This is a genomic window from uncultured Mucilaginibacter sp. (genome assembly GCF_903893715.1).
In the GTDB taxonomy this organism is placed as follows: Bacteria; Bacteroidota; Bacteroidia; order Sphingobacteriales; family Sphingobacteriaceae; genus Mucilaginibacter.
The window spans coordinates 1-57,671 of the sequence record NZ_CAITNG010000133.1; the positions used below are offsets into that span (position 1 = coordinate 1).

Below are 57,671 nucleotides of genomic sequence, written 5' to 3' on the forward strand. Positions count from 1 at the left end.
ACGATCTGCGTTCGCCATTTTCCGCCATCATTAACTTGTTATCGCTGATCAATGATGACGTGTTAGATGAGAAAGAGAAAAAAGAATTGATTGACATGGCGGTAGTGAGCAGTAATGCCTCGCTTGGTATTTTGAATAACTTATTGAAATGGGGCGAAATGCAGATAAAGGGTATCCGAATCAATCAGGTGGATGTTTGGCCACATCAAATTATCGAACGTAACATCGCATTGCTTTCGGCAACAGCCGAGCTTAAAGCCATTAGGGTTGATAATCTGGTCAATAAAAACTTTAAAGTAATAACTGATGCCGACCATTTTGAGTTTGTTACGCGCAACCTGCTATCGAACGCTATTAAATTTACCGACAAGGGTGGCGTTGTGTCCATTAGCTCAGAAATTGATAAAGCAAAAGCCGAGGTGAAATTTATAGTTAAAGACACCGGCGTTGGCATTAAAAAAGAGCGGCTATAGGGTATATTCAACCTCGGCAACGTAAGTACCACCGGCACCAACGATGAGAAAGGGACCAGCCTCGGTTTAGTGCTGTGCAAAGAGTTTGTTGAGGCAAACAATGGCAGGATTTGGGCAGAAAGCGTACCCGGAACCGGTTCGGAGTTTATGTTTGTTTTGAAGTTGGCCTGATGTATTGTAAATTAACAGCTTTATTTTTAATCGGCCAATATATACTTTAAGTGTTGGTTTATTAGTAAATTAGCCTACTAAACCAACCTGATTAACTGCTGTGCCAATAAACCTTTATCGGGCAACAATTATAATGTGGCTGTTATTTGATTATTTATGGATAATAAATTACTGATATTTATTGTTGAAGACGATGCCTGGTACGGGCAGATCCTTCAGTACCATTTATCCAAAAACCCGGATTATGACGTAAAGGTGTTTATGACCGGCAAGGAATGTTTGGATAACCTGTACCTGGGCCCTCATTTGATTACGATAGATTTTTCGTTGCCCGATACACGCGGAGACCAACTTTTCAAAAATATTCGGTTGGTTAACGCCTCTGTTCCGGTTATTGTGATCAGCGCGCAGGAGAAAATTGCTACCGCGGTCGACTTGTTAAAAATGGGCGTCTCCGATTATTTTATAAAAGACGACCATACCAAAGACCTGTTGTGGAACGCCATTATTCGGCTGCGCGAGAACATCGACCTGAAAGAAGAAATAAAGACATTACGGGCACAATTGGTTGATAAATACGATTTTAGCAATATCATAAAAGGGAACAGCCCTGCTATACTGAAAACCTTTGCCCTGATGGAAAAGGCAGCAAAAACCACCATCAACGTATCAATAACCGGCGAAACCGGTACAGGTAAAGAGTTGGTTGCCAAAGCCATACACATGAACTCCGACAGGCAAAAAAAACCTTTCGTAGCCATAAACATGGCCGCCATACCGACTGAGTTGGTAGAAAGCGAACTGTTTGGGCACGAAAAAGGGGCCTTTACCGGTGCCACCGGACGTAAAATCGGGAAGTTTGAAGAAGCAAACGGCGGCACTCTTTTTTTAGATGAGATAGGCGAACTGGACCTATCGGTACAAAGCAAGTTGTTACGCGTTTTGCAGGAGCGTTACCTGCAGCGCGTTGGCGGGAGCGACAAGGTTAACTTGGATGTACGCATTATCGTAGCAACGCATAAAGATTTGGCTGAGGAGGTAAAAAAAAGGCAATTTTCGTGAAGACCTTTACTATCGCATCATTGGCTTGCCTATAACCCTGCCGCCACTGCGCGAACGGGGGAACGATATTTTGTTCCTGTCAAAATGTTTTCTCGATCAGTTTTGCAGCGAGAATAAAATGGGCGGGGTTACCCTCAATAAAGAAGCTAAGCAAAAACTTTCGTCGTATGCTTATCCCGGTAATGTAAGGGAACTGAAAACTATTATCGAGTTGGCAGCCGTGATGTGCGATGGCGGCGAAATTAAACCCGACGATATTACCTTTTTACCCGCCACCAAAAACGCCGAGTTTTTGTCGGAAGAAAAAACCTTAAAAGAATACACCCAGCAAATTGTACGTTTCTATTTGGATAAATACGATGAGAATATAGCATTGGTTGCACAAAAACTGGATATCGGCAAGTCGACCATCTACAAGATGTTGCAACAGGAAGAAATTTAGCCCGGAACAAAAATGGAAATAGCCGGCACATACGTAAGTATTCTACAACAAAAGATTGACGATCAGCAGAACGAGATTGCGCGGTTGAGTAACGAGCTGAACCAGTTAAAAAGTTCGTACGCTTTAACTGAGCGGTATTTAAGTGCAAACAGCGATGTTGAAGACCCGATAAAGGAATCTGTTTTCCGGCTTTCGGCCACCATATCAAGTTTAAACGAAGGCATTTTACTGGAAGACGAGAACCGCAAAATCATACTGACCAATCACGCTTTTTGCGAACTGTTTAGCATAAATGCCAAGCCCGAGCACATGATAGGTATTGATTGCAGCAACTCTGCTGAGCAGTCAAAAGCCTTTTTTAAAGACGAAGACGACTTTGTAAGGCGTATTGAACATCTTTTAAAAGAAAAACAAACCGTTATTGGCGATTTGCTTGAACTGAAGGATGGCAGGATATATAAACGGGATTTTATCGCAATCAGCATCGCCGGGAACTACATAGGGCATTTGTGGAAATACAGGGATGTTACCGAAAAGAAAAATGCCGAGGATGCTATAAAAAGGCGTGAAGAAAAATATCGGGGCATTATCGAAAACATGAACCTGGGCCTGCTCGAAGTTGACAACGATGAACGCATTATGTTTGCCAACCAAAGTTTTTGCCGTATAACAGGTTACATGTTAGATGAGTTGATTGGTAAAGTAGCGAGTCAGTTGTTTTTGGACACAAGTTACGATGCTTCGATGGAGGAAAAGAACAACCTTCGTAAAAAAGGCGTTTCAGATGCCTATGATATCAGGATAAAGGATAAGAACGGCGACTACAGATGGATGCTGATTAGCGGTGCGCCTCTGTACGATGACGAAAAAAGATTGATAGGATCAATAGGTATACACCTTGACATAACAGAGCAAAAAAAGCTTGAAAACGAACTCATCAAATCAAAAAGGGTAGCCGAAGAATCGTCCAAAGCCAAAGAGATATTTTTGGCCAACATGAGCCACGAGATACGGACCCCAATGAACGCTATTTTGGGGATGAGCCGGTTGCTGACAAAAACAACGCAAAATAGCCAGCAAAAGGTTTATACTAATGCCATCATACAATCGGCAGAGAACCTGATCGTTATTATAAACGATATACTCGACCTATCGAAAATTGAAGCAGGGCAAATGCAAATCGAAAACATCGGTTTCAGCCTTTCTGACCTGGTGACGCAGCTTGAGCGCATACTTAAATATAAAACCGAAGAAAAGGGCCTTGAATTTAATACGGCTACCAGCGTTCATATACCGCACGTTTTAATTGGCGACCCTTATCGCATAAACCAAATATTGTTGAACCTGGTTGGTAACGCCATTAAATTTACCGAAACCGGTAGCGTTGAACTGTGGTGCAAATTGAGCGGCACCAAAAATGGCACAAACCAGGTGATGTTTACCGTAAAGGATACCGGTATTGGAATAGATCCTGAGTATTTAAAACATCTGTATAAAGACTTTAGTCAGGAGGATGCGAGTATAACCCGAAAATTTGGAGGAACGGGTTTGGGGCTCAGCATATCGAAAAGGCTCATCAATTTGATGGGTGGGGAGATGAACATTGAAAGTACCAAAGGTGTGGGCACCGTTATATCGTTTTCGCTTAACCTGCCCACCGGCGATGCCCGCAGTTTAAATAAACCCAGCGATGATCTTTCGGCGCTAAAAGAACACCAGCGCGAGCTAATCGATAAAAAAATATTGTTGGTAGAGGACAATGATTTTAACCGCTTGTTGGCTAATACCATTTTAACAACATACGGGGCATTGGTTACTGAAGCCTGGAACGGTAAAGTAGCTGTTGAGATAGCAGCCGAACAGCCATTTGACTTGATTGTAATGGATGTGCAAATGCCTGTGATGAATGGTTTTGAGGCCACACAATATATACGTAAGGAGCTACAGTTGGATGTACCGATACTGGCTTTAACCGCAAACGCCGTGAAGGGTGAAAAAGACAAATGTATTAACGCTGGTATGGACGAGTACATTGCCAAACCATTTGAAGAAGCCCATCTGGTAAAAACCATCTCTCATTTACTGAAGAAAGCCGATATTGGAGGCATAGGAGAAACGCTTGTTAGTAAGGATGATAATAATCCGGATAATTTATACAGCATCACTACTCTACAAGAAACGGCAGGAGCCGATTCTGCTTTTATCCAACAGATGTTGAAAACCTTTATCAGGCAAGGGAAAGAAAGTCTGTTAAAGATTGATGAAGCCCTTAATGAGCGTGATATGGAGGCTATGCAGGCTATTATACACAAGATGAAGCCAAGCATAAACTATTTGAAGATGAAAGATATGACCTTAATGATACGCGGGTTGCAAAGCTGGGACAAAAGCTTTAACAATGCCTTTGCCGATATGGTGGCCAAATTGAAGCAAAAGCTCAAACAAACCATCGAAAAAATGGAAACCGACCTCCCGGAGCTGTTCGGCGCTTCGCTTTAATTAAATATTAAGCTGCGCGTTGGTTTTTGAGCGGAGTTACTTGTGAACTAAAAAACGAAGCACCAAAAAGCTGATCTAAAGTACTGTAAACAGAGCGTGGGCTTCCTTTAAACAAGGTGGTTATTTGTTTATCGAAGTGCCCGGGGCTAAACAATGCGGCTTGTTGTTTGCAGGCAGCCGACATGGAATTATACAGCGCCTTGTTTTGGTTCAATATCTTTAATGTATCGTAAATCGCTTCAACGTGCTTGCCATCAATTGCAACACCATTTTTTTGGGTATTGATAAACTCCCTGCTGCTGCTGTTTGCGGGTACAATTACAGGTTTGCCATAGTACATGGCCTGCAGAATATGAATATCGCACACCTCAAGGTGTTTTTTATTATCAGATAAGTTGACCACCACGCTGGCTCTTTGATAAAACTGGTGCAGGTTTTGTTGTTGGGTATAAACAAAAAGGTTGGCAGGTTTTGTGCTGCCGGGTACATAGCGCTCAATGTTTTCAAGTTGGTTTGTGGCCACCAATTCAAAATTTATGCCCGGCAAGCATTCGGCCAGGTTTATAAATGCGCCAATGCCCGATTGATTGCCTAAATCACCTATCATACTTACGGTAAAGGGATGTTGGCCTTGGGTAAGCGTATGTTTAGCGTTTTCTATAATATCCGAAGACAAGGCAGGATAGACAATCGCTTGTTTTTTTGTGGTTAACTGTAAATGATTTTTAAGTTTTGCAGATGTAAAAATCACTTGTTTTGCAGTACGATTTATAATACTATGCAAAAAGCGTTGCAGTAAGGTTTTAGGTAAAGCAGCTTCTTGTAAATGGTAAACCACTTTGGCTTCTATTATTTTCCCCGCTATCGCAGCAGCAAAAGGATAAATGGAGCTGATATAAATTGTATTGCTTGGCCTGCCTATTTTTAGTATGGTTTTAAACAGACGGATTTGTATAGATATGAAGCCGAAAATTTGATTTAAAGCTTTTGTTGAATGTTTTGCCTGAAAGGCATGAATATGCACTTCGTCCGACGAATTAAACGTGCCCGTTAAATCTTCATTGGTAACTATATCTATTTGGTAGCCATCTTTAAGCAAAGCTTTTAACGACTGTGTGAACACTGAAGTATTTTCATTTTTGTTTTCTGTCAACAATACTGCGATTACCTTTTTCATGACATCTATATTAATGTGGTATGCCAGGCTTATATCTACCATCGTGCCAGTGGCTTAAAAGTTTGATAATCAGGGAATTGAAGATTATGCCATAGATGAAATTTTCTATATTCTGGAAAATGGTTTGTTTTTGAGACGAAATGAATGTGTTTTAAACAATTCGAATTAATTGTACCCATGGGTTTGCCCATATCGTATTTGGAGGAAACTGCATTGCAAGCACGCTGCTGTGGAAATTTAGCCAATGTTAAATTAATATTAACAATAAGATAAATTATCATGTGTTAATGTAATCTCAACGAAAAACAATTTTTATTTTTTTAAATTGCTGATAATCAGAATTATAAATAATAAAGGGAGAATTTGTTAATGATAAGTTAATGTTATGATATAGTAATCATTACTTAACATTAAGATAACCTTCGATGTACACCTTTGTACCATTGAACAAACTTAAATTTTACATTAATTATGAAACAAATCTTTACTAACTCTATCGGCGCAGTCCTTGTAGCTTCCCTAATGGTTGCAGGATCTGTAGCTAAGGCCCAAACAGCATCAACAACAGGTGTTGCTTTGGCGGCAGTATCAGAAAAGAAAACTGTAGCAAAAGCAGATTCTTCATCTACAACTACTACAGCTCAGCCTGCAGCAAAAGCAGCGGACGCGGCCTGGACACCTGTTAGAAGGTTATGGGGTTACGCATTTGGCGATATGTACTATAACGCTCATGCCGATGCAACTAACCGTGGTGCTGAAACCATGTATAATGGTGTGCCTACTTACAGGAACGCTTTCCAGTTCCGTCGTGTTTATTTAGGCTATGATTATGATATTTCTCAAAAATTTACAGCAGAAGTGTTGTTAGCTTCTGAGCCAAACGCGAACACAGGCACAGCAGCAGGTACAGGTGTTACCGCTTCGAATGGCGACAACCTGGTTGATGGTAAAATGTCCTTCTTCATCAAAAACTTTAACTTAAGGTACCGCAACATCTGGACCGGAACTGATTTGGTTATCGGTGAAATGTCGACTCCCGGTTTTGCTTTGAATGAGCCAGGCACAAACGCCCCTACTTCATTATCAGAAAAAACCTGGGGTTACCGCTCAATCGAAAAAACAATAACCGATTTCCACAAAACCAACTCTTATGACGTTGGCGCGTCGTTGCAAGGTACTTTTGACCCCGCTACTAAAAACTTTGGTTACGTGTTTATGGTTGGTAACAACAGCACTTCAAGTTTATTAAGTGCTTCTAACCCCAATACAGGTTTCTACAAAATATTCTACGGTGATATTTGGGGTAAGTTCATGAACCAAAAATTATTGGTAGATATTTATGGTGATTACGCGCAAACCGCACCTAACACAGGTATATTGACGCCTCAATCACACGATATATTAAAGATATTTGCAGCTTATGTTGATCCAAAACTTGCCGTAGGTGTTGAAGCATATACACAAGGGATTGCGCAAGGCGTAACCAACTCTGCTACTAAATTACCTGAAGACGCTACTGTTAACGGTCTTTCGGTATGGGTTAAAGGTCCGATCGTAAAAGACAAATGGGCTTTCTTCGCTCGTTACGATGCTTACAACCCTGATACCAACTTTAACACTGCAGATTCTTACACAGTTAACACCAACTTTGGATCTTATACGCCAACTACAAAAGAGCAATTTTACACAGCTGGTTTAGACTTTACTCCTGAGAAAAACATCCACTTTATGCCAAACTTCTGGACAGTGTATTACAGGGACCAAAGGGACCCATCAACTGCCGGTTATGTAGGTAATGATCACACCTTGGTTTATAGGGTAACATTCTTCTACACTTTTGGTAAATAAGGTAAAAAACGCCAAACAAATAATTAAACTAAACTATAAAAGAAAAGTTATGAAAATCGTAAAAAGTCTAAAGTTAATGGTTGTAGCAGCAGCTGCATCAAGCTTGGCAATGTCGGTATCTGCACAGGATTTGAAAGGTGCCGGTAGCTCGTTTGTGAACCCGTTGTTTCAAAAAATGTTTTCGCAATACACTGCAGCCAAAGTTGATTATCAATCGATCGGTTCAGGTGGCGGTATAAAAGCGTTAACCGAAAAAACCGTTGATTTTGGTGATTCTGATGCTCCCCTGAATGATGAGCAAACAACTAAAATAGGTGGCGCTTCAGCTGTTCTGCACATTCCAATGACTTCAGGTGCGGTAGTAGTAACTTACAATATCCCAGGTGTTACCGCTGCTTTAAACCTTACCGGTAAAGATTTGGCCGATATTTATTTGGGTAAAGTTACCAAATGGAACAGCCCTGAGATCACTGCAACAAACAAAGGTGTTGCCTTGCCAGATCTTCCTATCGTAGTTATCCACCGTTCTGACGGTAGCGGTACATCGTTCATTTTTACCGATTACTTAACTAAAGTTAACCCTGATTGGGCTTCGAAAGTAGGTAAAGCAAGTGCCCCTAACTGGCCTGCCGGTTTAGGCGGTAAAGGTAGCGAAGGTGTTGCCGGTTTGGTTAAACAAACCCCTGGTGCTATCGGTTATGTTGAGTTGGCTTACGCTATACAAAACAAAATGCCATATGCAAGCATGCAAAACAAAGGTGGTAAATTTATTGCCCCTACAATTGCTGCTACTACCTTGGCAAGCAACGTTGCCATACCTGCCGATACCAAAGTTTCGGTTACCAATACTGATAACGAAAAAGGTTATCCAATTGCCAGCTTTACCTGGGCTTTGATTTACAAAGAACAAAATTATGGTGGCCGTTCAAAAGAAAAAGCTACCCAACTGTTAAAAATGTTGTGGTGGAATATTCACGAAGGTCAAAAATTCTGCGAAGCTTTGAACTATGCCCCGCTTTCGAAATCTGCTGTAAAAGCTGCTGAAGCAGTATTGAAATCAGCAACTTACGATGGTAAAGCAATATTGTAATTAGCAAGATTATCGATTGATAGTCCACTATTTTATAAAATATCGGTAAATAATAAAATTAGCAATTACCAGTTCCGGATATTTACGGGGCTGGTAATTGTTTGTATACCAAAACCCTAAATTTTGTGGAAAATAAAAGATTAGAACTATCTGACAGCCAATTAAAATGGGAGATCTTTTTTAAGAGGCTATTGATCGTAATGAGCGCAATTTTGGTGCTCGTCATCATAGGCGTACTGGTAACGCTGATACAAAAATCGATGCCATCCATTAAATCGTTAGGAATAGGGTTTTTATGGGGCAAAGTTTGGGACCCGGTACAAAACATATACGGCGCTTATCCGTTTTTGATCGGAACGCTGCTCACATCGTTTACAGCACTGATTATTTCGATCCCTTTTTCTTACGCTATTGCCATTTACCTTGGCGAATACAATCAAAAAGGGTGGTTATCTGATCTGTTAAAAAATGCCATCGAACTCATAGCCGCAGTTCCATCTATTATCTACGGTTTCTGGGGCATATTTGTATTGGTGCCCATCGTTCGCTCGCTCGAAATAAAACTTGGCGTAGCGCCTTTTGGTGTAGGTATTTGTACTTCATCGCTTGTTTTGGCGGTTATGATTATTCCGTATTCTGCTTCGTTGGGGATAACGCTGATCCGCATGGTACCCTCGCCTTTAAAAGAAGGTGCTTATGCATTAGGAGCAACCCGTTTCGAAGTAATACGCAATGTAGTATTGCCCTTTACACGCACAGGTTTGTTTGCAGGCGTATTGTTATCTTTGGGCCGTGCCCTTGGCGAAACCATGGCTGTAACCATGCTGATTGGCAATACAAGCGCCATAGGCAATAGTTTTAAAGAAATATTTTTTGGCCCGAGCAATACCATGGCCAGCGTTATAGCGAATGAATTTAACGAAGCCGACCATGACCTGTATGTATCGGCCCTGATAGAACTTGGTTTAGTATTGTTTTTTGTTACGGTAGTTGTAAACCTTATCGGAAAACGCGTCATTTCAAAAGCCAGCAAAAATTAAGCATATGGAACCAAGAATAGGATTCAGAAATACAAAGAGTGTGATCTTTAAGTGGGTCATCATATTTTTTGCTTTCATTATTACCATCCCCCTCATCGTTGTATTGCTTTATATCATTAAACAAGGGGTAACCCAGGTTAACTGGCATTTTTTAACCCATGTCCCCGCGCCTCCGGGCGAAACGGGTGGCGGTATTGCCAATGCCCTGATGGGTAGCTTTATCATGGTTTTGATGGCATCAATTGTTGCCATACCCGTGGGCATGCTTGCCGGTATTTATTTGAGTGAAAACCCAAATACCAAACTGGCTTATTATAGCGGTCTTTGCGTTGATGTTTTGCAGGGTGTGCCTTCCATTGTTGTTGGTATCGTAATATACGTATGGATAGTGAAACCATCGGGTGGCTTTTCGGCCATTGCCGGTAGCGTTGCGTTGGCCTTAATGATGTTACCTATTATCATCAGGTCGACCGAGCAAACATTGAAACTATTGCCCGATTCGCTCAAAGAAGCCGCGCTTTCATTGGGTGTACCGTATCACCGGGTGATTATAAAAGTGATCATTCCCTGCGGCTTTGCCGGTATATTATCGGGCATCACTTTGTCTATAGCCCGTGTAATTGGCGAAACCGCGCCTTTGTTGTTTACAGCGTTGGGCAACAATTATTTTTCAACCAATGTCACCGGGCCAATGGAAAGTTTGCCGCATGTGATATACTCCTACGCTACCAGCCCTTATGACGATTGGCACGATTTGGCCTGGGGCGCATCGTTTATTTTATTAATGTTCGTTTTAACACTAAACATAGTCACAAAAGTGCTAACAAGAAAATGGAAAATCCAATTGTAAAGGCTGAAAATTATAATGGTTATTTTGGCGATAACCATGTGGTGAAAGATGTAAATATCAGCATCAAAAAGCACGAAGTTATTGCCGTAATGGGCCCCTCGGGTTGTGGTAAAACCACTTTTTTGCGGGGCATCAACCGCATGCACGAGTTGATACCCGGTGGTACATCGAAAGGTAAAATACTGCTCGATGGTCAGAATGTTTTTGACATGAACGTAATTTACGTGCGGTATAAAATTGGCATGGTGTTTCAACGCCCTAATCCTTTCCCCAACCTGAGCATTTACGAAAACGTAGTCGCGGGTTATATGCTGAACGGCATCAAAATGTCGAAAGCGGATAAGGATGTAATTGTTGAACGTTCATTAACCAGCGCCGCGTTATGGAACGAGGTTAAAGACTCATTGCATAAAAAAGGCACCTTCCTTTCGGGCGGGCAACAACAGCGCTTGTGTATAGCAAGGGCCATAGCCATGCAACCGGAATTGATATTGTTTGATGAGCCAACTTCGGCGCTCGACCCGATTTCGACTTCAAGTGTCGAAAATTTATTTCATGAGCTAAAGTCGAATTATACCCTTATTATTGTAACACATAATATGCAGCAAGCTGCAAGGGTGAGCGACAAGACCGCGTTTTTCTACATGGGTGAATTGGTTGAGTTTGACGATACCAAAAAAATGTTTACCGCCCCCGCAGATCAGCGTACACAGAATTACATAACCGGCAGATTTAGTTAATAATTTAAATTATGACACCATTAGAAACTGAAATATCAGCACTTAAAGCAGAAATCATATCCATGTGGATATTGGTTCAATCGCAATTGAACAAATCGAAAGAAGCGATGCTGAAATTTGATAAGGATTTGGCGCGAGAAGTTTTGATAAAAGAAAAGAGGGTAAACTCTTTCGAATTAAAAATTGACCGCGATTGCGAGGATATTATGGCATTGCACCAACCGGTAGCTGTAGATTTGCGTTTTTTGCTGGCGGCACTAAAAATAAACAACAATCTGGAGCGTATTGGCGATATAGCAGCCGGTATTGCTAACTATGTTGTTGACTCGTCGGTAAACTACGATACGGAAGCTTTAGAAAGCGTTTCGCTGCTCAGCATGTTTGATGAGGCTATCAATATCATGACAGATACCCGTGCTGCTTTCGAAAATGAGGATACCATGCTTGCCAGGAGCATATTTAAACGAGATGAGGTGTTAAACACGATAAACTTTAATGCCCCGATAGCAATTGCCGAAGTAATCAAAAAAGATCCTACGTCGACAATAGAAGCACTTTATATGCTGTCTATCATCCGCAGGTTGGAGCGTGTTGGCGACCAATGTACCAACATTGCCGAGGAGATTATTTTTTATGTGGATGCCAAGGTGCTGAAACATCAGCAAAACAGCCTTAAAAAGTAATCGTAGAAAATCTTATAAATAGAAACCCCGAAAGGCTAACCCTCTCGGGGTTTTTTATTCGCTGTAGATATTTAATACCCGCCAACATTCTTCTTACTTTTATCGCAACATTAAACTGACATCTATGCGATACCTGACTTTGTTTGCCGCAATTATTGCGTTTAGCTACACCGCAAATGCACAAAGCAACTTTACCAAGTTTGTAAACCCATTTATCGGCACCGGCGCGGTTGATAAAAACAGCCTTTCGGGCAGTAACTTCCCCGGCGCAACCACACCCTTCGGCCTGGTGCAACTAAGCCCTGATACCCGCGAAAACCCAGATGACCCGGGCTCGGGTTATGATTATAATGACAAATCTATCATCGGCTTTAGCCATACCCACCTGAGCGGCACCGGCGTTGCCGATTTGTTCGATGTGCTGTTGATGCCCACCATCGGCGATATCAAAACCGAACCCGGCAAAGCCGACGTGCCGAACAGCGGCTACCGTTCAGCCTATTCACACGATCAGGAATCGGCCAAAACGGGCTACTACCAGGTGATGCTGAAAGATTACGGCATCAACGCTGAGTTGACGGCCACAGCGCGGGTAGGCTTGCACCGGTATACTTTCCCGCAAAGTAATCAGGCCCATATTGTTATCGATATGGACCACAGCCTGGATAAAAAACGTACGTATTGGGTGTGTAAGATATTAGATGCCGAGCTCAAGGTTATCGACAACAAAACCATTGAAGGCTACCGCATTATTACCGGTTGGGCTAGCCTGCGCAAGGTTTATTTCAGGGCGGAGTTTTCGAAACCTTTTTCAAGCAATATCATGGTGAGCGGCAGGCACCGTTACGATGGCTTATCGGTTATAAACGGCAACAACATTAAAGCCGTTTTAAATTTCAATACCACCCAAAATGAAAAGGTGCTGGTGAAGGTTGGCCTGTCGACAACAAGCATAGCCAATGCCCGCCTCAACATGCAAACCGAATTGCCCGGCTGGGATTTTGAGCAGGTAGTACAGCAGGCCCAACAACAATGGGAGCAAGTGCTGCAAAAGATAAAGGTGGATGGCACGGATGTGCAAAAGCAAATATTTTATACCGGTTTATATCATGCTTTTATACAGCCAAACAACCTGGCCGATGTAAACGGCGACTATATGGCTACCGACATGACCATCAAAAACGCGCCCGATAAAACACATTACTCTACACTATCGCTCTGGGATACTTATCGGGCGGCGAATCCGCTTTATACACTAATTGCACCGCAGTTTACAGCGGGTTTGATCAACAGCATGATGCGGCAATACGATACCTATGGCTATTTGCCGATATGGCAGCTATGGGGCGAAGAGAATTATTGTATGATTGGCAACCATGCCATCCCGGTGGTGGTTGACGCCGCGTTGAAAGGCATCAAAGGTTTTGATGTGGAAAAGGCTTATGAAGCGGTAAAAGGCTCGTCGATAACCGAGCACCAGGCATCGCCATTTAAGGATTGGGAGAAGTACGGATATATTCCTGAAGATATACAATCGCAATCGGTATCCATTACGGTCGAAATGGCTTATGACGATTGGTGCGTGGCGCAGCTTGCAAAAAAACTTGGCAAGACCGAAGATTACGAACACTTTATGAAGCGATCGGAGTTTTACCGGAACCTGTACAATGCCCAAACCGGATTTTTTCAGGCTAAAAAAACAGATGGCAAATGGCTCGAACCTTTTAACCCCTTACAATACGGCGGCAATGGCGGCAACCCTTATACCGAAGCAAACGCATGGCAATACTTTTGGTATGTACCGCAAAATGTAAACGGCCTGATTGGCCTGGTTGGCGGCAACAATGCTTTTAATGATAAGCTTGACCAATTTTTTACTTTGAAGGACCTGCCCGGCGAAGTAAACGGCAACGCGTCCGGATTTATAGGGCAATACGCGCATGGCAACGAACCCAGCCATCACATTGCTTACCTATATGATTTTTCGGGCCAACCCTGGAAAACCCAGTTCTATACCGCCAAAGTAATGAACGAGTTGTACAACAATTCCTCATCGGGTTACGCGGGAAATGAGGATTGCGGGCAAATGTCGGCCTGGTATATATTTAGCTCGATGGGTTTTTACCCGGTTAACCCGGCCAATGGGGTTTATGCCATCGGTTCGCCGGTGTTAAGCCATGCAGAGATAGATTTGGGTAATGGCAAAGTATTTACCGTTTCGGTTAAAAATCCATCGAAAGAGAATGTTTATATCCAGTCGGTTATGCTGAACGGCAAAAAGTACGGCAAAACCTATATCACCCAAAATGATATCACGGGCGGCAGTAAACTCGAGTTTATAATGGGTCCGAAACCCAACCTGAACTGGGGTATAAAAACCGATGACGCGCCTTTAAGCTGGGGATATTAAGCTCGTTGTTATCGCGATATGAAATACCAATGGTGCATAGTCATTCTTGTTGTGGCGGGCTTATGGTCGTGCAATAGCAACTACGCGCCACATCATTACGACAAGCAATTGTTGGGGCATTGGACTTTTGTAAAATCGGGCAAAATTGCTTTCGACCGTATGGGGAATAATATCATGAAGCCTGGTGTGTCGTTAAAAAAGGGTATTGTCTATTCCTTTTTGCCCAATGGTTTTTGCGAAAACAAGGTGGGTTATTATTACAATAATCCGGTTACGCATGCCACAAGCTTTTTAGGGAACACCACCAGTTATAAAATGGTTGACGACAGCCTGGGCATCTATGATTTAAGCAAGCGCAAATGGCAATGGATGAAAGTGTATTACATGGATGCCGACACCATGATACTGAAATACGGCGATACGGCCTATGTTAAAGCAGCAAAAGCGCATCAAAACTGATGAAATCGGGCATTTATTCACCTTAGGGCCTGAATGTGTAAAAGTTGAGGCAGCAAGATTTCCATTTATCCCCTATATTTACCCATCCACAGAATTTGAGGTTTTAGCATGAGCGACGAACAAGAAAGCACCGATAAAAAAGACATACTCCATAATACCATCTCGCTCGATGGTTTGTACGAAAACTGGTTTCTTGACTATGCTTCGTACGTAATTCTCGACCGTGCCGTACCACACCTTTACGATGGATTAAAGCCTGTACAGCGACGCATCCTGCACTCGTTGAAAGAGATGGACGACGGGCGCTTTAACAAGGCTGCCAACGTGATAGGTAATACCATGAAATACCATCCGCATGGCGATGCTTCTATTGGCGATGCCATGGTACAGATAGGGCAAAAGGATCTGATGATTGATTGCCAGGGTAACTGGGGCGACCCGGTAACCGGCGATTCGGCAGCGGCACCACGTTATATTGAGGCGCGCTTGTCGAAGTTTGCACTGGAGGTGGCCTTTAATGCCGATACCACCATTTGGCAATCGAGCTATGATGGGCGTAACCGCGAGCCTATCACGCTTCCGGTTAAGTTTCCGTTATTGTTGGCACAAGGTGCTGAGGGTATCGCCGTTGGTTTGGCTACCAAAATATTGCCGCATAATTTTATCGAGTTGCTGGATGCTTCCATTGCATCGTTAAAGGGCGAAAAACCGAATTTGATGCCCGACTTCCCCACAGGTGGGTTGGCTGACTGCTCCAACTATAACGACGGGCAGCGCGGCGGCAAAATACGTGTGCGGGCCAGGATATTGGAGAAGGATAAAAAGACGCTCACTATTACCGAGGTACCTTTCAGTACCACAACCGGCAGCTTGATAGACAGCATTATAACTGCCAACGACAAGGGCAAAATCAAGATAAAAAAGATTGAGGATAATACAGCGAAGGACGTAGAAATTGTGATACACCTGGCGCCCGGTATTTCGCCCGATGTAACTATTGATGCCTTGTATGCCTTTACCGACTGCGAGGTATCCATATCGCCTAATACCTGCGTTATCCATAACGATAAGCCGCGCTTTATGAGCGTGAACGATATGCTGAGCGAAAGTACGCAGCATACCAAACAATTGCTAAAAAAGGAATTGGAAATAAGGTTGGCCGAACTGAAGGAAAAGATATTTTTCAGCTCGCTGCTCAAGATTTTCATACAGGAAGGGATGTACAAGAACAACGAGTACGAAACTTCGGGAAATTTTGAAACGGTGGTAGAGGTGTTGAACAAGTTGTTCGAGCCTTTCTTCGCGCAGCTATATCGCACCATAGAACCGGAAGATTACAAGCGCCTGATTGATAAACCGATGAGCAGCATTACCCGCTTTGACGTGAAGAAATCGGACGAGCAGATGAAGGCGCTGGAGAACGAGATAAAAGAGGTGAACCATCACCTGAAACACCTGAACGATTATACCATTGCCTGGTTCCAAAAGCTGAAGGACAAGTACGGCAAAGGTCGCGAACGCAAAACCGAACTACGTACATTTGATAGGGTGGAAGCATCGCAGGTGGCGTTGGCCAATGTGAAATTGTATGTGAATAGGGTGGACGGCTTTATCGGTTCGGGCCTTAAAAAGGATGAGTTTGTTTGCGATTGCTCGGATTTGGATGAGATTATTGTTTTCCGCGAAGACGGCAAGTGCATCATCACCAAAGTGCAGGAAAAGGTTTTTGTTGGCAAAGATATATTACATGTTGGGGTGTTTAAAAAGAACGATGAGCGTACCGTTTACAACATGATCTATAAAGACGGTCAAAACGGTACATCATACATCAAACGTTTTGCCGTTGTTGGTGTTACCCGCGATAAGGAATATGATTTGACCAAGGGCAGCAAAGGCTCGCGCGTGCTGTACTTTAGTGCCAACCCTAACGGCGAGGCCGAGATTGTGAACGTGGCTTTGAAACCGCATGCCAAGCTCAAAAAACTCCAGTTTGATGAAAATTTTGCCGAGATAGCCATAAAAGGGCGCGCCTCGATGGGGAACATCATTACCAAATACCCGGTTAAAAAGATTGTGCTGAAATCAAAAGGGATATCCACCCTTTCGGGACGGAAGATATGGTATGACGAGATATTGAAACGCCTTAACGTAGATGCCCGCGGCAAATACCTCGGCGAGTTCGACGGAGACGACCGCATACTGACCGTCATGAGCACAGGTATTTACGAACTCACCAGTTTCGACCTGAGCAACCACTTTGACGATAAGATGATCAGGATTGAAAAGTACAATCCCGAAAAGGTGTACAGCGTGATACATTATGAGGGTAAATCGAAGAATTATTACGTAAAACGCTTTACGTTCGAGCCTGTTGCCATTGGTAAACCAACCAGTATCATCAGCGATGAAGGCGGCTCGAAACTGATATTGATATCGGGCGCGGCGCAGCCGGTAGTGCAGGTTGAAGTGCTTAAAGGCAAGTCGACAACACCGGAGAGCAGCGAAATCAACCTGGCCGAAGCCATTGATGTGAAAGGCATGAAAGCCCAGGGTAATCGCTTGAGCCCGCATGAGGTGAAGAAGATTGAGTTGATATCAGATGAGGCAGAGGAAGTAGCAGATGCAGTGGCAGTAGCAGGTGAAGACGAGGAGGAAGAAGCGGCAGTTGCCTTAGCAGGTGAAGATGACGACGAAGGCCAAGGAGTAGCAGATGCAGAGGCAGACGAAACCGTAGAACAAGTTGCTGAAATCCCCGTTAAGGAAGAAAAACCTGTAGCTGAAAAAGAACCTGCTAAAGTGGAACGACCAGTTGCTGAGGATAAACCGGTAATTCCACCTGCAGCTGATGTAGCGCCCGCGCCGGAGGAAAAACCAGCCAAAAAGATAGACTTCGAGATTACCAACCCGGACGATATTGAAATTGATGACAAAGGACAGCTGGGCTTGTTTTGATGTGTATATTAGCGCCACCATTATAGAGATATTACCATGAAATTATTGACTAAGGTGTTGTTAGCGGCTGGTATGTTGTTGGGTGCTTTCAATATCGCAACCGCCCAAACCGCTAATCACACGTTCGCCTTAGGCGACTCTACCTTTTTGTTGGATGGCAAGCCATTGCAAATGATTTCGGGCGAAATGCATTGTACCCGCATACCCCGCGAGTATTGGCACGAACGGATGAAAATGGCGAAAGCCATGGGACTGAACACCGTGGGCACTTACGTGTTTTGGAACGCGCAGGAGCCAACGCAGGGCAAGTACGATTTTAGCGGCAACAATGATATTGCCGGGTTCATACAAGCTGCCAAAGACGAAGGCCTTTGGGTAGTATTACGCCCCAGCCCCTATGTTTGTGCTGAATGGGAGTTTGGCGGCTATCCCTGGTGGTTGCTGAAGGATAAGGATATCAAAGTACGCAGTAATGACCCTAAGTTTTTAGAGCCTTACCGCAAGTATATGATGGCACTGGGCAAGCAGCTTAGCCCTTTATTGGTTACACATGGGGGCAACATCCTGATGGTGCAGATAGAGAATGAGTATGGCTCCTACCCGGGTGCCAACCAGGAATACCTGGAGATAAACCGGAAGATATTCCGCGACGCGGGTTTTGATGGTGTGTTGTTTACCTGCGACGGACCATCGCAATTGCCTAAAGGGCATTTGCCGGGATACTTGCCCGCGGTAAACGGCCTGGACGATCCCGCCAAGGTAAAAGCCCTCATCAATAAATACCACGAAAACAAAGGCCCATATTATATAGCCGAATGGTACCCCGGATGGTTTGACAGCTGGGGCAAAAAGCACGCCACCAGTGGCATGGATGCCGATGCAAAAAAACTGGACGAGGTGCTATCTGCAGGGATATCCATCAATATGTACATGTTCCACGGCGGTACTACGCGCGATTTTATGAATGGCGCTAACATGAGCAGCCGCGAAGCTTATGCTCCCCAAACCTCGAGTTATGATTACGACGCGCCATTGGACGAAGCGGGCAACCCAACTGAAAAGTTTATGAAATTCAGGGAGGTGATTGCCAAACATTTGCCCGCAGGCACTTCGTTGCCACCCATTCCGCAAGCAAGGAAGAGTGCTTCGGTTGGTGATATCAAACTGACCGCCTGTGCTTCACTGTTAGATAATTTAGGCAAACCGGTCAACTCCAACACCCCCTTGTGCTTTGAAGATCTTGACCAGGGGTATGGTTTTGTGCTTTATCGTACTACACTGAAAAATGCTGCTTCGGGTTTGTTAAAGGTTACGCAATTGCGCGACTTTGGTACGGTTTTCCTTAACGGCAAACAGGTTGGCACCCTCGACAGGCGTTTGAAACTGGATTCTCTCGCCATCAATTCGGCAGATGCAAACGCGACGCTCGATATTTTAGTGGAGAACAACGGCCGCATCAACTACGGGCAATTTTTAACGGATAACCGTCAGGGCATCACCGAAAAGGTGACCTTAAACAATGAGGTACTGACCGGTTGGAAAATGTATCGCTTTCCGTTTACCGATGTGCAGGGCTTTAAGTTCAATAGCAAGACAGCTCCCGACGGCCAACCGGGTCTTTACAAAGGTACGTTTGATGTAAGTGAAGTAACCGATACCTATTTGGATATGCATGGCTTTGGCAAAGGCTTTGTGTTTTTAAACGGACATAACCTGGGCAAGTATTGGCAAATAGGCCCGCAGCAAAGCATTTATGTGCCCGCGGCATGGTTAAAAAGAACCGGCAACCAAATTGAGGTATTCGATGAACTAAAGGGCGGCCATACAAGCATCGCTACATTAGCGAAACCGGTGTTGAGCGAGCTGGCTGCCAAATAATATAGTGACCTTCATCATAATACATTGCGGTGGCAATTGGACGGGCTATAATGCGTACCTTTGCCAAAACAAGTAATTTTAATGAAGATATTTATTGCAGGGTTACCTTTCCAGGTTGGAGAAGAGGAACTAACGGCTGTTTTTAACGATTTTGGCCACGTAAAATCGTTACGGATTGTAAAAGACCGTGAAACAGGACAAAGCAAGGGCTTTGGTTTTGTTGAAATGACTAATGACGATGAAGCTAAAGAAGCCATCAGCAACATGGACGGTGCCGACTACTACGGTCGCCGCATTTCGGTTGCCGAAGCCGATGATAAGCCCCGTACAGGCGGATCAGGCGGTGGCGGAGGTTTCAAACGCACTACCCAAAAAAGTTTCGACCGTTAAAATAGGAAGCCCCGATAAACATCGGGGCTTTTTTATTTCCAGTAATCCTTCATCACATCGGCCACCCAGGCCGGTTGTTTGATTTCGCCCTCAGGCTCAAACTCTTTAAACACCGGTTTTATATCCAATATTGGTGTGCCGTCTATGGCATCAAAATGCTTTACTGTAATGGTTCTGCCGGTATGTCCTAATATTTCTACGGTACTCAAACCTAACCTGTTTGGCCTGTTTTTTTTTCGTTGCGCGAATATGCCCATCAGGGGATAAGTCCGGTTGTTGCGGGGATGCCCCGAGTAAATTATCTTATCGGGATTCACCTGGTTGAAATAGTAAATAACCTCCAGGTGCGAAAAATCACCTATATTATCCAAGGCCTCGGTGGGCACATGGTCAAGCAAGGTAATCTCCGAAATCGTTACCGCCCAATAATCATCTATTGGTTTTTTGCGGTTATTGGTTACTATGGCAATAGGTTTTAATACGATATCCATATAATCGTGGGACTATAAAACAGGCGTTATTGTTACAGGGCCTAACAAACCGGATGGCATTACTTTCCATTTGGATGCATCAAAAGCCTTATAATCAATATTTACGAAGTTGATTTCGTGATAGTTTCTCCATTTAATATTGTTTTGGTCCATATACCTTACATGGTTGGCCATCAGGTTGTCCACCTCGATTTTGATGGTGTTTTTGCCTGGTTTTAATAGTTTGCCTACGCGCCTGCTGAAAGGGACGCTCCAAAATATACCGGCATCTTTACCATTGATGTATACATGCGCGCTTTCGCATACATTGCCTAAATTGAGGATATAATCGGCAGCTTTTTGAGCGGGCATATCAAAGGTAGTGGTGTACTCGCCGCTTCCCGAAAACGAACTGGCTTTAGGGTCGGCAGCGGCTGTCCATGATACCAGTTTGGTCATTTTTTGGTCCTCGGGTAATTCGGGTCCGCCTTTGGTAAAGTGCAGGGCCCACTCGGTACCAACAGTTATCGGTTCGCCGGTTTTTTCGATGTATTTCCATTTGGCAATTTGCGGTGCAGGTGCCGAAGTCGCTTTCAATATCAAAGCTTCGCCCGATTGCAGTTGTACGTGTACCTTGGTTTTGCCATTGACCGGGGTTGCTGCCGCAGCACCGTAGCTTCCGCTTTGCGGATCAAGTATGGTTACCGAGGCGGCCTTCATGTTCAATGGGATACTGGTATCAATAGGCTTGGCAGTGTGGTTAACAATATAATAGTACTTACCGCCGGGTATGGCCCTGCGGATAAACTTAAGCCCGGTTTGAGTCAATTCTTCGCCGGTCAGTTTATTGTATTCCAGTGCTTGTTGCACATCACTACACAACCATATTTTGCCTTTGCCAATGGTGGCTACACTCAAGCTTTGTGCGCCTTCGGTATGTACCGAGCCAAAATTCAATGTTGCCAAGATGGTTTTCAATTGGTTGCGATGCGCTTCAACATCGTTTAACCCGGGTACATCTGTGGGTAGTTTTTGGAAGATGACGGTAGCGCCTTCTTTGGCCAGTTTCAGGATATTATCCAGCGTAGCCAAAGGCATATAGCGGCACTCAGGCACGATCAACACTTTGCGGGTTTGCGCCGCGGCAACGGTATTGATCTCGCCGTTCAGCACGGTGGAACCGGCTATCATTTTGTCGGATATAAAATCGAACGAATAGCCTGCCTTTTGCAGCGCCATCGATGTTTTGTAGAATTGTGTCGGGCGCAGCCACTCATCAATACCATGGATGGCCAATTGCATTTCGAGGCCACGTGTATTGGCCCAAGCATCGTATATCGGCCAGTAGATGATGAGTTCGTTATCCGGTTTACCAGCCTGTAAAACCGACTGGCAGCGGGTAATGTAGGTTGTTAAACCCGGCAGATGCCCCCACCAGCTGTTGGCGGGCACAAAGTTTGTCGACGCGTAAAATAACCATCCCGGGAAGGCGATATCATCGGGCGAGTAAGTGGTGCCGTGGAAATACACGTGGTTAACTCCGGCCAAAAATACCTGCTCCAACTCGGGTTTGCATTGTGCTGTCGAACCTTTAAAGTGCTCGGTTAACCAGGTAAAGGTTTCGGACGTGGCGTATTTGCGGCCGTTAACATGCCCTGCTGACGAAGCGAACTTGAGCATCATCGGGTCGGGGTCAACATTACGCACATCGGCGCTATCGCGGCGTATGCCGGGGATATCAAAATGGCTCGAACCAAAGGTTTCGCACTCGGGTATATCTACGGCGCCATACAGGTCGAGCAGGTTGCCGGGCGAGCCATGTGATTGGTTACGGGTGAGGCTGCCGTAATGGTGTGCCCAGTTTGTCCAGGTAAGGGTAAAGTTGTCCAACAGCATTTGGCTCATGGTTTCGCGATAGTCCATTTTTACGCGCGATACGGCTTCGGTATTTTCGCTGCTTTGCAGTTCGCGCAGGTGCAGGCGCAGGTCGTACCCGCGGCGGCGCATAAACTCATCGAAAAAGCCCGGCGACCAGCTTGCGCCATACACTTCGTAGCTATCGTTAAAATACGAACCTATGCCCGGGGATTTATGCCCGAAAGCATCATCAAACCTGGCCAAATAAGTATCTACCGCGTGTTTTGAGAGATGGTCCATTACATAACCCTCGCCACCAGGGGCAGCGCGCTTTACCTGCTGCAATGTTTTGCCCGAATAGGCCGCATACAATTCCCAGGTGCCGCTGGCGGGTTGCCAGTTCAGTTTGCCATCGGCGCCAACCTTGTCGGTAATGTTCAGTACCTCGCCATTGGGGCCGTAAGCCATCAGTGCTTGTAAGGGCGCGCCTACTTTTGCCTGGCGGGCATCGCCCACTAAAAAGCTTTCGTTAAAACCGGTTTGCCCGGCCGATATTTTATAGGTCTGGATAATGAGCTTCGCGGCGGCATCTTCAGCCTTAATTTGCGGACCGCCGAAGGGCCAGCCTGTGCCGGTATTCATATCAACACCCATGCCCAAGGTTTTTGCTTTGGCGATGGTGAAATTCAAGGCGCTCATCCATTGCGGCGACAGGAATTGCAGGTAACGGCTCTCGTAACCAATAGCGCCGTATATGGGCGTAACCTCGACACCGCCAAAGCCGGCCTGGCTGTAGGTAGTGAGTAAATTGCCGGTGTTGCGGTCGTCAACGGCGTTGCCCATCCACCACCAGCGAGTCCAGGGTTGCATTTTATTGTCGACTTTGGGCCAAACCGTTGCGGTTTGCGCATGGCAAAAATTAAGCGCTAAAAAGCCTGATATGAATAATACGGCGATCTTCTTCATTTGAAAAGTATAAGGTACAAAATTGGTTACGCAAATATATAGGCCTGTGGGGATTAACTGTCATGCAGGATGCTGATAGTACCCCAAAGCCCTATCTGAAGCTTGTAACAAGCTTGATACAACTGCCAAGGGGGGGGGGGTAGCCCCTACGGGGCAAAGCAAAATTTCAAGATACAATACTACAAACAGGTAGCCCCTATGGGGCAGAATATCGCTTGGTTCATAATAAAATCTTTAATAATGGCTTTTATTTGTAACGAAGCTTATTTTGAAGAAGAGGCAAGAAATGTTTATTTTTAAACATGAAAGTATCAGTGGATATAAAAAGCAGCAAGGCCTCTAAAGCACTTTTAGTAAAAGAAATAAAAGAAAGCGTTAAAGAAATCAAGTTGATTAAAACGGGGAAGAAAAAAGTTCGCGACTTTGACGATTTTTTGAATGAGCTTTAGGGTTAAAACTACCACCAGTTTTGAGAAACAGGGTAAACGACTCATCAAAAAATATATTCCTTTCTGCACATCCCCTCAATATTCCCTTTGTTACCTATCGCTTTGCGCAGGGTCGCCCAACGGGGGCCCTGCGGGGACTAAGATGCTGCGTGTAAGATGGCATGGGCATTCAGCTTGGGACTTACTTTTTGAAGAAACAATAAATTAATGGGATATTTACTTTATGAAGATTCAACTATTAGCTATCTCATTTTTGTTTTTAGGGACACTCAAAGCACAATCTATCATCAATATCCCATCGTCAAAATTTGTAAATTTTGAAATATTTATCGAAAAGAATCTTGTTGTCCCTCAATCGGTTAAATATGATTGCAGTTGGAATTATGCAATTGTGGAGGTACAAACCGATAAACAGGGAGAAATTGTCAATTGGAAGTGCATTAACGATTGTCCTGATTCATTGAAGCGTAGTTTTAGATTTTTGTCGGGGTATAAATTCGATAAAAGCTTAAAGATTGATAAGCGGACGATAATTTTTTATGTTTTAATAGAGAACTCAGAAGTTTGTACGACACCACCAAATAGGACCTATACCCCAAATGAAGTGATTAAGCCAATATTTTATTGTTTCAAACGGGAAACAGAGATTGATAACAATGCGATAATTATTTACGAGCCTATTGTATTTACGTTTTCAAAAGTTCAGTATTAGATAGATTCTAAGCGGCTAATTACCTCATCGGCATTGGCAGGTGTTGTTTTGCCTGACTTGTAATCCTTTAACGATTGTTTGGCATGGGTGGCAATTTCAGCACGACGCTCTTCAATCTGCCTTTTTTGCAATATCTCCAACAGCATTTCCCTCGAATTGAAATCGAGTTTCATAATATCGTCCAAAGTAGATTGGATGGTAACCATAATGGATGCTTATTTATACAAATATAAACTTTTTTGATTTTGTTGTTGCAAGCCAACCGAGCACAAAAAAATAGCGATGAGCTCCAAACCCATCGCTATTAAATATCAAAGCAAAAACTCCTTATATCAAACTCACGCTCCGGTTTACAAACTCGGTCAGTTCGGCGCCGGTGAGCAGGCCTTGCGATAGCAGTGCCAAATCGAAGGCTTGTTTGGCCAGTGCTGTTTGTTCCTCCGTGTTCTCATCATTCACAATACGGCTGATGAGTTTGTGGTTACCGTTAATAGAAACCTTATAGTTATCGGGCAGGGTGCCATAAAAGCTCATGCCGCCGCCCATGGCTGCCATGTCTTTCATGCGGCGCATAAACTCGTCCATGGTAACGGTAACGGGTAGTTCATCGGGGCTCAGGCTTTCTATTTCCACCTTCATGTTAGGTTTGGTGATGGCCTTTTCAAATATCTCTTTCACCTTTTTGGTTTGCTCCTCGGTCAACACATGCTCCGGCGCGTCGCCTTTGTTGATGAGCTTGTCTATCACATCGGCATCCACACGTTTGATGACGGTTTTCTCCAGCTTTTGCTCCAACAGCGCCACAAAGTGGTTATCTATCGGCGAGTTCATCAGCATCACATCGTAATCCTTCTTGTTTGCGCTCTGGATAAAGGTATCCTGTTTGGCCGGGTCGTTGGTGTACAGGTAAACCACGCTGCCATCCTTATTGGTTTGCAGGGTTTTTACCTTTTCGGCATACTCAGGCAAGGTATAAAACTCGTTTTTGGTATTGGTGATCAACGCGAAGTCTTTTGCTTTATCATAAAACTTGTCTTCGCTTACCATGCCGTATTTTACAAACAGACCTATATCGCCCCATTTCTCTTCAAAACCTTTGCGGTCGGCTTTAAACAGCTCGGCCAGTTTATCGGCTACCTTTTTGGTAATGTAGCTGTTGATCTTTTTCACATTGCCATCGGCCTGCAAAAAGCTGCGCGATACGTTCAGCGGGATATCCGGTGAATCGATTACGCCATGCAGCAACATCAAAAACTCGGGAACGATGTCTTTTACTTCGTCGGTAATAAATACCTGGCGGCTAAACAGCTTGATCTTGTTCTTGGTGATCTCGAAGTCGTTCTTCACTTTCGGGAAGTACAATACACCGGTCAGGTTGAAGGGATAATCCACGTTCAGGTGTATCCAAAACAACGGGTCTTCCGAAAATGGATATAATTCTTTGTAAAAGTCGAGGTAGTCGGCATCTGTCAAATCAGCAGGTGCTTTTGTCCAGATGGGGTTGGTATTGTTGATGATATTATCCACCTCGAAGTCGGTATATTTTGGTTTGCCTTCTTCGTCTTCGCCATCTTCATCGCGCTCGGTACGCATACCAAATTTGATCGGTACCGGTAAAAATTTGCAGTACTTGTTCAGTATCTCTTCCAGGCGGTGTTTTTCTAAAAATTCTTCACCATCGGCATTTACATGGAGGATAATGGTGGTACCACGTGCGGTGCGGTTGCCTTCGGTTATCTCGAACTCGGTGCTGCCATCGCATACCCAACGGGCAGGTTCGGCACCGTCCTGATAGCTTAAGGTTTGGATTTCCACCTCATCGGCCACCATAAAGGCCGAATAAAAGCCCAAACCAAAGCGACCGATGATCTCGTTCGCATCTTTGGCGTCCTTAAATTTCTCAACAAACTCCGTAGCGCCCGAAAAAGCGATCTGATTGATGTATTTCTTGATTTCCTCGGCCGTCATGCCCAGGCCGTTATCGCTTACGGTAATGGTTTTAGCTTCTTTGTCGAAAGCAACTTCCACCTGCAGGTCGCCAAGGGTACCGCTGTATTGACCCAATGAAGCCAGGCGTTTGATTTTTTGTGTGGCGTCGACCGCGTTGGATACCAGCTCGCGCAAAAATATTTCGTGGTCGGAGTATAAAAACTTTTTGATGATCGGGAAAATGTTCTCGGTATGTATCGAGATCGTTCCTTTTTCTTGCATAATATTTTGTGTTTTTGAAATTTGAATGATAACTGCATTGCAGATAACAAGCCACGTTCCAAAAGGGGGTAGAGCGTCAAATTGGCAGAGCAAGCCCCTCCTAAATCCTCCCCGGTAGGGAGGACTTGTAAGAACTAAACAATAAAAATTATTAGAAAGTCTCCACCACCGCGGCAGACCCGATAGCTATCGGGTTAGAGGGGGTTATTGGCTGGCGTCAACAAATACAATTCCTCCACCTTCTTCCTCGCCCACTCCGTTTTTCGTAAAAACTTCAAACTCGATTTGATGCTCGGGTCGCTGATAAAGCAATTGATCCTGATCTGTTGTCCCAGACGTTCCCAGCCATAAAATTCCACGAGATGCGTCAGTATGGCTTCGAGGGTTTTGCCGTGCAATGGGTTATTCTGTTGCTCCGATGCCATCAGTTTCCGATTCGTTTTCAGGATGTTGCGCCAATTCGATCCGTTTGGCGTGGATTTTACCTGCTCGCAGGCTAAGCAGCAGATAAGTAAGGTACAGGTCCACAATAATGGAGATATGGTCGCCTTTCCAAATCAGGAAGCCCAAAAAAAGCGTATTTAAAAAAATCATGATGCCCCAAAAATAATCCCATAGCCGGCCATAGGGGTAAAACCTCGGCTGCTTGTTGAACAAATGCGCAGGGAACCTGCTTTTGTGCGAAAACACCAGGATAAATACATTCAAAAGTAACCAACCAATCAGGATGAGGGGTATTTTACTTTCCAAAGGGATGGAAACATCATCAACAAACCAGGGATAATCGCCGCGCCCGCTCCTGAACAGGTAGTGCCAGTAGGCTCCGGGTATCAGCATCAGCCACATAAAGTTGGACAATAAAATTAAGCTGCCTTTTTTTAAGGTTTTAACGGCTTTAAAATTATGGTAGCGTTTAACTTTATTGTTCAACGTGAAGCAATAGAGCGTTAACGAGGCTATCAAAATGCCAAATGAAACATCCATTATTTGCGGTTTGTCGGTGCGCAAATCATCCAGACTTTTGTAGTAATAGTCTTTAAAATGTGTGAAGTCGTTGGTCGTCATGGCTTTCATGCCACGGTCATCAAGCGCTTGTTTGTAGGCTTCGTTGGTATAGGTGGGCATGCTTATCGAATACAAAACCCCACCGAGGCTTATTACGATAATCCAGGCCAGAAATTTTTTAATAAACATGAAATCTTCGCCTTAAAACGAAGCTAAGATAATAATTCTGTCCATATCATTGCGCGAGTTCGAAACTTAAATAATCGTACATAATGTGGTCGGTACGGTTGCTGCCCCTGTTGGTGATGAGCATAATGCTGTTATCGCCCACTTTTAATTTTGATACCGGTATGCTAAGCATGTAAGTGCTGTATTTTGCATGGATGCCCTGCCTTACCAAAGCATTGCCGCCTGTATTCAATGTCGGCGTAAAGCTGTCAAAAGGAGTGGTTTCATCGTTTACATAGGTGGTTAACCGTCCTCTATCCACACTGGCAAAGGCGAAGGTGAGCGTAGCCACCCCGCTTGAGGGCAGTTTGTCCAGTTTAAAATTGATCTTCCAGGGCCATGGGCTAAAGCTGCCATCAGCGTTCCAGTACGCGCTGGATACATAGTTCCAGTCGTTATGCCAGTCGCTTTGGCCAACGGTGTACACCAGCGGGTTGGGCAGCGCGGGCGAGTAGGTTTCCCACATAAAGGAGTTCCAGTATTGTTTGCCGAACTTGAACTCGCGGGCGGTGCGGTCGGGGATTCCTATCTCCCATATCAGTTTGCCTTTATCGCGGGGGATGTTCCATTTCACATCGCCAATGTTAAGCGTTTGCCCGGCTTTAACAGTAATGTTATCAGTAGAATATTCACCAACGGCGCCCGTAACATAAGCATGCAAAGTATAAGTGCCCGGGCGGATGTTGGGTATGGTGAATTTGCCAGCCGCATCGGCCTTTATCCAGTATTGGTAATTTTTCGAGTCTTTTTCCCAATCGGTGCCGGGCACGCATAAACCCACCCATGCATTGCCACCGGTTACTTTTGGTTTAAAAGGGTCGTGCACCATAAAAGTACCTTTGGCGCTGCCCCTTTGCGCGGCCAGCGGGTAATCGGGCATGTTGGTCAGCCAGGCGTAGGGCCATTTGGCTTTTTCTTCCACCACTTTCTTTTTGGCATCCGCCCACATAGCCTTGGCATCGTTGCCCGAGTTTACATACAACAAATACGGACCGAACAGTTTGCTCCACTGTTCACCCGCCTCAACCGATGTGCCGCTGCCGGCATAGTGGTCGCGGCCAAAGTGTACCAGTATGGTCCCATCGGCCGAGTTCAGGTCGGCCTGGGTCGGGCCATCGTTAAAAAAGTCGTAACCACCTAAAACAGCCCAACCGCCAACTTTGTACCGATTGGAGGCTTGCCCGTAAGTGCCCACATAATAATATTCAACACTGTAGCCGTATTTACACTCGTAGGTACCGGCTTTTACACCTTGGGTGAGCTTGACTGATTCGGGGATGGTGGTTTTCTGGGCGCTGGCCAGATCAGCAGGGGTGGGTAGTTCCATATTGCGCAACGAGTCGACCATGATATGGTCGAAAAACCCGGCGGGAACTTTCCATACATAGCGCCATTCGCCCACGCGGGTTTTGGGGTACGATGCCGGGTGCGCGAGTATAGCGTAACAATAAATACCCGATGTTCCTTTTTCTATCACATAATGCGGTTCGATATCAAAAGCCTGCTGACGCAAACCGGCATGCCAAGTGCTTTTAAAACAAACATCCACCAGGTTAGGCGATTGCGTTTTTACCGTAACCACGCATTCGTTTGGTTGCGCGTAGCCAGTGCCGCCATCCATGCTGTAATAACCATCCCGCAAGGTTTCGAGGCCTTTGTACATGTACGAGGTAATATGCGCGTTCTTTTTGGTGATTTGTGCACGAACGATGCCATTATCCAGCACAATATAATCGCCATGGTCCTGGTACAAGCCGGTGGTATCGGCTTTGGTGCGATGGTGCCCTCCGGCGAAACTTGTTAAACCCGTTAACAACAGGAGGAAAAATACGGCGGCATTTTTTTTACGATGGTTCATGATATAGCTATTTAGGTAGCAGAAAATACGGTTACAAATTGGTTGATGGTATATCGAAGATAACCTATGGCTAATATAGGATATTATTTGTTTGATTTTTTGTCACAATGCTGTGGCAAATCAGGCGATGCTTTGCAACAGGTTGTCCAAAACCTTTTTCAGGGATATTAACACGCCGCCATCGGTTATGGTACCATCGCGGTTTATTTTGCTCCGTATAAACGGGATAAGCAGCGTTGCGCCGGGCGATACTTTTGCGGAGATGGCACCCAATGTCAGTAACAGCGATGCATGCGCATGCTGGCCCTGGCTCGATGCGGTGATAAGCGCTGTGGGCTTGTCCACAAACTCGCTTGATGACACGGTCCAGTCGAGCGCATTTTTTAAACTGCCGGGTACACCGAACGCGTACTCCGGCGTACAAATCAAAACAGCATCTGCACTTTTTAATTGAGCGCGAAAATCGGTAACCGAAGCCGACGGGCTTTCATTGTCCAGTTCGGGATTAAAATGAGGTAGATCGGCCAAGCCTCCATATGTTACAATATTTACCTCTGAAGGTGCCATGCCTGCGATAATATTGATAATGGTGCTGTTTGACGAGTTTGGCCGCAAACTGCCCGATATGGCTATGATGTTGATGTTTTTCATGTTTGTTATGGCTAAGGTAATGGCTACGAGAAACTTTTCAATCAGCGATTTGCAATTTTCGAAATATATTTAGACGTTTGTCTAAATATATAAATGATTGCATTTTGAATACCCTGTTTAAAGCACTGAACGATGCCACAAGGCGTGAGATACTGGAGATGCTGAAAGAAAAAGACCTTACCGCCGGCGAAATTGCCGACCGGTTTTCCATTTCAAAACCCAGCATTTCGCACCACCTCGACCTGCTGCGCCAGGCCGGGCTGGTGGTATCTGTTAAAGAAGGCCAGTTTATATGCTACTCGTTAAACACCACCGTTATGGACGAGATGCTGAAATGGGTAATGCAGTTTAAAAGCGAAAAAAAATAAGGACATGAAAAAATTGACTTTATCGTATGCCATAGCGGCCCTTGTTTGGCTACAGCCTTTAATTTACTTGTTGTGGGTGTATGGTGCTATGCCGCAAACCGTGCCCATGCATTATGGTGCCGATGGCATGGTTGACCGTTATGGGCCAAAGACGGAGTTTGCGGTGACCATTTGTATTGTACAGGGCATAGCTGTAGGCGTTTACCTGTTGTTGATGTTTTTACCCGCTATCGACCCTAAGCAAAAGGTGAAGTACAGCGAAGGGACCTTCCAAAAAATAGCCTTAGGCATTGTCACTTTTATGGCGGCATTGTGCATTGCCATTATTTTTGCTACAGTTAACCGCCAGTTTAAAATAGCGCAGTTACTGCTGCCTCTAATTGGCTTGTTCTTTGCATTTATGGGCAATATCATGTACAGCATCAAACCCAATTATTTCGCGGGCGTACGCACGCCATGGACTTTAGAGAGCGAAGACAACTGGCGGGCAACGCACCAGCTTGCGGGCAAAATATGGTTTGCCGGTGGTTTGGCCATCACCGCGCTCATGCTCGTTTTTCATGGGGTGGTTGCCGTTACCATATTTATCGTGGCTATTTTGTTGATGGCTTTTACACCGGTAATCTATTCGTACGTTTATTTCAGAAAACACAGGCAAAAGCAATAGTGTAAAGGCAAACCACTGTATTTTTTAAAAGGATTTATACCTGCACAATAATGGCGCGGATTTTCGTTATTTTTGCGTGTGTTTATCCGTATGAAGTATAAAATTTCTGTACTGTTGCTTGGTTTGATAATTGTCGTGGCTTTGTTCAGCAACTCCTGCAAAAAGGACAGCGGCGACCAACTTTCGTATTTTTTGACCAGCGGTACCTGGAGCCTCGCTTCGCAGCAGGTATTTCATTACGTGGGCGATACACTGAAAAAAACCGATACCATTAACCTGGCCTGCACGCAAAAACTCACCTTTAACAGCAACGGGTCATCGGCATATCAAAACTATAATTGCAACAACAGCAGCGGTACCGGGCAATGGAATATTACGCCAAGCAACCTTACCGTGCAATCGCCCATCATTATTGGTAAGGATACACTTTTTAGCAATGCGCAAATTGTTAACCTGGGCCAATACTCGTTGGTATTGCAAACCGGCAGCATCAGTCCGTATTATACCTCTAAAACAGTCAGGCTAATTACACGTTATGGTTTTATACACCAATAACGCATTTTTTTATCGCGATTGTTGCGAATGGAGAGGCAAAAATTTTATATTTGAGAGGCATTAATAAAAACTATTATTCTTGAAAAAACGCATCGCTATTTTTGCTTCGGGATCGGGGTCAAATGCTCAAAAAATAATGGAGCATTTCAAAAAAAATGCCGATGCCGAGGTCGCGCTTATTTTGACCAACAATCCTGAAGCTTATGTTTTACAAAGGGCCGATAACTTCGAGATCCCTTCGCATATTTTCGACAGGCACGAATTTTACGAAACCGATGATGTGATCAGGCTGTTAAAAAACCTGCAGATAGACCTGATCGTACTGGCCGGCTTTTTATGGCTGGTGCCGCAATCGTTGTTGAAAGCCTTCCCTAATAAAATCATCAACATACACCCATCGCTGCTGCCCAAATTTGGCGGTAAAGGCATGTATGGCGATAAAGTACACAACGCGGTTTTGGCTGCCAAGGAAGAAGAATCGGGCATTACCATCCATTTTGTGAACGAAAATTTTGATGAAGGCGAAATCATCCACCAATCACGTTTCCGCATTGAGCCAGAAGATGACCTGGAAATGCTCAAATTTAAAGGCCAACAGCTGGAACACACGCACTTCCCCAAAGTAGTGGAGAATTTGCTGAAGAAGATGAAATCGTAAATTAGAAGCAAGAGTCAAGAATCGAGAATCAAGACAGAAAGAAAACAACCGTTCGCCCTCTGACTTCCGATATCAGTCCTCCGACTTCCTATCTCACCACCACCAAACTTACATGGCCTAAAGTACTGTCGCGGGTAGCTTTGTTTAAAAAGCGGGGCGTAACTTTGGTTATCCAAAACCGGTTGAAGGTAGTTACTTCGCTCATGGTCCAGCCTTTTGTTTTTTTGAGGTTGGCCAGATTATCGGTAGGCGTGTATAGTAGAAACGGTTTTGGCGGCAGGTTGCCGTTGCCGTTCAAATCGGCGGTGTACAGGGGTTGGTTCAGGTAAAACTCGAGCGGGTAGGTATAGTCGCCCATGCTTTGTACCACGGGCATATCTTTGCGGTTCAAACTGTTGATATAAAAAGCAGCTTCGCTGCCGGCCTGGTATTTAAGCAGCGATGGGTAAAAAACCAGGTTGAGGTACAGGTTCACCACGCAGGCCACCAAAACCGTCATCATGCCAATCCTTTGGTAAGGCACTTTAGTGATTCGCTGTGGCAGAAAAACCATTAAAACACACAGTATGCTTAGCAAGCCACCGATATACCAGTTAAAGGTTTCGGGCCAATAAAAATAGTGCAGTATTTTAATGCCGGCTATCAGCAATATCACCACTACTATTTGGGTAATACGTACCGCTTTGATGCTTTTAACACCATACAAATACTGCGCTGTGATGATGGCATAAAACGGGAAGATGATATTGGTATAAAACGGCAGTTGGAATTTGGATGCCGAAAACACCAGAAAAGTAAGCAAAGAACCACAAATGCAATACCACTCGGCATTGTTTACATTTTTGATGTTCTTTTTAAAGAATTGAAAGATTCCCGCGAACAGCAATAGCGACCAGGGCAAAAAGGCCCAAAGCGTAGTATGTACAAAAAAGAAAGGGTCGCCGTGGCCTTTAATGGGGCCGTTGTTAAAAAAGCGGCCGAACTGGCTGTCCCAAAAAAAGAATTTGATGCCCGATACATGGTTATGCCCAAAAACCACTACTTCGGGGTGGCTGTCGAACTGGGCGTAGAGGCAATAAATTTCCGGCAGGATAAACAGCAATATCATCATTGCGGCCAATAGCCAACGCAGGTTAAAAAGTGCTGCCCATTGTTTTTTGATGATGAGCTCGCCCGCTATGGCACCACAGATGGGGATAAGGGCGAACATGCCTTTGGTCATGATGGCGCAGGCGGCAAACAGGCTGCCCGCAAATAAATGCCCCCATATTTTGCTGTGCTGCGCTTTATAAAAATGGTAAACCGACGCGATAATGAGTCCGGTTAGGTATGGCTCTGCGCGCACGTCGTTGTTCGATAGGACGATATGCTCGGCGGTAAGCAATATCAGCACCGCCCACAACGCTATTTCTGTATTGTATAGGTTTTTGGCCAGCAGGTAGGTATACCGGGCGCCCATCATCAAAAACAAAATAGCGGGCAGCTTATAGGCCCAGGTGGTAAAACCAAAGCATTTAAACGAGAGCGCGATGATCCAAAAAGGGAAATGGGGTTTATCGAGCCAGTTGCGGCCTTCGGCAAACAGGTCGGTATAATCGTGCCGCAGCACCATGCTTTTGGCAATGCCTGCGTAGAGGGCGCCATCAGGCGCGATGATGGTAACGAACAGGCCGCTAAAGTTGAGCAGTACCGCGAGGCCTATAAAAGCATATAGCCATTTGTTGATACCGGGTTGCTGTTGGGGGTGCATACTGCCGGTAAATATAGACAGATTTTTGTTGAAGGGATATCAGGCAGGGATTGCCTTAAAACAAAAAAGCACCCACTTTCGTGGATGCTTTACGATTTTTATGATAATGATTGCTTAAGCAAGTTTCACATTCACCGCGTTTAAGCCTTTTTTACCGTTTTCAACTTCGTATTCTACGCTGTCGTTTTCACGGATTTGATCCATCAGGCCTGTTGAATGAACAAAAATTTCGCTATCGCCATTTGTTGGTACGATGAATCCAAAACCTTTTGTTTCATTGAAGAATTTTACTGTTCCTTGTTGCATTATATTGTATATTAATTATTTATTAAGGCCGCAAGGTAACACTAATTAATTGATTTACAGTATTTTTTATTTTCCTGATGGTATTTAAAGCACCGAAAACAGGGATAACTATGCTTATGGTCAGCACGTTAAGGCGCAAAAAAAAGCATCCCGTATAAGGGGATGCTGCAACGATTTTTATGATGTATGTTATTATTCAACAATTTTCACATTTACCGCATTAAGGCCTTTTTTGCCTTTTTCAACTTCGTATTCAACATTGTCGTTTTCACGTATTTTGTGAATCAAACCTGATGAATGAACAAAAATTTCGCTATCGCCGTTTGAAGGTACGATAAACCCAAAACCTTTTGTTTCGTTGAAGAATTTTACTTTTCCGCTTGCCATTGTATTGTATTTTAATTATTTAATGAGGGCGCAATATAGGCTAATTAATTTAGAAAAGGTAAAAATTAAATTTTGTAGACAAGGTAAAGGTCAAAATTGATAAACAATAGCGTTGATGTTCATGCCTGCACCTACAGAGGCTATGATTACCTTATCGCCTTTGTTGAGGCTTTGGTTTTCTATTTTGCCTTTTAATATCAGGTCTAACAAAGTCGGTACCGTTGCCACCGAACTATTGCCGAGCCACGAAATAGTCATGGGCATAATGGATGGGTCGTTATATTCCATGCCGTATAGTTTAAACACACGGTCGACTATTGCGGCATCCATTTTATCGTTAGCCTGGTGGATGAGTACCTTTTTAATTTCGGATAGGTGCACACCGGCTTTATCGAGCGCCAATTTGATCACCTGCGGCACTGTACTCAGCGCAAACTCGTATAGTTTGCGGCCGTTCATCTTCAAAAATATATCAGCCTGTGAATTTTCATGGTTGTACGAGTGTTCCATTTGGAGCAGGCAGGCGTGGTCGGCAGCGTAAGTTTGTGTTTTGTGGGCCAGTATGCCTTTGTTCTTTTCGGTGGTCGCCATCAATATGGTAGCACCGGCACCATCGGAATACAGCATCGAATCGCGGTCGCTAAAATCCATTACGCGCGACAATGTCTCGGCACCGATGACCAGGCAACGTTTGGCATCGCCCGAGCGGATAAAATAGTCGGCCTGTATCATGCCCTGTACCCAGCCTGGGCAACCGAATGGCAGGTCGTAAGCCACACAATCCGGGTTTTTTATGCCCAATTTGGCTTTTATGCGCGATGCCAGGGTAGGCACTGTATCGCTACGGTTGGTTTGAAATTTTACATCGCCAAAATTATGGGCCACAATAATATAGTCCATCGTTTCAGGGTTCATACCCGAACTGGTGAACGCTTTGGTTGCGGCAATAAAAGCCATGTCCGACGCGGTTTGGTCGGGGCTGGCATAACGCCTTTCGGCGATGCCCGATATTTCCCTGAATTTTTCGATGATGACGGCACTGTCCCTTTGGATAGCGCTTCCATCTTTTTCGTAAAACTGTCGCTGTAAAAAATCGGAATTGGGTATAATATTATCAGGGATATAGCATCCGGTGGCGGCAACAAATGAGCGGGTTGTAGTCATTTAAGTTTATTAGGTAATAGGAATAACTATTAATACAATTTATCCCTGCTTTTTTAAGCGTTAATTAAAAGATTAAGTTTAATTGCAAAACAGGTTAAATCGGACAAATAATAAATAAATTTAGGTAGAATACTTGGCATTGACGCAATAAACTGCGAATTTATTATTTAGACCGAAACGGTATATGGTAGCAGAAGCTTTATTTAAGCACCAATTTGGTGGCTCCGTAGCCAAATTTCTCCTTGCGGGCGTCCATAAAAGTTTGTACATGGGGGTGTTTACCGGCCACTTTATGTATCTCGGTTTTTAAGCTGCCATTGCCCAGGCCATGTATAAAAGTAACATCGGGCAGTTTGTGCACTACGGCGGCGTCCAGCGCTTTGCGGAATGTGTTGAGCTGTATGTTCAGCATTTCGGAAGCGCTTAAAAACTGATAGTCGTCGCGTAATTTTTCAATGTGCAAGTCAACTTCGCTCACGGCTTTTTCAATCTCGCGTTTTTCTTCGGCGGGTTTAAAAAAACTTTCTTTCAGTTTTTCGGCATCTATCGTTAATTCGGCTTCATCCAACTGAATGAGCCAGGCTTGTTGTTTTAACAGCGGCACCAATTTTTTTGAACCCGAAAAATGCTTGGCCTTAAAGTTCTCTCTTATAGATAGGGCCTTTTGCGGCGCTATATTTTGCGTGGTATAATACAGCACCTCGATGTGAAAGGTTGGCCAGAGCTGGATATCGTGCAATGGCGCCGAATACACTTTTACCGCCGATTTTGGCGCGATGATGCCCGCGTACTCGCCTTTAAACTTGTGCAACTTTTCGGTGGTGAGGGTGGTCAGTAATTGGTACGATGTCTCGTTCAGCAAATGAAAGTGCACTACCGAAGCGATGCGCTCATCGGTAGTAACGGCAATGTAAATGCCACGGGTATCGAAAGACGCGGATTGGCTGACTTCGTCAAATGCCTGGCTCTCCACAGCCGTCGATTTGTGTCCGTGTACCGTAGTTACTTTACTGGCCAAAACGGGTATCTCAAAATCGTCATCGCCGGTAACACCTATCATCTGCTCGTCTATGATGCGGGTAACATAGCCTTCCATCTTCTCGTCCACAAAACGCACAAAATCGCCTAACTTGAATTTCATCCTGCAAAGGTAGTGAATTGGTGAGTTGATTTCTGCCTGTCGGCAGACATGGGGTTGGATAAGGTTGATTAGGTGGGTAGTGGATTTGGTGCGGTTGACTCACCCCGACTGCGCTGCACTGGTCGACCCTCTCTTCCGCTGCGCGGTAAAGAGGGTGAACGCTTTTTTTTGTTTTTTGACCCTCTTTCCGCCGCAGGCGAAGAGAGGGTGGTCGAGCGAAGCAAAGACCGGGTGAGTCAAAGGCACGGATTTCAAAATGTCCGACTTTATTTCTTTATTTTCGGACGTACAATTGCACTCATCCTATGAAAATACCCTATACCCAACTAAAAGCTGAATTTTTACGCGTATTGTTAAAAAACGGTTTTAATGCCGATACCGCAGAACAATGCGCCACCATATTTGCGGGCAACAGCCGTGACGGTGTTTACTCACATGGGCTGAACCGTTTCCCGGGATTTATCGAGTACGTTCATGAAGGCCTGGTTAAACCGAACGAAAAACCAACGTTGTTCAATGTTTTAGGCTTAATTGAGCAGTGGGACGGCAACCGCGCGCCGGGCGTTATCAATGCTACTTTTTGTACTGACAGGGCCATTGTATTGGCCAAACAACACGGTATTGGCTGTGTAGCCATCCGCAATACCAACCATTGGATGCGCGGCGGTGTTTATGGTCAGCAGGCAGCGGATGCCGGTTGCCTTGCCATTTGTTTTACCAATACCATCGCCAACGTACCACCCTGGGGCGGTATCGACCCGCGTCTCGGCAATAACCCGCTGGTAATAGCCGTGCCCAAACAAGGCGGGCATGTGGTGTTGGATATGGCCATGTCGCAATACTCGTTTGGTAAGTTGCTGCAATACCGGGCTAATAACAATGAAGCCCTGCCCTTACCGGGAGGATATGACGAGGCCGGGAACCTGAGCACCGATGCCGATGCCATCCTCAAATCGAAAAGGGTGGTGCCTGTTGGTTTTTGGAAGGGCTCGGGGCTTACGCTGATGCTCGATTTGTTGGCCACCATTTTGAGCCGGGGCAACTCGACAGAAAAAATTACGGATACCGACAGGGAATCGGGTGTATCGCAGGTATTTATTTGCATTCACGAGCCTGATGCAGCTTTGGTGGAACATTTTACCGAACAAATTATTGCCTACACCAAAACGAGCCGTCCCGAAAAGGAGGGCGGCAGCATTGCTTACCCGGGCGAAGGCATGCTTAAAACACGTATGCGCAACCTTGCAGAAGGCATCCCGGTGAACGAAAGCATTTGGAACAAACTTTTGAGCCTATAATAAAACCAAATTTGAGCGTTTTATGTTATCTGTATAATGAAAAGCAACGTACGCCTGTATTTTTTGATATCCGTTTTAACCCTACAGGCGATGTTGGCGCAGGCGCAACAGGCCAATATGCCTTTTCCGCAGCATATGCGGTACGCGCCGGGGTCTATATTGCCAAACCATATATCGCAAAAAAGCCTGGATAATAGCGTAAGCTCGTTTTACCTGCTTTGGAAAGCCCGTTACATCAACAGCAATTGCGCCAAAGGGCAATATTATGTTTGGTTCGAGACGAAAGGGAACAAGCAAAGCGTGTCCGAAGGGCAGGGTTATGGTATGATTATTACCGCGCTGATGGCCGGTTACGATAAAACGGCGCAAACCACTTTCGACGGGCTTTACCGCTATTATAAAGCCCACCCCAGCAAGCGCGACCATAACCTGATGGCCTGGGCGCAAGATAATAATTGCAAAGATATTGATGGCAGCTCAGCTACCGATGGCGATATGGACATTGCCTATTCGCTGCTGTTGGCCAATAAACAATGGGGCAGTGCCGGGCCGGTGAATTATTTGCAGGAGGCTACCGCGATGATAAGCTCGATTATGAAGCAGGAGATCAATGCCAAAACGCTGACGCCGCTGTTGAGCAACGCGGTGGAGTACGATAGCAAGGATTATTTTGATACCCGCACATCCGACTTTATGCCGGCCAATTTTAAGGCGTTTGATGCGGCCATGGGCGATGCGCGCTGGGCTAAAGTGGTAAGCAGTAATTACGCGCTGTTTAAGCAGATGCAGGAAAGGTATAGTCCGGATGCGGGTTTGGTACCCGATTTTATCCGCAATACCAATACAACGCCCAAGCCGGCCGGGGCAAATTATCTCGAATCGAAATATGATGGCTATTATAATTACAACGCCTGCCGTGTGCCCTGGCGCGTTGCTACCGATTATTTAATTTATGGCGATAAGCGAGCCAAAACCATGGCCGACCGCATCAATACCTGGGTACGGGGCACCACGAGCGATAACCCCGACAATATTTCGGCAGGGTATACTTTAGGTGGCGACGACATAAAAGGGCGCAATTTTGAGGCGCTGAGTTTTATCGCACCGTTCGCGGTGTCGGCTATGGTGGACGCAAAAAACCAGGTTTGGCTAAATAAAGTTTGGGATTATTTGACCAAATTTACTTTGGATGAATTTGATTATTACGACAATAGCATCAAGCTATTGGATATGATTATACTGACGGGCAATTACTGGCCACCAAATTGAGTTATTTTTGCTTTGTATAGTATAAACAGATATTTTAGGACAAATTTAAAAGAGACCAAAACAACATTATTTAGCCTATAAATAGCCACACCATGTTATTGTTTACAACCGAAAACGCAGAAGATACCCTTGTTTTATCGCCGGCCCTGCCCATGAATATTGGCCCTGATGATGAGGATGACGATGATGACGAAGAGGATGAGTTTGATTTTGACGACGAGGACCTGAAAGATGATGTTGACGCCGATAGCTTGTTAAGCATTGACGAGGATATAGATTTTGAAGAAATTGATACCCCCGACTTTGACGACGAGGACGACGATGACCTGATTGACGATTTGTAACAGGCTATAACAGTTGTTCAAACTTTTCCCAAAAACCATCTTTAGGTAAGGGCGCAAATATATCTACCGGTTCTTTTTTTATAGGGTGGATAAACTGTATGCGCCGGGAGTGCAGGCAAATACTTTTCTTCAAACTGCCGCGTGGGTAACCGTACTTATTATCGCCAACAATGGGGCAGTTTAAGGTGGATAATTGCACCCTGATTTGGTGCGGGCGCCCGGTTATAGGGTCGACTTCAATTAAATAATAGCCGTTCAGTTCACCCAAGAGTTTGTAGTTTAGTTCGGAGCGCATACTGCCGTTTACCTCGTGGTCGTAGGCTTTGGTTACGTTTTTTTGCGGGTTTTTTATCAGCCAGTGTATCAGGTTGCCTTGTTCGGGCACAGGGCGGTGGCGTACCACGGCCAAATAGGTTTTATGCACTTCGCGGCTTTTGAACAAGGCGTTCATCCGCTCGAGCGCCTTACTTGTTTTGGCAAACATGATGACCCCGCTCACCGGTCGGTCAATCCGGTGCACCACGCCTAAAAAAGCGCCATTGGGTTTATTGTATTTGGCGGCAATGTATTTTTTTACCTTTTCATCGAGTGATTCATCGCCCGTATCATCCACCTGCACAATATCGCCCGCGCGCTTATTCACCGCAATAAGGTGATTATCCTCGTAAAGGATATCCTTATCTGTGATATCGAATTTCGGATTTACGATTTCGAATTTGGCCATTCTTAATTTACTTACACATTCGCAATACGCATATCGCATTACGCAATACTAATACTGCTCTTTTTCGCTTGGGAAGTCCTTTGCCTTTACATCGCTCACATAGTGTTGTATGGCGTCGTTCATGATGTCATACAGGCTGGCATACTGGCGTAAAAAACGGGGGCGAAAGCCTTTATTTAGGCCCAGCATATCGTGTATCACCAACACCTGGCCGTCGCAATGACGCCCCGCACCAATGCCTATAGTTGGGATGCTCAGTTGTTCGCTTACTTTTTTTGCCAACTCGGCCGGAATCTTCTCCAATACGATAGCGAAACAGCCCAATTCCTGTAGTTTAATGGCATCTTCCACCAATTTCTGGGCTTCGGCTTCTTCTTTGGCGCGAACGGTGTAGGTGCCAAATTTATATATCGATTGCGGCGTTAAGCCCAAATGCCCCATAACCGGTATGCCGGCCGTTAGTATCCGGCTTACGGATTCGGCAATTTCCAAACCACCTTCTATTTTAACGGCATGCGCGCCCGACTCTTTCATGATGCGGATGGCGGAGTTCAATGCCTCTTTCGAATTACCCTGGTACGAGCCAAAAGGCAGGTCGACCACCACCAAAGCCCGGTTAATGGCGCGCACCACGCTCGAAGCATGGTATATCATTTGGTCGAGCGTAATGGGCAGCGTGGTTTCGTGCCCGGCCATTACATTCGAGGCCGAATCGCCCACCAATATCACATCGATACCAGCGGCATCAACAATGGTTGCCATCGAGTAATCGTAGGCAGTTAACATGGCAATTTTTTCGCCATGCCGTTTCATTTCCTGTAAAGTGCGGGTGGTTATTCTCTTAACATCTTTATGTACAGACATGGCAATTTGGTTTTTGCGTTGCCAAAGGTAGGATTATTTCGGATTTTGGATGTTCAATTTTGGATGTATTAATTGTATGATTTATGATATTGGAGGTCCAATTTGTGGATTGCCATTGTCAAATAGCCAAAAATCAAAAAAATCCGAAATCCCAATTCCGAAATCCGAAATTATCCCTACTTTTGTCTTTTGTGAATACAGGAGTTCCTTACTTCATTTTTTCAAACAAGCTTAGCGGATATAATAACTGCATTTCCGCTGTTTTTTCATTCCCTGCAATTTTTACAAAATGACAAACTTTACCAAATTACCTGCAATATTGTTACTGGCCGACGGCACTGTGTTTTATGGCAAAGCCGCCGGAAAAATTGGTACCACTACAGGCGAAATATGCTTTAATACCGGCATGACCGGTTATCAGGAGATATTTACCGACCCATCCTACTTCGGGCAGATTATGGTAACCACCAATGCGCATATTGGTAATTATGGTATACAGAAAGATGAAGTAGAGTCGGACCACATACAGATAGCCGGTTTGGTTTGTAAAAACTACAACATCGCGTATAGCCGTAAACAGGCGACCGAGTCAATACAGGATTATTTTCAGGAGCAGAACATTGTGTCGATATCCGACATTGATACGCGCCAACTGGTGCGCCACATACGCGATAAAGGCGCGATGAACGCCATCATTTCATCGGAGATCACCGATATTGAAGAATTGAAAAAGAAATTGGCCGAAGTGCCTTCGATGGATGGTTTGGAACTTTCATCACAAGTTTCAACAAAAGAGACCTACAGCTTTGGCGACGAAGCCGCGAGCCACCGCATAGCCGTTTTAGACCTGGGCGTAAAAAAGAACATCCTGCGCAACTTTGCTTCGCGTGATGTGCATGGAAAAGTGTTCCCGGCCAAAACCACCTTTAAAGAGATGGAGGAATTTAAACCCGATGGTTACTTTATCTCCAACGGCCCCGGCGATCCGTCAGCCATGCCTTACGCCATAGAGACTGTAAAAGAAATACTGGCTGCCGAAAAACCGATGTTCGGCATTTGCTTAGGCCACCAGCTGCTGGCCTTGGCTAACGATATCCCCACCAAAAAAATGCACAACGGCCACCGAGGCTTAAACCACCCGGTAAAAAATATTATCAAAAATCATTGTGAGGTAACTTCGCAAAACCATGGCTTTGGTGTAGTGCCCGATGCCGTGCGCGCATCGGACAAGGTAGAGATCACCCACATTAACCTGAACGACCAATCGATAGAAGGTATCCGTGTAAAAGGTAAAAAAGCCTTCTCGGTACAATACCACCCCGAGTCGTCGCCCGGCCCGCACGATTCAAGGTATTTGTTTGATGATTTTGTGAAGATGATGGCGGAGTAAATTGGCTCGGTTTTATTTCTTAAAATTGAATTAGGCAAGTACCATCTGATGAGAAATACCAAATATAGTGATGAAGATAAGATAGCTATAAATGCTTCTATTGAAAGAGCTATTGCTGATTCTGAGGCAGGCCGGGTTTATTCGAACGACCAAATAATGACGTCGATTCGTAAGGGATTTGAGGAGATTTTCGAGGCAAAAAAATCAGGGAAGAAGTCGCAATCACTTTCAGACTTTTTGAGGGGTATTGAAAAATAAGCCAAGTTTTTCTACAACGGTTTCTGCCTGGCCCCTCTGATATTAATCAACTGAATTTGTTGTTTTCGGGTATTAATACGATAGGTTAATATGGTCAATCTATTCAATAACCCACGGTGAAGTGTTTTATGCTTAACTGATTTTTGAAACATTTCGGGATGCTCTTTAAGTAAAGCTAATACTTCCTCTGTTTCTTTAATGAAATTCTTGATTTCCCTTTCAGTCCAATTTTCTTCCAGGTAATTAATTATGTTCTCAAAGCCTTTTACAGCCTTTGTTGTCCAGATTATTTCGAACGCCGTTTATCATATTTTGCCATAACTTCATCGTGTGGGATCAACTCTCCTCGGTCTGCCTGACTTAGGCCTTCTTCAATATCTGCTCTTTCATCAACACTGATGGTATCCCACCAATCAGCTTCCTGTTCTTTTTTCAAATCAACAAACAGCTTAATAACTGACGGTTCATTTATGTCGGCAAGCCATTTAATTAAATGAAGTTTTTCAGCCTGTATATCCATAACTTTCAATTTATATCAAATATAATTCATTTTTATCAAAGCACAATGCCCGCCCTTTGTCATCAAATTGCTTTAATTTCAATAAGTTAGCTGCCCGTTGCTTTTGTAATTAAATAAGCGTACCTTTGCAGCCGATTTAGCAATATCGCTAAGTACGTTTTTTAAAATAATTCATGAACCCATTTATTCAACTGGGAATCCGTCATGATATTGTTAATGCCATCTCTGAGTTAGGGTTCGAAAATCCTACACCGATCCAGGAGCAAGCCATACCGGCTTTATTGACAGGCAGCAACGATTTTGTCGGATTAGCCCAAACAGGGACCGGAAAAACCGCAGCCTTCGGATTGCCACTACTGGAATTGCTCGATTTTGAAGAAAATCATCCTCAGGCACTCATCCTATGCCCTACACGTGAACTGTGTTTACAGATCACCAACGACATTAAGAACTACGCTAAAAACATGCCCAACGTACACGTTGTTGCTGTATATGGCGGAGCAAACATTTCTGACCAGTTACGCCAAATTAAACGCGGCGTACAAATTGTAGTTGCCACACCGGGCCGTATGCTCGACATTATCAACCGTAAAGCTATTAACTTTTCGGAAGTGCAGTTTGTGGTGTTGGACGAGGCTGACGAAATGCTCAACATGGGCTTCCAGGAAGACATCGACAGTATCTTATCAACTACCCCCGAAGACAAAAAAACATGGCTGTTCTCGGCCACCATGCCTACCGAAGTACGTCGTATCGCCAAAAAATACATGAATGAGCCATTTGAGCTTACCATGGGCGAGAAGAACACCGGTAACGTAAACATCGAACACGAATATTATATCGTTCGTGCACGCGATAAATACGCCGCCTTTAAACGTATTGTGGATTTCAATCCCGATATCTTTGGTATCGTATTCTGTCGTACCAAAATTGAGACCCAGGAAATTGCCGAGGCCTTAATTAAGGATGGTTATAATGCCGATGCATTGCACGGCGACTTGAGCCAACAACAACGCGACAAGGTAATGAAACGTTACCGCGAGCGCAGCCTGCAATTGTTAATTGCTACCGATGTTGCCGCACGTGGTATCGACGTGAACGACGTTACCCACGTGATCAACTACTCCTTGCCCGATGAGATAGAAAATTATACCCACCGTAGCGGCCGTACCGCACGTGCCGGTAAAACAGGGGTATCTATCGCCATCATCAACAGCAAAGAGTTAGGAAAAATACGCATGATAGAACGCGTTATTGGCAAGAAATTCACCAAAGGCGAAATACCTAACGGTTTTGACGTTTGCGAAAAACAATTGTTCTCGATAGTTCACAAAGTACACAACGTGGAAGTGAACGAGCAGCAAATTGACCAGTACCTGCCGCGCATTATGGACGAGTTTAAGGAGCTGAGCAAGGAAGATATCATCAAACGTTTTGCATCTATCGAGTTTAACCGCTTTTTAGAATATTATAAAAATGCCCCTGATTTGAACGCACCGGCAGATGATCGCTTACGCGATGATCGTGGCGAAAGAGGAGAACGCGGTGAACGCGCCCCGCGCCCCGCAGGCGGCAAATCGGAATATACCCGTTTGTTTATCAATTTAGGTTCGGTTGACGACTTTAGTCGCGGCGACCTGTTGAACTACATTTGCAACACTGCTAAAATTAGCGGCCGCATTGTAGGTAAGATAGACTTGAAAGGGGTGTTCTCGTTTTTTGAAGTACCAAACGAAGAATCGGCCAAGGTATTTGAAGGCTTTAAAGGCGCCGAATTTAACGGACGCCCGGTACGCATTGAAGTAAGCGGCGAAGGCACCAGCGAAAGGCGCGAAGGCGGCGACTTTAAACGCCGTGAAGGCGGTTACAGCGGCGGCGGCAACAGGCGCGAAGGTGGTTTTAACCGCGAACGCTCAAGCGGTGGCGGCTATAATGGCAATTCGGGATCAGGTTCGGGTGGTGGTTTCCGCGATTTTTCGGGAAAACGCCGCGAAGACCGCCAGGGCGGTGGCACCGGCGAACGCCGCAGAAGGTTTTAGTTGTTAGTTTAAGCTCCGGTAAACGGAGCATTAGTTTTAGTTTTGAAGCCTCGGTGAAAACCGGGGCTTTTTTTTACTTACTAAACACCACCAAAGCCGAGTCTGGGTATTCGAGTTGGAGTTGATGCTCGTCAACCTGTTTTACCACGAATTTTGAGTAGGGCAGATTGCCTTCAAAAGAGGTGTAAATAGTGTCCTGTTTCATAAAGTAATCTTCGGGCAAGGGCGAGTCGCTGTCGAGCGTGAATTGTTTGTTGGTTATTTTGAGGATTGTAGCGCCATCGGTGGAGTGCCACTCACCTTTTAATTTCCCGGTAACAGGGCTGCTGCAAGCCACGCTGAGCAATAATACTGCAGCACCCAGGTGTATCCCTATCAAAGCAAAATTTTTCATCACTGAGCCTCTAATTAAGTATTAGCGGTTAGGCTAACTCAATTGTTCGGCCAAATGTTGCATTTCGAGGGCTGGTGAGCGTTTTTGGTATAAAATGGCATAAACTGCCCTGCATATGGGCATGTTTACCTTGTATGTTTTATTGACCTCGTGTAGGCAATTTACTGCATAATAGCCTTCGGCAACCATGTTCATTTCCAACTGGGCCGATTTTACCGTGTAGCCCTTACCTATCATATTACCAAAGGTGCGGTTGCGGCTAAACTGCGAGTAGGCCGTAACTAACAGATCACCTAAATAGGCCGATTCTTTGATGTCGCGCTCGATAGGGTGTACCGTGTCCACAAAATTCTTTATCTCGCGGATGGCGTTGGATATCAGCACCGCCTGGAAGTTATCGCCATAGCCTACGCCATGGCAAATGCCGCTGGCAACCGCGTAGATGTTTTTGAGCACGGCGGCATATTCGGTGCCGTAAATATCGTCGCTTTCGTTGGTTTTGATGTAGCGGGTTTGTATCATGCGGGCAAAGCAGGCAGCAAGGTCGGCATCGCGCGAGGCGATGGTGAGGTAGGAAAGTTTTTCGAGTGCCACTTCCTCGGCGTGGCATGGGCCGCTCATTACCACAAAATCCTCGAAAGGGATGCCGTAGTGCTGGTGCATGAAATCGCCGATGATCTGGTTCTCATCCGGCACGATGCCTTTGATGGCCGAGATGATTTTTTTACCCTTCAGGTCGGCCGGGGTAATATCCGCGAAAGCGTGTTTTAAAAAGGCCGCGGGGACATTGAGCAATATAAAATCGCCTTTGACAATCAGGTCCTTGAGGTTGGTGGAAACGTGGTTGGCCGGTATGCTTACCTCCACCGAACTGAGATAATTGGGGTTATGCTTGTATTGCTGGATGTGTTCAACAGCCTCGGCGTTGCGCATCCACCAGTAAATTTCCTTCTCCACGGTGTTGTCGCTCAGCATTTTGATGTTTGCCGTGGCCCAACTGCCGCCACCTACTACGGTGATCTTTTTTCTGCCTGTAATATCCATTAAATAAATTGTCCTGCTGTTGTGAGATTGGTTAGCTCAAAACAGCAGGACAAAATAAACAATTATTAAGCAGATATCAGCTATTTCTTGGTATCATCGGTTGCAAACAGTTTCGACTTGTCTACTTTTTCCACCGCCATCTTATCGTTCAGCGTTTTTGATATGGCCGAATAAGGGCCTGAAACCACTTCCTCGCCACCTTTTAGGCCGGTGAGTACCTGGATATAGCTATCGTTTTGTATACCTGTGGTAACTGCCATTTGTTTAACGGTACCATTCTTTTGGTAAACAAATACAAATTCCTTCACTACATCGGCACCGATTTTGGCGGCAGCATTATCATCGGACTTTTTAGGACCGGTATCATCTTTCTTGTCTACACGGGTGGTAACCGATTGGATAGGTACCGACAGCGCGTTGGTTTGGTTGGTTTGAATATCAACCGTTGCCGACAAGCCGGGTTTAAAAGGTACAGGATTTTTATCGTCTTTTTTGATGAGGCGGGCATACGACTCGGGCACTATGCGTACTTTAACGGTAAAGTTGGTTACCTGGTCGGCACTGGTACCTACCACATTGGCCGAGCTGCCAATTTCGCGTACAACGCCCATAAAGGTTTTACCAAGGAAGGCATCTACCTGTATTTTGGCCGAATCGCCCATGGCAACGCGGTTGATATCGTTTTCGTTCACATCCACATTTACATCTAAAGTGCTCAGGTCGGATATGGTCATGATCTCGGTACCCACGTTTTGCACGGTACCCAACACGCGCTCACCTTTTTCGACCGATAGTTTTGATACGACCCCGTCAACCGGTGAGTAAATGGTGGTTTTATCGAGGTTTTGTTGTGCTTCTTTAACTGATGCTTCGGATTGTGTCAAACCATAGTTTGAGCCGATAACGTTTTGGTGGGCTGCTTCGAGGGCGGCTTTTGCCGATTGATAATCTGCTTTTGACGCGTCAAACTCGGCTGCGGTAAGTACTTTTTTATCGAAAAGCTCTTTGTTACGGTTGTATTTGGCTTGCGAGTTTTCGAAATTGGCCTGCGCCTGAGCATACATTTGCGATGCATTGCCTACGCTGGCTTTTTGGGTATTGTAGGACGCAACGGCGCGATCGAATCCGGATTTTAAAATATCGGGGCGCACCTTACAAAGCAACTGGCCTTTTTTTACCACATCGCCCTCTTTGATGGGCAATTCCACAATTTCGCCCGATACTTCGGAGCTGATCTTTACCTCAACTTCGGGTTTTATTTTACCGCTTGCCGAAACTGTTTCGACAATGCTGCGGGTGGCTGCTTTTTCGGTAGCTACCTGGGTAAGGTCGGGTTTTGCGGTTAGTTTTAAAACAACGATCACCACGATCAGTATGCCCAGTATGATCAGTATATATTTTGTAGTTTTTCCCATGATTATTTTATTTCGGATTTCGGATTTTCAATTTCGAATTTATTTTTGTTTTTAACACTTCAAATTACAACGTTATCGGGTTGCCCAGATAATAATCTATCACTTTACTGCGGAAGATGAGTTCGTAACGGGCCTCAATCATATCAAATTCCGACTTGTTCATATTAATGAGCGATGTATTATAATCTAACGAGTTGACCAAACCTACGGCGTAGCGTTGCTGCGTTACGTTATAGGCATCTTTGTTTGATTGAAAGGTTTGTATGGATGAAGCGTACTTTTTATCGGCGGCACGTAAGTCGAGCACAGCCTGCGCGATGGTTTTGCTCAGGGTGTTTTTGGCCAACTGTTCGGTTACCTGCGCCAATTGGTAATTTATTTTGGCTTTGCGCACATTGGTGCGGGCCGAAAACCTGCCGAAGATGGGTATCTGTAAAGATAAGCCGATGGCCTGGTTAAAGTTGTCGCTAAATTGTTGGGCGAAGGGATAGGGATTAAACACCTCCCTAAAATCGGGTGTTACAACGGGTGTGTTGGTCCCGCTTACGGTGCCGATATTATCGAACAAACCGGTTGGTACGGCGGTAACCAATTTACGGTCGTTAGAGTAGTTGGAACCAATTGAACCAAACAGCGCCAAACTCGGGTAATAATTGCTTTTTGCTACGGCTATGTTTTGCTGGGCAGCTTCTTTTTGCAGTTCGGCCAGGTGCACATCGGGGTTAACGCTTAAGGCGCTGTTAAAAACGGTCAACGCGTCGTATTGTGTTCTAACGTCGGTAAGCTTACTGATGTCGGGCCTTTCAATAGTGATTTCGGTAGCGGGGTCCATTTCCATAAATTGCTTTAAGGTGAGGATGGAAATATCCAACTGGTTTTGGGCGGTTACCAAATTTAACTGCGCGGTTGAAAGGGTGGCTTTGGCCTGCGACAGGTCGGCAAGGGTGCTGTTGCCTACGTCGAAATTCTTTTGTGCCCTATCCAAAGTGATGTTGGCAATATCAATTTGTTGTTGCGAGGCTTTTACCAAATCCTGGTTGGACAATACTTGTAAAAAGCCCGTGATTACGCTTAGCGTAAGGTCGTTTTTTACTTTGGCGATGTTGCTTTTGTCCACATCGAGCGTAAGCTTACTCTCCAATATCTGGTTGCGCAACAAACCTCCCTGAAAAAGGAGCACCTGCGAAGTAATACTGCCGCTCAACCCAAAAATGGTTTGGTTAACAAATTGGTTGGTTGATGGATCGACGCTGCGGCCAAAATTATACGAAGCCTGCGGATTGCCGGTTAGGTTTGGCAGGCGGTTGTATTTGGCCTGTTTTAGGTTTTCGCCATCAATGGCTTCGTTAAACTGCGCTTGTTTAATCTGCAGGTTGTTATCCAGCGTAAGCTGTACCGCTTTTTGTAAAGTGATAACTGTTTGCGCATTGCTTTTGAATGCCGTAGCAGCTATCAGCAATAAACAAACAAAAAGCAACCTGGTGGCGTTTTTGGCTTGAAGTATGTTTGGTATACCTGTTTTCATGTTCTGTTTTTAGCACCCGGCATTATATTGCCTGAATGTAATTTATTATTTGCTAATTTTAAACCTACATTTGATTTTTGTTGACCAATGTACCTGATAAAGACCCCGCTACTCCTAAAAAAGCTTTACCCGGGTTTGATATGGAATTTCGACAGGGACCGGCGGCGCATTTATCTCAGCTTTGACGATGGCCCTATACCCATTGTTACACCCTTTGTGTTAAAAATTTTAAAACGCTATAATGCCAAAGCTACATTTTTTTGCATTGGCGATAATGTGCAGAAGCATCCCAAGCTATTTGAGCAGGTAAAAGCTGCCGGGCACGCCATTGGCAACCATACTTTTAACCACCTGCGCGGCTGGAGCACGGATACCCAAACGTATACAGAAAACTTTAAAAAATGCGATGAATTGCTGCACAGTCCGCTGTTTAGGCCGCCGCACGGGCGCATAAAGCGCGAGCAAATAAAAGCATTGCGGGCAGCTGCCGACAACGACCTTAAAATTGTGATGTGGGATGTGCTAAGTGGCGATTTTGATATTGGCCTGAAACCAGAGCAATGCCTGAAGAATGTTTTATCGGCCACGGAAAATGGTTCGGTGGTGGTTTTTCATGATAGTTTGAAGGCTTTCCCGCGGTTGGAGTATGTTTTGCCCCGGGCTTTGGAGTATTGGAATAAGATGGGGTATGAGTTTGTTAGGATGGAAGATGGAAGAAGTAAGATGGAAGACGGCTTATAGTTCATGGATCATAGTTCATGGTGGGTTGATTTCGGATTTCGCCTGCCTGTCGGCAGACAGGAATTTTCGATTTCGGATTTTTGTGGTGTTGAACTTGGTTTTGACATAAGCGGACTAATTACAACTTTGTTGCGGGTGCATTTGTTTAATTATAGTTGTTTAAAACCTAAATCATGACAAAATTAATTGTGAACCTGCCAAATAAGCTGCGTTTTTATATGTTATTGGTTTTATTTCCAATTCAAAGCAGTGCACAAAAACTACCTGATATTCAAAAACATAATCTTCGCGCACCAATTGACGTAAAAATTGACGGGAATGTGAATGAATGGGGTGAATTTCAGGCATATAATCATAACACGGATATATTTTATACCGTGGCGAATGATGACAAAAATTTGTACTTAGTAGTTCAGGCCAAGGATGATGTAATCATAAAAAAAATAATCGGCGGAGGGATAACATTATACTTATGCAGCGTGCGTAAAAAAAACGATAAAGACCGCGTTTCAATTGCGTTCCCATTTTTGGCAGACTCGGTTAGAGATGCTATTGCTATGTCTTTGAATTTACGGATGGCCGCACGAAACGAAAAGGAATTTATGAAAAAGGCTGACTCGCTAATATTTTCAATGAACCATCGGTTGATTGGTAGTGCAAAAGAAATAAGTATTACCGGCGTTAAAACGATAGAGGATTCCATTTTATCAGTCTATAACGATTTGGGGATAAATGCAGCGATGCGTTTTGATAAATTCAAATCATTAAATTATGAATTATCGATCCCTCTTAAATATTTACCGTCCTTCGCGCAAAATCATCTGTTTTACTACAACATAAAATTGAATGGATTATTTAGTACTCGAGACGATATTACCATCTATCCGGCTGGTAGTAATGTCATAGCTGTAGTTAGTATACCAACATCTATGGCAGGCAAAGGGGCCGCGGCTGCCGATATTATTGATAATCAAACCGACTTTTGGGGAGAATACGTTTTGAAAAAATAAGGATAGCGATGGGTTTCAAACCCATCGCTATGATGAGCCAAGTAGGGCGTTTCAAACGCGATACCATGTTAAGCGCTCGTTACAAACGAGCGCAAGAGATCGATTTATTTGGTGAATAAAAGTTATGCCTTCGTTGCAACCCCGAAACAATGTGAGTAGCCGTCATCGTCTGTCAAAAAGAACTCGGTTTGGCCATAGTCTCTTTCCTCTGTTTCGGATACCGCAAAGCCTAATTGCTTTAAATGCTCCCTTGTTTTGGCAAGGTTGGCGGGTGTCCAATAGAGCCCTATGCCGTTGTACGCCTCGGGTATGGGGTCGCCGGCGCGTTGGTTGAGCCAAAAATACAACTGTTCGTTATGCACCATGCAGCCTACAAGCCGCCCTTCCTGTTCCATCTTTTGGTCGGCGGTAAAGCCAAGCCCGTCTACCCAAAAACGCAGGCTTTTATTGAGGTCGAGGCTCGGGATAACCGGCACACATGCTTTAATGGTCATTTTTCATTCAATTTTAAGTGGGATATTTTGAATTGAGATTGTTTTACACTCAAATATAATGAACATTTAAAATACACCCATTTGAAGATTTGTTTTTTGTAAGTGCCCTCAAATATTCGCACTTTAAAATAACTCCTACTTTTAGCCCTTCAATTTTTGGAGAGAATCACGTACTGACATCCAGGCACAAATAGGCCAAAATGATAATCAAACCGAAGCAGGGTTTTAAGCGTATATGAACTCATAACATCCATTATGCTAAAACATTTTATTATTTGCTGCTTGTTGTTTTTTGGGCTTGAGGCGGGAGCGCAAACGGTGTTGCCAACCGATACCATGGCCGACAGGGCGAAGGCGACGCGCGTCATCAACCAAAAGTTTGACGATGCTTACCTGCAAACGGCGCGGCTATCCACCTTTGGCAACGAGTATGGCCATCCGGTGCCCACCAGTTTGGTTGCTGATTTGGCGGGGAACTTTGTTTTGTTTAATACACCAAACTCGCGCTTTGGGTTTATATTTAATCCGCGCGTAATGCTGCGCCTGTTGAATACCCGTGGCGCGCCGGTTAAAGCGCCCAGCTATATGCCGGGCGGTACGCTTTACTTCAGGCTTAACCGCGATTATGACCGGCCTTCGTTTTTGTCCCTGGCTTACTCGCACCACTCGAACGGGATACGGGGCCCGAGTTTAAACCCGGATGGCAGCTTTAATACCGACAGCGGTAAGTTTACCACCAACTTTTATACGCTGACGTACACGCGCGGCAAGCATACCGATATGGGCAGCCTGGCCGCCGACAGGTATGAAAGTTTGGGCCTTGAGCTGCATTCGGGCTTGTTTGGTACCGGGTACTCGGAAGGGCTGAAAGACAATTATGGCTTTGTGCGTGTTAACGGTAGCTGGATGTACAACCTGCAACGCCAACACCGCGATGCCATCGACCCGCAAAAAACAATGATGAGCAACTGGATGCGCTTGCAGATAGACTTTATGTACATTTTGGACACGTACAATAACTATGGTGTTAGCGATTACCAAAAAAGGTTGAATATTGATGCTTACTATTATTATCAGCTACCGTTTATGCAAAACGTGGCTTTGATGCTGGGTGGCGGCTACCGCGGACAGGATATTTACAACAGCGGCTTTCAGGACAGTTATGCCTTTTTGAGTGTGGGTGTTGCAGCAGGGGTGTCCTTCGCCTCACCCCGGCCCTCTCCAAAGGAGAGGGAGTAAAAGGCAGATGATTTGGTAAGGGCGTTGCAAACGCAAGACCATGTTAAGCGCTCGTTGCAAACGAGCGCAAGAAAAAAACAAGCGGATTAGGAATTTGCACATACGCACATTTACTCATTTGCATATTTATTAAAAACGCAGCTTAAAATGTTCTTTCACCTGGCCCGGGCGGTTAAAGGCGAGGCCAATCCAAAACAGGTCGATAGAGACGGTTGTATTGGGGTTGGCTTTGAGCAATTGCCAGGTTATGTTAGCGGCGGCATCGATATGGATATTGGTGAGGATGATGACGGTGTTTGGCTGCAGGGTTTCGGCGTGGATAACGACGCTATGGGCATCCCACACAAAACAAGGAGGGGCGCCCGGTGGGTTGGGTGTTTGGTCGCAGTTGATGAGCCGGGCTTTTGGCGCAGCGAGTTGCAGGTATTGGACGGTAACGTTGTTGACGTTGGTTGCTATGCCGAGGTTAGCCGGTTGGAGGAATTGAACCAAGCGGTACAGCAATTGGTTAACCCTGAGGCTATTTTTGCGGTTGCCATCGGCAGGTAAAATTTTAGTGATGTTTTTAAGGTTGGCGTAGGCTTTTTTTGGAGAGCGGTCGTAAATAACTTCGTCTAACAGCTTGTAAACGAACGGCGAATGCAGGCCGTGCCGGTTTTTTGAGGTGAAGCGGTGCAATAGGTAAGGAAAGGCCAGGCGCAGTTTCATCGCAGCAAAAGTAGTTAAAGCTTGCAATAATTGATAAAGCTTGGTATTTTAGTATAATTACAATGATGGACCCCAAGGAAATAACATCGCTGATACGCTTGCTTGACGACCCTGACGCCGAGATATTTGGCCATGTGCACGATAAGCTGATATCGTATGGTACGGATGTGATAGAATATCTGGAAAATGCCTTTGGCGAAGCCTTTGATGCCATACAGCAGGAACGTATTGCCAACCTGGTGCACGAGATACAATTTGGTACCCTTAAAAAGGAATTAGAGCTTTGGTACCATAGCGGCGCGTTCGATTTGTTGCATGGCGCGCTTATCATCAACAAATACCAATACCCGGATTTGGACGACCAGAAGATTGTGAACTATCTCGAATCGATAAAGCGCGACATCTGGCTGCAGATGATGTATGAGGCCAGCCCCAGCGACCAGGTGAAGCTTATTAACCATATATTTTACAACATCTATGGTTTTAACGGCAATACCACCAACCATCAGGACCCGCAAAACAGTTACCTGAGCCAGGTTATCGAAACGCATAAAGGCAACCAGGTGTCGCTGGCCATTATCTACTCCATCATTGCTCAAAAACTTGATATCCCCATTTACGGTGTTAACCTGCCCCAGTATTTTATACTGGCTTATGTCGATGAATCGCGCCGCAGCGAAATAGATAACGGGGTGCTGTTTTATATCAATCCTTTTAACAAGGGCCTGGTATTTGGAAAAAGGGATGTTGACCAGTTTTTAAAGCAGTTGAACCTAACGCCGGATATTAACTATTATGAGCCCTGCTCTAATGTGGAAATCATTAAACGGGTATTGCGCAACCTCATCAGTTCGTACGATAAATTGGGTTCGATGGAAAAAGTAGCCGAACTGAACGAGTTGCTGGATATACTGCAGCGCGATTTGAACAGGCAGGGATAGCTTATTAGTGTTCTTCGTGCACTACTTTGCGTTCGATGCGCCTGTCGGGTATAAACCAGATGCAGGCCACAACAATGTAGAGCGAAAAACCCACCCAGGAGCAAAAGAAGGATACCGCTATGGCTACTGAATAAATCACCAACGATAACTTGCCTTTGCGGTCGTCGCCGATGGCTTTGGCCAGTAAGGAGTCTTTGCCATGATGCCTGATAAGGGCGAATACCAATATGCTGTACGCGATAGCGTTCATGATGAGTACGCAGCCATATACTACTACCGGCCATTTGGTAAAGTGGCTTTGGCCCATCCATTCGGTTACAAAGGGGATGACGGATAACCAAAACAACAGGTGCAGGTTGGCCCAAAGGATGGTTCCGTTTACCGATTTAACCACCTGCATGGTATGGTGGTGATTGTTCCAGTAAATGCCTACGTACACAAAGCTGAGCAGGTATGTTAAAAATATGGGCCACAAGGAAACGAGGTCGGCCAGGGTATCGGTTTTGGGTACGTGCAGCTCCAACACCATAATGGTGATGATGATGGCGATAACACCGTCGCTAAAAGCTTCCAAGCGGCCTTTGTTCATATTGGCTAAATATACAGTATTGCCGGCAAGCGGCAAAAGCATGCGTTCTTTAGTTTATTTTGTGGTACTGCCAAACTCCATCAGGAAAGCTTTCAAGAACTCGTCAAGGTCGCCGTCCAACACAGCCTGCGCGTTTGAGGTTTCGTAATTGGTGCGGATGTCTTTTACCAGTTTATACGGGTGCAGTACATAGTTACGTATTTGCGAACCCCATTCTATCTTCTTTTTGTTGCCTTCAATCTCGTTGGTTATCTCCATGCGCTTGCGCATTTCAATCTCGTACAATTGGGATTTCAATAAACGGATGGCGTTCTCCTTGTTTTGTAATTGTGAGCGCGATTCCTGGTTTTTGATGATGATGCCCGATGGCTTATGGTGCAAACGCACGGCGGTTTCCACCTTGTTCACGTTTTGCCCACCAGCGCCTCCCGAGCGGAAGGTATCAAACTCGATATCGGCAGGGTTAACGTATATCTCGATGGTATCGTCAACCAGCGGGTACACGTATACCGACGCGAATGAGGTATGCCTTTTGGCATTGGCATCAAACGGCGATATGCGCACTAAGCGGTGCACCCCGTTTTCGCCTTTTAGGTAGCCGTAGCTAAAGTCGCCATCAAATTGCAGGGTAACTGTTTTTACGCCCGCCACATCGCCTTCCTGGAAATCCTGTTCGGTAATTTTATAGCCATGCTTTTGCGACCACATTACGTACATGCGCATCAGCATGCTGGCCCAGTCGCAGCTTTCGGTGCCACCGGCCCCGGCAGTTATTTGTATAACGGCGCTCAGTTGGTCCTCTTCGGCCGAAAGCATGTTTTTAAACTCCAGGTCTTCGGTAATTTTTAGGGCATGGTCGTACTGCTCGTCCATTTCTTCGGCAGTAGCATCGCCGCTTTGGTAAAACTCAAAGGTAACCTCGGTATCCTCCACAACGGTTTCCAATTGTTGGTAGGCGTCGGTCCACTGTTTTTTGTTTTTGATGGATGCCAGTACTTTTTCGGCGCTTTTGGGGTTGTCCCAAAAGTCGGGTGCCATGGTTATGGCTTCTTCGGTGTGTAATTCGTCAAGCTTCTTGTCGATGTCAAAGATGCCTCCTCAGGGAAACTGTTCTATCCCTTAAATCCTGCAATTGCTCTTTAGTCATGTGGCAAACATAGTAAAAAATGAGGAAATGTGCGAATTAGCAAATGTGCGGATGAGGAAATGTGCGAATGCGCTGATGAGTAAATGTTGATGTGAAAATTTAAATTTTGGCGCGTAACGACCTTTTTTTTAAACAGAGGATCAAAAAGCGG

The 57,671-nt window shown here is 44.9% G+C and carries 56 protein-coding genes and 1 pseudogene; 31 read left to right on the forward strand and 26 right to left on the reverse strand.

What is annotated here, in order from left to right; genetic code table 11:
- The first annotated feature begins 158 nt into the window (after positions 1-158).
- The 4 genes and pseudogenes from QZX97_RS15090 (at position 159) to QZX97_RS15105 (ending at position 4,647) form a co-directional block, all read left to right on the forward strand.
- Positions 159-644 (forward strand): annotated as a pseudogene (locus QZX97_RS15090) (ATP-binding protein).
- 156 nt (positions 645-800) lie between these two features.
- On the forward strand, positions 801-1,706 hold the full coding sequence (locus QZX97_RS15095) for a sigma-54 dependent transcriptional regulator (RefSeq protein WP_295652656.1): 906 nt from the start codon (positions 801-803) through the stop codon (positions 1,704-1,706).
- A 25-nt stretch (positions 1,707-1,731) separates the two neighbouring features.
- Positions 1,732-2,148 (forward strand): hypothetical protein, encoded by a 417-nt coding sequence (locus tag QZX97_RS15100; RefSeq protein WP_295652658.1) that lies wholly within the window; start codon positions 1,732-1,734, stop codon positions 2,146-2,148.
- Between the two features lie 12 nt (positions 2,149-2,160).
- Positions 2,161-4,647: a PAS domain-containing hybrid sensor histidine kinase/response regulator gene (locus QZX97_RS15105; protein ID WP_295652660.1), complete on the forward strand. Its 2,487-nt coding sequence runs from the start codon at positions 2,161-2,163 to the stop codon at positions 4,645-4,647.
- Positions 4,648-4,654: 7 nt separating this feature from the next.
- Here QZX97_RS15105 and QZX97_RS15110 read toward each other — a convergent pair whose 3' ends face one another.
- Entirely contained in the window at positions 4,655-5,824 is a 1,170-nt protein-coding gene (locus QZX97_RS15110) for a glycosyltransferase (RefSeq protein ID WP_295652662.1), read from the reverse strand.
- A 471-nt stretch (positions 5,825-6,295) separates the two neighbouring features.
- Here QZX97_RS15110 and QZX97_RS15115 point away from each other — a divergent pair, with 471 nt between their 5' ends.
- From QZX97_RS15115 to QZX97_RS15165, 11 genes are all read left to right on the forward strand, one after another.
- Entirely contained in the window at positions 6,296-7,672 is a 1,377-nt protein-coding gene (locus QZX97_RS15115; RefSeq protein ID WP_295652663.1) for a hypothetical protein, read from the forward strand.
- Between the two features lie 49 nt (positions 7,673-7,721).
- Positions 7,722-8,762, forward strand: a complete 1,041-nt coding sequence (pstS, locus tag QZX97_RS15120; RefSeq protein WP_295652664.1) for a phosphate ABC transporter substrate-binding protein PstS — start codon at positions 7,722-7,724, stop codon at positions 8,760-8,762.
- Between the two features lie 125 nt (positions 8,763-8,887).
- Positions 8,888-9,802, forward strand: coding sequence for a phosphate ABC transporter permease subunit PstC (gene pstC, locus QZX97_RS15125; protein ID WP_295652665.1), 915 nt, complete (start codon positions 8,888-8,890; stop codon positions 9,800-9,802).
- 4 nt (positions 9,803-9,806) lie between these two features.
- Positions 9,807-10,652, forward strand: coding sequence for a phosphate ABC transporter permease PstA (pstA, locus tag QZX97_RS15130; protein ID WP_295652667.1), 846 nt, complete (start codon positions 9,807-9,809; stop codon positions 10,650-10,652).
- A complete protein-coding gene (gene pstB / locus QZX97_RS15135) occupies positions 10,634-11,392 on the forward strand; it encodes a phosphate ABC transporter ATP-binding protein PstB (protein WP_295652669.1) in 759 nt (252 codons plus the stop codon). The genes pstA and pstB overlap by 19 nt, the downstream gene beginning before the upstream one ends.
- 11 nt (positions 11,393-11,403) lie before the next feature.
- Positions 11,404-12,075 (forward strand): phosphate signaling complex protein PhoU, encoded by a 672-nt coding sequence (phoU, locus tag QZX97_RS15140; protein WP_295652671.1) that lies wholly within the window; start codon positions 11,404-11,406, stop codon positions 12,073-12,075.
- Positions 12,076-12,199: 124 nt separating this feature from the next.
- A complete protein-coding gene (locus tag QZX97_RS15145) occupies positions 12,200-14,485 on the forward strand; it encodes a GH92 family glycosyl hydrolase (RefSeq protein ID WP_295652673.1) in 2,286 nt (761 codons plus the stop codon).
- 18 nt (positions 14,486-14,503) lie between these two features.
- Positions 14,504-14,944, forward strand: a complete 441-nt coding sequence (locus QZX97_RS15150; RefSeq protein ID WP_295652675.1) for a hypothetical protein — start codon at positions 14,504-14,506, stop codon at positions 14,942-14,944.
- A 108-nt stretch (positions 14,945-15,052) separates the two neighbouring features.
- Positions 15,053-17,896, forward strand: coding sequence for a DNA gyrase/topoisomerase IV subunit A (locus QZX97_RS15155; protein ID WP_295652677.1), 2,844 nt, complete (start codon positions 15,053-15,055; stop codon positions 17,894-17,896).
- A gap of 36 nt (positions 17,897-17,932) precedes the next feature.
- Positions 17,933-19,774, forward strand: coding sequence for a beta-galactosidase (locus tag QZX97_RS15160; RefSeq protein WP_295652679.1), 1,842 nt, complete (start codon positions 17,933-17,935; stop codon positions 19,772-19,774).
- An 81-nt stretch (positions 19,775-19,855) separates the two neighbouring features.
- A complete protein-coding gene (locus tag QZX97_RS15165; RefSeq protein WP_295652681.1) occupies positions 19,856-20,164 on the forward strand; it encodes an RNA-binding protein in 309 nt (102 codons plus the stop codon).
- 32 nt (positions 20,165-20,196) lie between these two features.
- Here QZX97_RS15165 and tsaA read toward each other — a convergent pair whose 3' ends face one another.
- Positions 20,197-20,655: a tRNA (N6-threonylcarbamoyladenosine(37)-N6)-methyltransferase TrmO gene (gene tsaA / locus QZX97_RS15170; protein ID WP_295652683.1), complete on the reverse strand. Its 459-nt coding sequence runs from the start codon at positions 20,653-20,655 to the stop codon at positions 20,197-20,199.
- 12 nt (positions 20,656-20,667) lie between these two features.
- On the reverse strand, positions 20,668-23,457 hold the full coding sequence (locus tag QZX97_RS15175) for a glycosyl hydrolase (protein ID WP_295652684.1): 2,790 nt from the start codon (positions 23,455-23,457) through the stop codon (positions 20,668-20,670).
- A gap of 302 nt (positions 23,458-23,759) precedes the next feature.
- On the opposite strand from QZX97_RS15175, the gene QZX97_RS15180 reads away from it, so the two are divergent.
- Positions 23,760-23,906, forward strand: coding sequence for a hypothetical protein (locus tag QZX97_RS15180; RefSeq protein WP_295652685.1), 147 nt, complete (start codon positions 23,760-23,762; stop codon positions 23,904-23,906).
- A gap of 223 nt (positions 23,907-24,129) precedes the next feature.
- Positions 24,130-24,618 carry a hypothetical protein gene (locus QZX97_RS15185; RefSeq protein ID WP_295652687.1) on the forward strand — a complete coding sequence of 163 codons (489 nt, stop codon included), beginning with the start codon at positions 24,130-24,132 and terminating at the stop codon, positions 24,616-24,618.
- On the opposite strand, the gene QZX97_RS15190 is transcribed toward QZX97_RS15185, so the two are convergent.
- The 6 genes from QZX97_RS15190 to QZX97_RS15215 all read right to left on the reverse strand — a co-directional run bounded on the left by QZX97_RS15190 (position 24,615) and on the right by QZX97_RS15215 (position 30,571).
- Positions 24,615-24,824 (reverse strand): hypothetical protein, encoded by a 210-nt coding sequence (locus QZX97_RS15190; protein WP_295652689.1) that lies wholly within the window; start codon positions 24,822-24,824, stop codon positions 24,615-24,617. The two genes, QZX97_RS15185 and QZX97_RS15190, sit on opposite strands and share 4 nt — an antisense overlap.
- A gap of 121 nt (positions 24,825-24,945) precedes the next feature.
- A complete protein-coding gene (gene htpG, locus QZX97_RS15195; RefSeq protein WP_295652690.1) occupies positions 24,946-26,829 on the reverse strand; it encodes a molecular chaperone HtpG in 1,884 nt (627 codons plus the stop codon).
- Between the two features lie 194 nt (positions 26,830-27,023).
- A complete protein-coding gene (locus QZX97_RS15200; protein WP_295652692.1) occupies positions 27,024-27,254 on the reverse strand; it encodes a VF530 family protein in 231 nt (76 codons plus the stop codon).
- Entirely contained in the window at positions 27,232-28,023 is a 792-nt protein-coding gene (locus QZX97_RS15205; RefSeq protein ID WP_295652694.1) for a hypothetical protein, read from the reverse strand. The genes QZX97_RS15200 and QZX97_RS15205 overlap by 23 nt, the downstream gene beginning before the upstream one ends.
- Positions 28,024-28,069: 46 nt before the next feature.
- A complete protein-coding gene (locus QZX97_RS15210) occupies positions 28,070-29,920 on the reverse strand; it encodes a polysaccharide lyase family protein (RefSeq protein ID WP_295652696.1) in 1,851 nt (616 codons plus the stop codon).
- 120 nt (positions 29,921-30,040) lie between these two features.
- Positions 30,041-30,571 carry an NAD(P)H-dependent oxidoreductase gene (locus QZX97_RS15215; protein WP_295652698.1) on the reverse strand — a complete coding sequence of 177 codons (531 nt, stop codon included), beginning with the start codon at positions 30,569-30,571 and terminating at the stop codon, positions 30,041-30,043.
- Between the two features lie 104 nt (positions 30,572-30,675).
- Between QZX97_RS15215 and QZX97_RS15220 the strand changes: the two genes are divergently transcribed.
- The 4 genes from QZX97_RS15220 to purN all read left to right on the forward strand — a co-directional run bounded on the left by QZX97_RS15220 (position 30,676) and on the right by purN (position 32,819).
- Complete coding sequence (locus tag QZX97_RS15220; protein ID WP_295652701.1) at positions 30,676-30,939, forward strand: autorepressor SdpR family transcription factor; 264 nt, start codon at positions 30,676-30,678, stop codon at positions 30,937-30,939.
- A gap of 4 nt (positions 30,940-30,943) precedes the next feature.
- Positions 30,944-31,606: an SdpI family protein gene (locus QZX97_RS15225; protein ID WP_295652704.1), complete on the forward strand. Its 663-nt coding sequence runs from the start codon at positions 30,944-30,946 to the stop codon at positions 31,604-31,606.
- A 90-nt stretch (positions 31,607-31,696) separates the two neighbouring features.
- Positions 31,697-32,161 (forward strand): hypothetical protein, encoded by a 465-nt coding sequence (locus tag QZX97_RS15230; RefSeq protein WP_295652706.1) that lies wholly within the window; start codon positions 31,697-31,699, stop codon positions 32,159-32,161.
- A gap of 79 nt (positions 32,162-32,240) precedes the next feature.
- Complete coding sequence (purN, locus tag QZX97_RS15235; RefSeq protein WP_295652708.1) at positions 32,241-32,819, forward strand: phosphoribosylglycinamide formyltransferase; 579 nt, start codon at positions 32,241-32,243, stop codon at positions 32,817-32,819.
- An 88-nt stretch (positions 32,820-32,907) separates the two neighbouring features.
- Here purN and QZX97_RS15240 read toward each other — a convergent pair whose 3' ends face one another.
- The 5 genes from QZX97_RS15240 to QZX97_RS15260 all read right to left on the reverse strand — a co-directional run bounded on the left by QZX97_RS15240 (position 32,908) and on the right by QZX97_RS15260 (position 37,567).
- Positions 32,908-34,569 (reverse strand): glycosyltransferase family 39 protein, encoded by a 1,662-nt coding sequence (locus QZX97_RS15240; RefSeq protein WP_295652711.1) that lies wholly within the window; start codon positions 34,567-34,569, stop codon positions 32,908-32,910.
- A gap of 114 nt (positions 34,570-34,683) precedes the next feature.
- Positions 34,684-34,875, reverse strand: coding sequence for a cold shock domain-containing protein (locus tag QZX97_RS15245; protein ID WP_295652713.1), 192 nt, complete (start codon positions 34,873-34,875; stop codon positions 34,684-34,686).
- Between the two features lie 192 nt (positions 34,876-35,067).
- Positions 35,068-35,262: a cold-shock protein gene (locus tag QZX97_RS15250; protein WP_295652715.1), complete on the reverse strand. Its 195-nt coding sequence runs from the start codon at positions 35,260-35,262 to the stop codon at positions 35,068-35,070.
- Positions 35,263-35,352: 90 nt separating this feature from the next.
- Entirely contained in the window at positions 35,353-36,426 is a 1,074-nt protein-coding gene (locus QZX97_RS15255; protein ID WP_295652717.1) for a ketoacyl-ACP synthase III, read from the reverse strand.
- Between the two features lie 199 nt (positions 36,427-36,625).
- Positions 36,626-37,567: a Smr/MutS family protein gene (locus QZX97_RS15260; protein WP_295652719.1), complete on the reverse strand. Its 942-nt coding sequence runs from the start codon at positions 37,565-37,567 to the stop codon at positions 36,626-36,628.
- A gap of 305 nt (positions 37,568-37,872) precedes the next feature.
- Between QZX97_RS15260 and yiaK the strand changes: the two genes are divergently transcribed.
- From yiaK to QZX97_RS15275, 3 genes are all read left to right on the forward strand, one after another.
- The gene (gene yiaK, locus QZX97_RS15265) at positions 37,873-38,865 is read left to right on the forward strand and encodes a 3-dehydro-L-gulonate 2-dehydrogenase (protein WP_295652722.1); all 993 of its coding nucleotides are present in this window, start codon (positions 37,873-37,875) and stop codon (positions 38,863-38,865) included.
- A gap of 36 nt (positions 38,866-38,901) precedes the next feature.
- Complete coding sequence (locus QZX97_RS15270) at positions 38,902-40,134, forward strand: glycosyl hydrolase family 8 (protein ID WP_295652725.1); 1,233 nt, start codon at positions 38,902-38,904, stop codon at positions 40,132-40,134.
- A 92-nt stretch (positions 40,135-40,226) separates the two neighbouring features.
- Positions 40,227-40,478, forward strand: coding sequence for a hypothetical protein (locus QZX97_RS15275; protein WP_295652727.1), 252 nt, complete (start codon positions 40,227-40,229; stop codon positions 40,476-40,478).
- Between the two features lie 4 nt (positions 40,479-40,482).
- On the opposite strand, the gene QZX97_RS15280 is transcribed toward QZX97_RS15275, so the two are convergent.
- The gene (locus QZX97_RS15280; protein WP_295652728.1) at positions 40,483-41,202 is read right to left on the reverse strand and encodes an RluA family pseudouridine synthase; all 720 of its coding nucleotides are present in this window, start codon (positions 41,200-41,202) and stop codon (positions 40,483-40,485) included.
- Positions 41,203-41,250: 48 nt separating this feature from the next.
- Entirely contained in the window at positions 41,251-42,066 is an 816-nt protein-coding gene (gene panB, locus QZX97_RS15285) for a 3-methyl-2-oxobutanoate hydroxymethyltransferase (RefSeq protein ID WP_295652730.1), read from the reverse strand.
- 289 nt (positions 42,067-42,355) lie between these two features.
- Between panB and carA the strand changes: the two genes are divergently transcribed.
- Together carA and QZX97_RS15295 are read left to right on the forward strand one after the other, a co-directional pair.
- Positions 42,356-43,456, forward strand: coding sequence for a glutamine-hydrolyzing carbamoyl-phosphate synthase small subunit (carA, locus tag QZX97_RS15290; protein WP_295652732.1), 1,101 nt, complete (start codon positions 42,356-42,358; stop codon positions 43,454-43,456).
- 48 nt (positions 43,457-43,504) lie between these two features.
- The gene (locus QZX97_RS15295) at positions 43,505-43,714 is read left to right on the forward strand and encodes a hypothetical protein (protein WP_295652735.1); all 210 of its coding nucleotides are present in this window, start codon (positions 43,505-43,507) and stop codon (positions 43,712-43,714) included.
- 11 nt (positions 43,715-43,725) lie between these two features.
- Here QZX97_RS15295 and QZX97_RS19120 read toward each other — a convergent pair whose 3' ends face one another.
- Positions 43,726-44,004, reverse strand: coding sequence for a type II toxin-antitoxin system RelE/ParE family toxin (locus QZX97_RS19120; RefSeq protein WP_363152667.1), 279 nt, complete (start codon positions 44,002-44,004; stop codon positions 43,726-43,728).
- On the reverse strand, positions 44,001-44,234 hold the full coding sequence (locus QZX97_RS15300; protein WP_295652737.1) for a hypothetical protein: 234 nt from the start codon (positions 44,232-44,234) through the stop codon (positions 44,001-44,003). Before QZX97_RS15300 ends, QZX97_RS19120 begins: the two co-directional genes overlap by 4 nt.
- 173 nt (positions 44,235-44,407) lie before the next feature.
- Here QZX97_RS15300 and QZX97_RS15305 point away from each other — a divergent pair, with 173 nt between their 5' ends.
- Positions 44,408-46,273: a DEAD/DEAH box helicase gene (locus tag QZX97_RS15305; protein ID WP_295652739.1), complete on the forward strand. Its 1,866-nt coding sequence runs from the start codon at positions 44,408-44,410 to the stop codon at positions 46,271-46,273.
- 73 nt (positions 46,274-46,346) lie between these two features.
- Here QZX97_RS15305 and QZX97_RS15310 read toward each other — a convergent pair whose 3' ends face one another.
- The 4 genes from QZX97_RS15310 to QZX97_RS15325 all read right to left on the reverse strand — a co-directional run bounded on the left by QZX97_RS15310 (position 46,347) and on the right by QZX97_RS15325 (position 50,651).
- Positions 46,347-46,667, reverse strand: a complete 321-nt coding sequence (locus QZX97_RS15310; RefSeq protein WP_295652741.1) for a hypothetical protein — start codon at positions 46,665-46,667, stop codon at positions 46,347-46,349.
- Between the two features lie 33 nt (positions 46,668-46,700).
- Positions 46,701-47,711, reverse strand: coding sequence for an NAD(P)H-dependent glycerol-3-phosphate dehydrogenase (locus QZX97_RS15315; protein WP_295652744.1), 1,011 nt, complete (start codon positions 47,709-47,711; stop codon positions 46,701-46,703).
- 80 nt (positions 47,712-47,791) lie between these two features.
- Complete coding sequence (locus tag QZX97_RS15320; RefSeq protein WP_295652746.1) at positions 47,792-49,126, reverse strand: efflux RND transporter periplasmic adaptor subunit; 1,335 nt, start codon at positions 49,124-49,126, stop codon at positions 47,792-47,794.
- A 64-nt stretch (positions 49,127-49,190) separates the two neighbouring features.
- Positions 49,191-50,651, reverse strand: coding sequence for a TolC family protein (locus QZX97_RS15325; RefSeq protein ID WP_295652748.1), 1,461 nt, complete (start codon positions 50,649-50,651; stop codon positions 49,191-49,193).
- Between the two features lie 87 nt (positions 50,652-50,738).
- Between QZX97_RS15325 and QZX97_RS15330 the strand changes: the two genes are divergently transcribed.
- Both QZX97_RS15330 and QZX97_RS15335 read left to right on the forward strand, forming a co-directional pair.
- Positions 50,739-51,392: a polysaccharide deacetylase family protein gene (locus QZX97_RS15330; protein WP_295664765.1), complete on the forward strand. Its 654-nt coding sequence runs from the start codon at positions 50,739-50,741 to the stop codon at positions 51,390-51,392.
- A gap of 173 nt (positions 51,393-51,565) precedes the next feature.
- The gene (locus QZX97_RS15335) at positions 51,566-52,402 is read left to right on the forward strand and encodes a hypothetical protein (RefSeq protein WP_295652753.1); all 837 of its coding nucleotides are present in this window, start codon (positions 51,566-51,568) and stop codon (positions 52,400-52,402) included.
- A gap of 122 nt (positions 52,403-52,524) precedes the next feature.
- Here the strand turns inward: QZX97_RS15335 and QZX97_RS15340 are convergent, their stop codons facing one another.
- Positions 52,525-52,896, reverse strand: a complete 372-nt coding sequence (locus QZX97_RS15340; RefSeq protein WP_295652755.1) for a VOC family protein — start codon at positions 52,894-52,896, stop codon at positions 52,525-52,527.
- 255 nt (positions 52,897-53,151) lie between these two features.
- Here QZX97_RS15340 and QZX97_RS15345 point away from each other — a divergent pair, with 255 nt between their 5' ends.
- On the forward strand, positions 53,152-54,135 hold the full coding sequence (locus QZX97_RS15345) for a hypothetical protein (protein WP_295652757.1): 984 nt from the start codon (positions 53,152-53,154) through the stop codon (positions 54,133-54,135).
- A 129-nt stretch (positions 54,136-54,264) separates the two neighbouring features.
- Here the strand turns inward: QZX97_RS15345 and QZX97_RS15350 are convergent, their stop codons facing one another.
- Positions 54,265-54,843, reverse strand: coding sequence for a hypothetical protein (locus QZX97_RS15350; RefSeq protein WP_295652759.1), 579 nt, complete (start codon positions 54,841-54,843; stop codon positions 54,265-54,267).
- 62 nt (positions 54,844-54,905) lie between these two features.
- On the opposite strand from QZX97_RS15350, the gene QZX97_RS15355 reads away from it, so the two are divergent.
- Positions 54,906-55,784 (forward strand): transglutaminase-like domain-containing protein, encoded by an 879-nt coding sequence (locus QZX97_RS15355; protein WP_295652762.1) that lies wholly within the window; start codon positions 54,906-54,908, stop codon positions 55,782-55,784.
- A gap of 4 nt (positions 55,785-55,788) precedes the next feature.
- Here QZX97_RS15355 and QZX97_RS15360 read toward each other — a convergent pair whose 3' ends face one another.
- Positions 55,789-56,415, reverse strand: a complete 627-nt coding sequence (locus QZX97_RS15360; protein WP_295652764.1) for a TMEM175 family protein — start codon at positions 56,413-56,415, stop codon at positions 55,789-55,791.
- A gap of 12 nt (positions 56,416-56,427) precedes the next feature.
- A protein-coding gene (gene prfB / locus QZX97_RS15365; RefSeq protein WP_295652767.1) for a peptide chain release factor 2 occupies positions 56,428-57,520 on the reverse strand; the annotation gives its coding sequence in 2 pieces (ribosomal slippage) (positions 56,428-57,459 and positions 57,461-57,520; 1,092 coding nt in all).
- Between the last annotated feature and the right edge of the window lie 151 nt (positions 57,521-57,671).

What these genes read in the sequence shown, in the direction of transcription:
- QZX97_RS15095 (WP_295652656.1), top strand. Translation starts at nt 801, where the DNA reads ATGGATAATAAATTACTGATATTTATTGTTGAAGACGATGCCTGGTAC.
- QZX97_RS15105 (WP_295652660.1), top strand. Translation starts at nt 2,161, where the DNA reads ATGGAAATAGCCGGCACATACGTAAGTATTCTACAACAAAAGATTGAC.
- QZX97_RS15110 (WP_295652662.1), bottom strand. Translation starts at nt 5,824, where the DNA reads ATGAAAAAGGTAATCGCAGTATTGTTGACAGAAAACAAAAATGAAAAT.
- QZX97_RS15115 (WP_295652663.1), top strand. Translation starts at nt 6,296, where the DNA reads ATGAAACAAATCTTTACTAACTCTATCGGCGCAGTCCTTGTAGCTTCC.
- pstS (WP_295652664.1), top strand. Translation starts at nt 7,722, where the DNA reads ATGAAAATCGTAAAAAGTCTAAAGTTAATGGTTGTAGCAGCAGCTGCA.
- pstA (WP_295652667.1), top strand. Translation starts at nt 9,807, where the DNA reads ATGGAACCAAGAATAGGATTCAGAAATACAAAGAGTGTGATCTTTAAG.
- pstB (WP_295652669.1), top strand. Translation starts at nt 10,634, where the DNA reads ATGGAAAATCCAATTGTAAAGGCTGAAAATTATAATGGTTATTTTGGC.
- phoU (WP_295652671.1), top strand. Translation starts at nt 11,404, where the DNA reads ATGACACCATTAGAAACTGAAATATCAGCACTTAAAGCAGAAATCATA.
- QZX97_RS15145 (WP_295652673.1), top strand. Translation starts at nt 12,200, where the DNA reads ATGCGATACCTGACTTTGTTTGCCGCAATTATTGCGTTTAGCTACACC.
- QZX97_RS15150 (WP_295652675.1), top strand. Translation starts at nt 14,504, where the DNA reads ATGAAATACCAATGGTGCATAGTCATTCTTGTTGTGGCGGGCTTATGG.
- QZX97_RS15155 (WP_295652677.1), top strand. Translation starts at nt 15,053, where the DNA reads ATGAGCGACGAACAAGAAAGCACCGATAAAAAAGACATACTCCATAAT.
- QZX97_RS15160 (WP_295652679.1), top strand. Translation starts at nt 17,933, where the DNA reads ATGAAATTATTGACTAAGGTGTTGTTAGCGGCTGGTATGTTGTTGGGT.
- QZX97_RS15165 (WP_295652681.1), top strand. Translation starts at nt 19,856, where the DNA reads ATGAAGATATTTATTGCAGGGTTACCTTTCCAGGTTGGAGAAGAGGAA.
- tsaA (WP_295652683.1), bottom strand. Translation starts at nt 20,655, where the DNA reads ATGGATATCGTATTAAAACCTATTGCCATAGTAACCAATAACCGCAAA.
- QZX97_RS15175 (WP_295652684.1), bottom strand. Translation starts at nt 23,457, where the DNA reads ATGAAGAAGATCGCCGTATTATTCATATCAGGCTTTTTAGCGCTTAAT.
- QZX97_RS15180 (WP_295652685.1), top strand. Translation starts at nt 23,760, where the DNA reads ATGAAAGTATCAGTGGATATAAAAAGCAGCAAGGCCTCTAAAGCACTT.
- QZX97_RS15185 (WP_295652687.1), top strand. Translation starts at nt 24,130, where the DNA reads ATGAAGATTCAACTATTAGCTATCTCATTTTTGTTTTTAGGGACACTC.
- QZX97_RS15190 (WP_295652689.1), bottom strand. Translation starts at nt 24,824, where the DNA reads ATGGTTACCATCCAATCTACTTTGGACGATATTATGAAACTCGATTTC.
- htpG (WP_295652690.1), bottom strand. Translation starts at nt 26,829, where the DNA reads ATGCAAGAAAAAGGAACGATCTCGATACATACCGAGAACATTTTCCCG.
- QZX97_RS15200 (WP_295652692.1), bottom strand. Translation starts at nt 27,254, where the DNA reads ATGGCATCGGAGCAACAGAATAACCCATTGCACGGCAAAACCCTCGAA.
- QZX97_RS15205 (WP_295652694.1), bottom strand. Translation starts at nt 28,023, where the DNA reads ATGTTTATTAAAAAATTTCTGGCCTGGATTATCGTAATAAGCCTCGGT.
- QZX97_RS15210 (WP_295652696.1), bottom strand. Translation starts at nt 29,920, where the DNA reads ATGAACCATCGTAAAAAAAATGCCGCCGTATTTTTCCTCCTGTTGTTA.
- QZX97_RS15215 (WP_295652698.1), bottom strand. Translation starts at nt 30,571, where the DNA reads ATGAAAAACATCAACATCATAGCCATATCGGGCAGTTTGCGGCCAAAC.
- QZX97_RS15225 (WP_295652704.1), top strand. Translation starts at nt 30,944, where the DNA reads ATGAAAAAATTGACTTTATCGTATGCCATAGCGGCCCTTGTTTGGCTA.
- QZX97_RS15230 (WP_295652706.1), top strand. Translation starts at nt 31,697, where the DNA reads ATGAAGTATAAAATTTCTGTACTGTTGCTTGGTTTGATAATTGTCGTG.
- QZX97_RS15240 (WP_295652711.1), bottom strand. Translation starts at nt 34,569, where the DNA reads ATGCACCCCCAACAGCAACCCGGTATCAACAAATGGCTATATGCTTTT.
- QZX97_RS15245 (WP_295652713.1), bottom strand. Translation starts at nt 34,875, where the DNA reads ATGCAACAAGGAACAGTAAAATTCTTCAATGAAACAAAAGGTTTTGGA.
- QZX97_RS15250 (WP_295652715.1), bottom strand. Translation starts at nt 35,262, where the DNA reads ATGGCAAGCGGAAAAGTAAAATTCTTCAACGAAACAAAAGGTTTTGGG.
- QZX97_RS15255 (WP_295652717.1), bottom strand. Translation starts at nt 36,426, where the DNA reads ATGACTACAACCCGCTCATTTGTTGCCGCCACCGGATGCTATATCCCT.
- QZX97_RS15260 (WP_295652719.1), bottom strand. Translation starts at nt 37,567, where the DNA reads ATGAAATTCAAGTTAGGCGATTTTGTGCGTTTTGTGGACGAGAAGATG.
- yiaK (WP_295652722.1), top strand. Translation starts at nt 37,873, where the DNA reads ATGAAAATACCCTATACCCAACTAAAAGCTGAATTTTTACGCGTATTG.
- QZX97_RS15270 (WP_295652725.1), top strand. Translation starts at nt 38,902, where the DNA reads ATGAAAAGCAACGTACGCCTGTATTTTTTGATATCCGTTTTAACCCTA.
- QZX97_RS15275 (WP_295652727.1), top strand. Translation starts at nt 40,227, where the DNA reads ATGTTATTGTTTACAACCGAAAACGCAGAAGATACCCTTGTTTTATCG.
- QZX97_RS15280 (WP_295652728.1), bottom strand. Translation starts at nt 41,202, where the DNA reads ATGGCCAAATTCGAAATCGTAAATCCGAAATTCGATATCACAGATAAG.
- panB (WP_295652730.1), bottom strand. Translation starts at nt 42,066, where the DNA reads ATGTCTGTACATAAAGATGTTAAGAGAATAACCACCCGCACTTTACAG.
- carA (WP_295652732.1), top strand. Translation starts at nt 42,356, where the DNA reads ATGACAAACTTTACCAAATTACCTGCAATATTGTTACTGGCCGACGGC.
- QZX97_RS15295 (WP_295652735.1), top strand. Translation starts at nt 43,505, where the DNA reads ATGAGAAATACCAAATATAGTGATGAAGATAAGATAGCTATAAATGCT.
- QZX97_RS15300 (WP_295652737.1), bottom strand. Translation starts at nt 44,234, where the DNA reads ATGGATATACAGGCTGAAAAACTTCATTTAATTAAATGGCTTGCCGAC.
- QZX97_RS15305 (WP_295652739.1), top strand. Translation starts at nt 44,408, where the DNA reads ATGAACCCATTTATTCAACTGGGAATCCGTCATGATATTGTTAATGCC.
- QZX97_RS15310 (WP_295652741.1), bottom strand. Translation starts at nt 46,667, where the DNA reads ATGAAAAATTTTGCTTTGATAGGGATACACCTGGGTGCTGCAGTATTA.
- QZX97_RS15315 (WP_295652744.1), bottom strand. Translation starts at nt 47,711, where the DNA reads ATGGATATTACAGGCAGAAAAAAGATCACCGTAGTAGGTGGCGGCAGT.
- QZX97_RS15320 (WP_295652746.1), bottom strand. Translation starts at nt 49,126, where the DNA reads ATGGGAAAAACTACAAAATATATACTGATCATACTGGGCATACTGATC.
- QZX97_RS15325 (WP_295652748.1), bottom strand. Translation starts at nt 50,651, where the DNA reads ATGAAAACAGGTATACCAAACATACTTCAAGCCAAAAACGCCACCAGG.
- QZX97_RS15330 (WP_295664765.1), top strand. Translation starts at nt 50,739, where the DNA reads ATGTACCTGATAAAGACCCCGCTACTCCTAAAAAAGCTTTACCCGGGT.
- QZX97_RS15335 (WP_295652753.1), top strand. Translation starts at nt 51,566, where the DNA reads ATGACAAAATTAATTGTGAACCTGCCAAATAAGCTGCGTTTTTATATG.
- QZX97_RS15340 (WP_295652755.1), bottom strand. Translation starts at nt 52,896, where the DNA reads ATGACCATTAAAGCATGTGTGCCGGTTATCCCGAGCCTCGACCTCAAT.
- QZX97_RS15345 (WP_295652757.1), top strand. Translation starts at nt 53,152, where the DNA reads ATGCTAAAACATTTTATTATTTGCTGCTTGTTGTTTTTTGGGCTTGAG.
- QZX97_RS15350 (WP_295652759.1), bottom strand. Translation starts at nt 54,843, where the DNA reads ATGAAACTGCGCCTGGCCTTTCCTTACCTATTGCACCGCTTCACCTCA.
- QZX97_RS15355 (WP_295652762.1), top strand. Translation starts at nt 54,906, where the DNA reads ATGATGGACCCCAAGGAAATAACATCGCTGATACGCTTGCTTGACGAC.
- QZX97_RS15360 (WP_295652764.1), bottom strand. Translation starts at nt 56,415, where the DNA reads ATGCTTTTGCCGCTTGCCGGCAATACTGTATATTTAGCCAATATGAAC.